We start from the raw sequence: 56,526 nt of genomic DNA on the forward strand, positions 1-56,526 counted from the left end.
CTCCCGTCCCATGCCGAGGCGTTGCGAGCCCTGGCCCGAGAACAGGAAGGCGACCTTGCCCTCGGAGCGGGCCCGGCCCAGCACGAGGTTGGGCGCGGGTTCGCCGGCCGCGAGGGCGGCCAGTGCCGCCCGCAGTTCCTCACCGTCGGCGCCGATCAGCGCTGCCCGGTGCTCCAGCCCGGAACGGGTCACGGCGAGCGAGAAGCCGACGTCGGCCAGCGGTGCCGCGCCGTCGGCGGCGGCCAGCAGCCGTTCCGCCTGGGCGCGCAGCGCCGCCTCGGTCCTGCCGGACAGCACCCACGGCACGGACACCGGGCTGTGCTGCTCCGTCGGCTCGGGGGCGGCGACGGCGGGCGCCTCCTCGATGATGGAGTGCGCGTTGGTGCCGCCGATGCCGAACGAGGACACGGCAGCCCGGCGCGGCAGGTCTCCCGCCGGCCACTCCACGGGCTCGGTCAGCAGCCGCACGGCCCCGGCCGTCCAGTCGACGTGCGGGGTCGGCTCGTCGACGTGCAGCGTCTGCGGCAGCACACCGTTCCGCATCGCCATGACCATCTTGATGATGCCCGCCACACCCGCGGCGGCCTGCGTGTGACCGATGTTGGACTTGACGGAGCCGAGCCACAACGGCCGGTCCTCCGGTCGCTCCTGGCCGTAGGTGGCGATGAGGGCCTGCGCCTCGATCGGGTCGCCCAGCTTCGTACCCGTGCCGTGTGCCTCGACGGCGTCCACGTCGGCGGGCGACAGGCCGGCCGACGTCAGCGCCTGCCGGATCACCCGCTGCTGCGACGGACCGTTCGGTGCCGTCAGGCCGTTGGAGGCACCGTCCTGGTTGACCGCCGTGCCCCGGACGACCGCCAGCACCTGGTGCCCGTTGCGGCGGGCGTCGGAGAGCCGCTCGACGAGGAGCAGGCCCACGCCTTCGCCCCAGCCCGTGCCGTCCGCACCGGCCGCGAACGCCTTGCAGCGGCCGTCCGGCGACAGGCCGCGCTGGCGGCTGAACTCCACGAACATGTCCGGCGTGGTCATCACGGTGACACCGCCGACGAGGGCCATGGTGCACTCGCCGCTGCGCAGCGACTGCACCGCCAGGTGCAGCGCCACCAGCGACGACGAACAGGCCGTGTCCACGGTGACCGCCGGGCCCTCCAGCCCGAACGTGTAGGAGATGCGGCCGGAGACGACCGAGGCCGCCTTGCCGGTGAGGGCATAACCCTCGATCTCCTCAGGGGCGTTGCGCAGTCCGTTGGCGTAGTCCTGGCCGTTGGTGCCGATGAAGACACCGGTCCGGCTGGCGCGGACGGACGCGGGGGCGATGCCCGCGCGCTCGAAGGCCTCCCAGGACGCCTCCAGCAGCAGGCGCTGCTGCGGGTCCATCGCCAGGGCCTCGCGCGGCGAGATGCCGAAGAGGCCGGCGTCGAAGCGGTCGGCTCCCTGGATGAAGCCGCCTTCGCAGGCGTACGTCCGGCCGGGCCGGTCGGGGTCCGGGTCGTAGAGCGAACCGATGTCCCAGCCGCGGTCGGTGGGGAACCCGGACACCGCGTCGCTGCCGGACCGCAGCAGTTCCCACAGGTCCTCCGGCGACTCCACGCCGCCGGGGAAGCGGCAGCTCATGCCGACGATCGCGATCGGCTCGTCGGTCACGACGCCCGTGACCTGCCCGGCGTCCTGCTCCTGCCCGTGCCGGCCGAGGAGTTCCTCGCGCAGGTGGCGGGCGAGGGCGGTGGGGGTCGGGTGGTCGAAGACCAGCGTGGTGGACAGTTTGAGGCCGGTGGCCGCGTTGAGCCGGTGGCGCAGTTCGACGGCGGTGAGCGAGTCGAAGCCGGTCTCGCGGAACGTCCGGTCGGCGTCGAAGGTGCCCTTGCCGGTGTGGCCGAGCACGGCGGCGGCCTGCTCGCGGACAAGGTCCAGCAGGATCCGGTCCTGTTCCCGCGGTGCGGCGCCCGCGAGGCGCCGGCCCAGTGCGGACGCGGGCACCTCGGTGCTCCGCGTGTCCCGGGCCAGGGCCTCGAGGGCCTGGCGGGCCTCGGGCACGCCGAGCAGCAGCGGGGACGGGCGGGTGGCGGCGAAGACGGGGACGAAGCGGTCCCAGTCGACGTCCGCGACGGTCACGGCCGTCTCGCCGTGGGTCAGCGCACCGTGGAGCACGGAGAGGGCGGGTTCGGCCGCGAGGGCCCGGATGCCGCGCCGCCGCAGGTGGTCGCCGGCGGCGCCGTCGGCCATGCCGCCGTCCGCCCAGGGTCCCCACGCGACGGCCAGCGCGGGCAGGCCGGCCGCGCGGCGCTGCTCGGCGAGGGCGTCGAGGAACGCGTTCGCGGCACCGTAGGCGCCCTGGCCGCCGTTGCCCCAGACGCCGGTCATCGAGGAGAACAGCACGAAGGCGTCGAGGTCGTGCCGGTCCCGGGTGAGCTCGTGCAGGTGGAGCGCGGCGGTCGCCTTGGGGCGGAGCACGTGGTCCAGCCGTTCGGGCGTGAGCGATTCGACGAGGCCGTCGTCGAGCACGCCCGCGGTGTGCACCACGGCGTTCACGGTGTGCCGGTCGAACAGCTCGGCCAGCGCGGCCCGGTCGGCCGCGTCGCACGCGGCGACGGTGACGCGGACGCCCGACTCCTCCAGTTCCGCGGCGAGTTCGGCGGCGCCGGGGGCGTCGGGGCCACGGCGGCTGGTGAGCAGCAGGTGTTCGGCTCCGGCGGCGGCGAGCCAGCGGGCCACGTGCCCGCCGAGCGCACCCGTGCCGCCGGTCACGAGCACCGTGCCGCGCGGCGTCCAATTCGCCTCGGCCGGTGCCGCGTTCTGCGGTGCGCGCACCAGACGCCGGCCGGAGACGCCCGAGGCGCGGACGGCGAGCTGGTCCTCGTCGGCCTGGGTCAGCAGGCCGGCCAGCCGCTCCAGCGAGCGGGCGTCGGGGTCGGCGGGCAGGTCGACGAGCCCGCCCCACCGCTGCGGCTGCTCCAGGGCGACGACCCGGCCCAGGCCCCAGACCTGTGCGGAGGCGGGGTCGGTGAGCGGGTCGGAGGCGCCGGCCGACACCGCGCCGCTGGTCACGCACCACAGCGGGGCCTCGGTCCCGGCGTCGCCGAGGGCCTGGACGAGCAGAACGAGCCGCTGGAGGGCATCGTCCCCCGCCGCGGCGAACAGCACGCCTTCGACCTGTCCGGCCTCGGTGAGCATCCCGGCCAGCGACGCACGGTCGGCGTCCTCGGACAGGACCAACGGGACGATTTCCGCACCGAGTTGGGCGAGCCCGGAACGGATCGCACCCGTCCACGCGGTCTCCTCCGGGACCGCGAACAGCCAGGTCCCCGACGGAACAGCCTTGATGTCGCCGAGCGGCTGCCAGGAGATGCGGTAGCGCCGGCCGTCGGCGGCGGACTGCTCGCGCCGCTGCCGGCGCCAGCCGGACAGCTTGGGCGCGATCACGTCCAGCTCGGCGGGCGGCAGCCCCAGGAGGGCGCCGAGGGACTCGTGGTCCTCGCTCTCGACGAGGTCCCAGAACTCGGCGTCCAGCACGCCCGGGGCGCCGGAGGACGCCACCCGGGGGGCATCGAGCCAGTAGCGCTCGCGCTGGAACGCGTAGGTGGGCAGGGCGACTTGGCGTGCGCCGGGGAAGAAGGCGTGCCAGTCCGGGGAGACGCCGTGGGCGTGGAGCTGCCCGAGGGCGGCGACGGCGGCCTGCGGCTCGGGACGGTCGCCACGCAGGACGGGGATGGTGACGGCACCGTCCACGCAGCCCTGGACGAGGGCGCTCAGGACGCCGCCGGGGCCGATCTCGACGAAGGTGGTCACACCGAGCTCGTGCAGGGTCTGCACACCGTCGGCGAAACGGACCGCCTCGCGGACATGTCCGACCCAGTACTCGGCCGTGTACGGCTCCGCCAGCTCGCCGGTCAGGTTCGAAACGACCGGGATGTGCGGCTCGTTGAAGGTCAGCCCGTGCACGACGGCGGCGAACTCGTCGAGCATGGGGTCCATCAGCGGCGAGTGGAACGCGTGGCTCACCGTCAGCCGGGACGTCTTGCGGCCCTGCTGCTTGAACGCCTCCGCGATCGCCGTCGCGGCGTCCTCGGCACCCGAAATCACCACGGACCGCGGGCCGTTGACCGCAGCGATACCCACCTGGTCGGTGAGGTGCGGCAGGACCTCCTCTTCCGTGGCCTGCACGGCCACCATCGCGCCGCCGGTCGGCAGTGCCTGCATCAACGCAGCACGCGCCGACACCAGCTTCGCCGCATCCTCCAGCGACAACACACCCGCCACATGAGCCGCAGCAATCTCGCCCACCGAGTGACCGGCCACGTAGTCCGGCCGGATGCCCCACGACTCCAGCAGCCGGAACAGCGCCACCTCGACGGCGAACAACGCAGGCTGGGTGAAGCCGGTCTGGTTCAGCTCCTCCGAGTCCACATCGACCGCGGCATCGAGAAGCGCGCACACCTCGTCGTACGCCGCAGCGAACACCGGGTACGCCGCGTACAACTCCCGCCCCATGCCCAGGCGTTGCGAGCCCTGGCCCGAGAAGAGGAAGCCGGTCTTGCCGCCGGCCGGGCGTCCGAGCGTCACGTTCGCCGCCGGCCGGCCCGCGGCCAGCGCGGCCAGTCCGGTCCGCAGTTCCTCCGCGTCGGTGCCGGTCACCGCGGCCCGGTGCTCCAGCGCGGCCCGGGTCGTGGCCAGCGAGAAGCCGACGTCGGTGAGCGGGGCGTCGTCCGAGTCGTCCAGGGAGGCCAGCAGCCGCTCGGCCTGCCCCTGCAGCGCCGCCTCGCTCTTCGCCGACAGCACCCAGGGCACCGGCCCTGCCGGGGCCTCGACAGCGGCGGGCTCCTCGCTCGGGGTGACGTGCTCGACGATGACGTGCGCGTTGGTGCCGCTGATGCCGAAGGACGACACGGCCGCCCGGCGCGGCCCGGCGGCGCCGGGCCATTCCACCGGCTCGGTCAGCAGCCGCACGCCGCTCGCCGTCCAGTCGACGTGCGGGGTCGGCTCGTCCGCGTGCAGGGTCTGCGGCAGCACGCCGTGCTGCATCGCCATCACCATCTTGATCACACCGGCGACACCGGCGGCCGCCTGCGTGTGACCGATGTTGGACTTCAACGAGCCCAGCCACAGCGGCCGTTCGTCGTCCCGGTCCTGGCCGTAGGCGGCGATGAGGGCTTCCGCCTCGATGGGGTCGCCCAGGCGCGTGCCCGTGCCGTGCGCCTCCACCGCGTCCACATCGGCCGGCGACAGTCCGGCCGATGCCAGGGCCTGGCGGATGACGCGCTGCTGCGACGGGCCGTTCGGCGCCGTCAGACCGTTCGAGGCACCGTCCTGGTTGACGGCGGATCCGCGGACCACGGCCAGGACGCGGTGCCCGTTGCGCTCGGCGTCGCTGAGCCGCTCCACCAGGAGCATGCCGACGCCCTCGGCCCAGCCGGTGCCGTCGGCGCCGGCGGCGAACGCCTTGCAGCGGCCGTCGGGCGACAGGCCGCGCTGGCGGCTGAACTCGACGAACATGCCGGGCGTGGACATGACGGTGACACCGCCGGCCAGGGCCATCGTGCACTCGCCGTTGCGCAGCGACTGGACGGCGAGGTGCAGCGCGACCAGGGACGACGAGCAGGCCGTGTCCACGGTGACGGCCGGGCCTTCGAGGCCGAACGAGTAGGCCACGCGGCCCGAGGCGACGCTGGTGGTGGTGCCGGTCAGCAGGTAGCCCTCGATGCCCTCCACCGGTTCGTGCAGCCGGGGGCCGTAGTCCTGTGCCGTCGCGCCGATGAAGACGCCGGCCCGGCTGCCGCGCAGCGAGGCCGGGTCGATGCCGGCGCGCTCGAAGGCCTCCCATGCGGTCTCCAGGACGAGCCGCTGCTGGGGGTCGATCGCGGCGGCCTCGCGGGGGCTGATGCCGAAGAAGGCGGCGTCGAACTCGGCGGCCTCGTGCAGGAATCCGCCCTGCCGGGTGGAGGACTTGCCGGGCGTGCCGGGCTCCGGGTCGTAGAGCGCTTCGACGTCCCAGCCACGGTCGGTGGGGAATCCGGTGATGGCGTCGCCGCCGGAGGACACCAGCCGCCACAGGTCCTCGGGCGAGCCGACCCCGCCGGGGAGGCGGCAGCTCATGGCCACGATGGCGATCGGCTCGTCGGGGTCGGCCGCGGAGCCGTGGACGGCGGCGGCCGCCGGCCGGCCCTGGGCCTCGGTGGCCAGGTGGCGGGCGAGTGCGGCCGGGGTCGGGTGGTCGTAGAGCAGTCCGCTGGGCAGGCGCAGTCCGGTGGTCTCGGTGAGCTTGTTGCGCAGTTCCACCGAGCTGAGGGAGTCGAAGCCGAGGTCCTTGAACGTCCACTCGGTCTGGACCTGGCGGGCGTCGGCGTGGCCCAGGACGGCGGCGACGTGGGCGCGGACCAGGTCGAGGACGGCGGCGTCGCGCTCGTCCTCCGGGAGGGCGGCCAGTCGCTGGGCGAGGGCGCCGACGGGAGCAGCGTCGCTGTGGGTCTCGCTGTCGGGCTGCTGGACGGCCGGCAGTGCGGTGATGGCGGGCACGGAGGGCGTGGTCTCGTCCAGCCAGTACCGCTGCCGCTCGAACGCGTACGTCGGCAGATCCGTCCTGCGTGCGCCGCGGCCGGCGAACAGGGCGGTCCAGTCCGGTTCCAGGCCGTGGACGTGCAGGGCGGCGACCGCTGCCAGCAGGGCCTGTGCCTCGGGGCGCCGGGCGCGCAGGGCCGGTACGAACAGGGTGTCGGCGGGTGTGCAGGCGCGGGCCAGGGAGGTCAGGACGCCGCCGGGGCCGAGTTCCAGGCAGGTGCGGACGCCGTGTTCGTCGAGCCGGGCGACGCCGTCGGCGAAGCGGACCGCGTCCCGGACGTGGCGGACCCAGTACTCGGCGGTGCAGCCCTCGTATGTGTCGGAGAGCCGGCCGGTCACGTTGGAGACGACCGGGATGCGCGGGGTGTGGAAGGTCAGGCTCTCGGCCACGCTGCGGAACTCCGCCAGCATGGGTTCCATGTGCGGGGAGTGGAAGGCGTGGCTGACGCGCAGCCGGCTGGTCTTGCGACCGAGGGCCGCGCAGGCGTCGGCGATCTCCGTGACGAGGTCGTCGTCGCCGGAGACGACGACGGAGTCGGGGCCGTTCAGTGCGGCGATGCTCACGCGGTCCCCGCGGTCGCCGATGAGCGCGCGGACCTCGTCCTCGGTGCTCTGGACGGCGATCATGGCTCCCCCGGCGGGGAGTTCCTGCATGAGGCGGCCGCGTGCGGCGACGAGTGCGCAGGCGTCGGCGAGGGAGAGCACGCCGGCCACGTGTGCGGCGGCGAGTTCGCCGATGGAGTGGCCCATGAGCACGTCGGGGGTGATGCCCCAGCTCTCCAGCAGGCGGAAGAGGGCGACCTCGACGGCGAACAGCGCGGTCTGGGTGTAGAGGGTGCGGTCGAGTTCGGCGGACTCCGCGGAGTCCTCGGGGGCGAACATGACCTCGCGCAGCGGCCTGGGCAGGCGGGGGTCGAGGTGGGCGCACACCTCGTCGAGTGCGGCGGCGAACTCCGGGAAGGTCCGGGCCAGTTCGCGGCCCATGCCGGCCCGCTGGCTGCCCTGGCCGGAGAAGAGGAAGGCGGTCCGGCCGCGCGGTGTGACGCGGCCCGTGGTCAGGGCGGCGTCGATGCCGCCGTCGGCCAGCTCGCGCAGGGCGCGCAGGAAGTCCGCGCGGTCCTCGCCGACGACGACGGCCCGGTGGTCGAAGTGGGTGCGGCCGGTGGCGAGCGAGTGGCCGATGTCGGGCAGGGCGAGGCCGGGGCGGGCCTCGGCGTGCGCGAGCAGGGCGGCGGCCTGGGTGCGCAGTCCGGATGCGGTCTTGGCGGACAGCGGCCAGAGGGTGGGCGCGGTGTCCGGCCCGGTGCGTTCCGGCTCGTCGGCGGTCTTCTCGTCGGCGGTCTCGTATGCGGAGAGCACGACGTGGCAGTTGGTGCCGCCCATGCCGAAGGAGCTGACGCCGGCGAGCAGCGGGCGGCCGTCCTGGCTTTCCCACGGGGTGTGTTCGGTCTGCACCCGGAGGTTCAGCCGGGTCAGCGGGATGGCGGGGTTGGGGGTCTCGAAGTTCAGGCTGGCGGGCAGTTCGCGGTGGCTGAGGGCCAGGGCGGCCTTGAGCAGGCCGGTGATGCCGGCGGCGCCTTCGAGGTGGCCGACGTTGGTCTTGGCCGAGCCGACCCGCAGCGGCTGTGCGGGGTCGCGGTGCGCGCCGAGCACGGCGCCGAGGGCGGCCGCCTCGATCGGGTCGCCGACCTTGGTGCCGGTGCCGTGCAGTTCGACGTATCCGACGTGGGCGGGGTCGACCCCGGCGCGCTCGTAGGCGAGCCGCAGCACCTGCTCCTGGCCGGACTGCAGGGGGACGGTCAGCCCGTCGCCGCCGCCGTCGTTGTTGACGGCGCTGCCGCGGATCACGCAGTGGATCCGGTCGCCGTCCGCGACGGCCTGTGCCAGCGGCTTGAGGACGACGATGCCGCCGCCCTCGCCGCGGACGTAGCCGTTGGCGCGGGCGTCGAAGGTGAAGCACCGGCCGTCCGGGGACAGGCCGCCGAACTTGGCGCGCCCAGCGTGCTTTCGGGGACGATGTTGAGGTTGACGCCGCCCGCGAGCGCGATCGTGGACTCGCCCTTGCGGAGGCTCTCGCAGGCCAGGTGGACCGACACCAGGGAGGAGGACTGGCCGGAATCGACCGTCAGGCTGGGGCCGTTGAGGCCGAGGAAGTACGAGACCCGGTTGGCGATGATGCTGCGGTGCAGGCCGGTGACGGTGTGCGGGGAGATGGCCGTGAGCCCGGAGCGGTAGTGGAGGGTGGCGTAGTCGTCCCAGATCGCGCCGACGAACACGCCGGTCCGGGTGGAGCGCAGCGACTCGGCGCGCGTGTGCGCGTCCTCCAGCGCTTCCCAGGCCAGTTCCAGCACGAGCCGCTGCTGCGGGTCCATGGCCGCGGCCTCCTTGGGCGAGAGCCCGAAGAAGCCGGCGTCGAAGTGGCCGATGCGGTCGAGGAATCCGCCGCGGCGGATGTCCGTCCGGCCCGGTCGGGTGGAGTCGGCGTCGGCGATCGCGTCCCCGTCCCAGCGGTCCGGGGGCACATCGGTGATCGCGTCGGCACCCTCGCTGAGCAGCCGCCAGAAGGCGGCCGGGTCGGCGGCCCCCGGCAGCCGGCAGGCGAGACCGACGACGGCGATGCCGTCGGCCGAATCCGCCGAATCCGCCGAACCAGCCCGATTCCCAGTCCCGTTGAGCCCGGACTCGACCATGTTGCGCTCCACCCACCCACACAGAGAACGAAAAGGCGCCACAACCTTGCCCGTGGCGCGTGTGTCCCCAGTTTCGGTTCGCCGGTCGCTTTCCGGGGCTGTGGGGGGTGAGGTCTAGGGAAATCCCAAACGGGCGCCGCCCGGCGGCACGTCCACTTCTAAGGAGATCCCTAGGGGCGGTTACGGAAGTGTTCCGAGATGTTACTGCCCCGTAATTTCTTCTGCCGAAGAGGTCCATCGCCGATGACAGATCCGCAAGAGACCGAACAGAACGTGGCGGAGACCTTCCCCACGGCACGCCCCGCCGGCTGTCCTTTCGACCCGCCGGCTCCCTTCGCCCAGGCGCGCGAGAAGTGCCCGATGACCCCGTTACGTTATCCGGACGGCCATGTCGGCCGTCTGGTGACCGGTCTGGAGACCGCGCGCGCCGTGCTCGGGGACACCCGGTTCAGCTCGCTGCCGACGGGAAAGCGCTCGCCGGTGAAGGTACCCGGCTCTGAGCTGAGCACCGACGCCCATCCCCAGCAGGGCATGTTCGTCAACATGGACCCGCCCGAGCACACGCGCTACCGTCGCCTGCTGAGCAAGCACTTCACCATCCGGCGGGTACGGGAACTCCGCCCGGTCGTGCAGCAGATGGCGGACCGTCTGCTGGACGAGATGGAGAGAGCGGGCGGGCCCGTCGACCTGGTACAGGCCTTCGCCAAGCCGCTGCCCACGCTGGTCACCTCGGAACTGCTCGGGCTGCCGGAGGCGGACCGCGCGGAGTTCGGGCGCCACGTCGACGTGCTCTTCAGCCTCTCCAGCAGCGGGGAGGAGATGCAGGAGTCGATGACGATCCTCGGCGGCATGCTCCACGCCCTGATCGCGGCCGCACGCAAGGACCCCGGCCCGGACATCCTCGGCCGGCTCACCGTCGAGACCGAGCTGACCGACGATGAGCTGCTCGGCATCACCATCGTCCTGCTCATCGCCGGGCTGGAGACCACCACCAACATGCTGGCGCTGGGCACCTACACCCTGCTGCGCCACCCGGAGCAGCTGGCCGCCCTGCGCGCCGACTGGTCCCTGACGGACGATGCCGTCGAAGAGCTGCTGCGCTATCTCAGCGTGGTGCAGGTCGGCCCGATCCGCGTGGCCGCCGAGGACTTCGAGTTCCAGGGACAGTCCATCCGCAAGGGCGAGGTCGTCACGGTGTCCCTGCCCGCCGCCAACCGTGACCCGCTCGGCTTCGACGACCCCGACACCTTCGACATCCGGCGCGGCGCGACCCGCCATGTCGCCTTCGGCAGCGGCCCGCACCAGTGCATGGGCCACCACCTGGCCCGCCTCGAACTCGCCATCGGCTACGAGTCGTTGCTGCGCCGCTTCCCCGGACTGGAGCTCGCGGTGCCGCCGGAGGAGATCGGCACCCGGGAGATGATGGTCACATACGGCGTCCTCGGACTGCCGGTGCGCTGGTGAGGAGGCGGACGCGATGAGGATCGGGATCGACAGGGATCTCTGCTGCGGCGCGGGCACCTGTGTGCTCCTCGCCCCCGATGTCTTCGACCAGAACGACGAGGACGGCACGGTGATCCTGCTCGACGCCACCCCCGGCGAGGAGCAGCGGGCGGCAGTGGAGAAGGCCGCCGAGCGGTGCCCGACGGCGGTCATCACGATCACCTGACGCGGCTTCCCCGACAGGCCGCCGCCTTCCTCTTCGTGGAAGGCGGCGGCCTGTCAGGTCCTTACGTCCTTACGGCGCCATCTCGTACGCACCCGCCAGCGCCTCGACGCGCTCCCACACGCGGGCGGAGCGGGCGGCGTCGACGACCGGGCGGCGGACCGCGCCGAGGGCCCAGGCCTGCTGCGCCTCGGTGGCGGAATCCTTGCCGTGCAGCTCGACGGCGTAGGCGGAGAAGTCGCGGACGAGCACGGCGAACAGCTCGTCGAGCACGTCCTCCTCGGCCCCGGCGAGGGAGGCCTGCTCCAGGATCAGCTGACCGTGCACGACCAGGGCGAAGAGCTGGCCGACGGCCAGGAGCAGGTCGAGGTCGCGGCTCTGCTTCTCGTCGGGTGCGGCCGTGGTGACGAATGTGCAGAGGGCGTCGGCCTGCTCGCGGAAGCGGGCGACGTTCGGCAGGTGGGCGTGGGCGTCGTAGGCGGGGCGCCAGTCGTGGAAGCGCACCGAGCCCAGGCCGCGGGCCGGGCCCTGCCGGAAGAGGAAGGCGTCGTCGGCCGCGTCGAGCCGCGTCGGCACGGGCGGGTGGTCGACGGGGGCCAGCAGGTGGTTGCCCATGAACTTCAGGATGAGCGCGAGGTTGACGTGGACCGTGCCCTCCAGCTTCGGCAGGCCGCGGATCTCGCTCGCGGCCTGGGCGAAGTAGGTGTCCTTCTCGAAGCCCTTGGCCGCGATGACGTCCCACATCAGGTCGATGACCTTCTCGCCCTCGGTGGTCACCTTCATCTTCGTCATGGGGTTGAAGAGCAGGTAGCGGCGGTCGTCGGGGCCGGCGGTGCGGAAGTAGTCGACGGCGCGGGCGCTGAACAGCTTCATGCCGGCGAGGCGGACGTACGCGTCGGTCAGTTCGCGGCGCACGTGCGGGAAGGCGGTGACGGGGCGGCCGTAGAGGATGCGGTTGTGCGCGTGGGTGACGGCCTCGTACATCGCGTGCTCGCAGATGCCGACGGAGGCGGTGCACAGGTTGAACTTGCCGACGTTGACGGTGTTCAGGGCGGCGTCGAACGCGGCGCGGCCGGTGTGCAGGACGTCCTCGGCGCGCACCGGGTAGTCCTCCAGGCGGAACTCGCTGACGTACTTGGAGGAGTCGACCACGTTCTTCACGAGGTGGTACGCCTCGTGGCGGCTGTCGGCGGCGAAGAAGACATAGCCGTCGGGGCCCTCGACGTCGGTGCGGCGGCCGAAGACGGAGACGAGGCCGGCGGCGTTGCCGTTGCCGATGTAGTACTTGGAGCCGGTGGCCCGGAAGCCGCCGTCGCCGTCGGGTTCGAGCAGCATGTCGGTGGAGTAGATGTCGGCGCCATGGGTCTTCTCCGACAGTCCGAAGGCGAACACCTCGCCCTGGTCGAGGAGTTCGGCCGCGCGGCTGCGGGCGTCGGCGTTGTCGCTCTGCCAGACCGGGCCGAGGCCGAGGATGGTGACCTGCCAGGCGTACCAGTAGTCGAGGCCGTAGAAGCCGAATATCTCGTTGAGGGCGGCGATGCGGGCGGTGTCCCAGCGCTTGTCCGCGTGGCCGGGGGCGGCCGCGGCGGGGGTGAGGAACGTCGCGAACAGGCCCTCCTTGCGGGAGAATTCGAGGAAGTCGGCCAGCCAGGCGCGGGACCGGTAGTCCTCGATGAGCCTGCGCTTGCCGCGGGTCTCGAACCAGTCGACGGTGGCGCGCAGCAGCCTGCGGGTCTCGGGGTCGAAGTGCGCCGGGTCGTAGGTGCGCGGGTTGAAGAGAAGCGGGTCGGCCATGGTGGTCCGCCTTTCCGGCTGGGGTCGGGGGGTGTGCGATGTCAGGGGGCGGTGCGCTCGCGGATCCGGCGGAGCGTGGCGAGCACGTCGTCGAGCCAGGCGAGTGTCATCTGCTCGTATGCGATGCCGCCGCGCAGCACGACGTGCTGCAGTTCGTGCATGGCGTCGGGTTCGGCGGGGGCGTCGGGCCCGGTGAAGTCGCGCTCTTCGCCGGCGCGGTAGTGCGCCAGGCGTCCGGAGTGCACCTGCCGGTACCGCTCGACCTCGTGCAGGAGGGCGGACAGGTCACCGAAGGCCGCTCCCCGGATCTTCACGGCGAGGTCGTGCCGGACGCTCTCGGGCTCGATCGGCTCGTGCAGCCACGCGGAGAGGGCGGCCCGCCCGGCAGGGGCGACCGCGTAGTGCTTCTTGTCCGGTCTGCCCTGCTGTGCCACCTCGTGGGCCGCGACCCAGCCGTCGTTCTCCATCCGCTTGAGGACGCGGTAGATCTGCTGATGGGTGGCGGTCCAGAAGTAGCCGATCGACCGGTCGAAGCGCCGGGCCAGCTCGTAGCCGGAGCCCGGTTTTTCCAGCAGGGAGACGAGGATCGCGTGCTCGAGCGCCATACGCCGGATCCTCTATGCAACTCGTTTCATAGGCAAGGGGCTGCCACCACGGTGAGACGCGGCTCACGCACGCACGGCGAGCGCCTTCCGCCGTACCTGCACCGCGGAACGCGTCGATAAACACACACACCTACGTACGGATGAACGTGCACCGTTCCTGCTGTGTCGACGCCCCCGGGTCCGCAAGGCTGCTGTCCGGCCCGAGCAGGCCCGGTGAATCCCCGATCCTGATCAGAAAGAGGACACACGTTGACCGTCCAGGAAAGCTACGCCCCGGTCCTCGCCAGCCCCTACCAGCGGTCCGTCGCCGAGTACTGGAACCATGAGAAGAACCCCGTCAACCTCCGCCTCGGCGAGGTGGACGGCATCTACCACCACCACTACGGGATCGGCGACGCCGACTGGTCCGTGCTGGAGGGGCCGCAGGAGACGCGGGACGAGCGGATCATCGCCGAGCTGCACCGCCTGGAGTGCGCCCAGGCCGACCTGCTGCTCAACCACCTGGGGAACGTCTCCCCCGACGACCACTTGCTCGACTCCGGCTCGGGCCGCGGCGGCGGCAGCCTCGTCGCCAACCAGCGGTTCGGCTGCCACATCGACGGCATCTCCATTTCCGAGACGCAGGTGGCCTTCGCCAACGAGCAGGCGGAGAAGCGCGGTGTGGCCGACAAGGTGCGCTTCCACCTGAAGAACATGCTGGACACCGGCTTCGATTCGGGGCGCTTCCGGGCCATCTGGAACAACGAGAGCACCATGTACGTGGACCTCTCCCAGCTGTTCCCGGAGTACGCCCGCATGCTGCGGCACGGCGGCCGGTACGTGACCATCACCGGCTGCTACAACGACACTTACGGGCTGCCCTCCCGGGCCGTGAGCGAGATCAACGCCCACTACATCTGTGACATCCACCCGCGCAGCAGCTACTTCAAGGAGATGGCGCGCAACCGCCTCGTCCCGGCCGCCGTGGTGGACCTCACCGAGGCCACCATCCCCTACTGGGAGCTGCGCGCCCAGTCGCCGCTGGCCACCGGCATCGAGAAGGCCTTCCTGACCGCCTACAAGGACGGCAGCTTCCAGTACCTGCTCATCGCCGCCGACCGGGTCTGACCCGGCCGCCACCCCGAGCCCTCGGCCGACAGCGGCCGGGGGCCTTCCGTTTGCCCAGCAGAATTGGACAGATGCCCCTTATCGCTCAATCAGGTGGAACACCGGACGGACCAAACACGACGCAGTAAATGCCCCTTACAACAGGGCCATGAAAGGTTCCTCGCCGGACGCGCTGGTCCTGGCCGACATCGCCCTCGTCCTGCTCATCGGCGTCGCGCTCACCCCCGTACGGGCCCGGCTGCGGCAACCGGCCGTCGTGGCCGAGATCGCGGCCGGGCTCCTGCTCGGGCCGAGCGCGCTCGGCCTGCTGCCGGGCCATCTGCCCGACGTGCTCTTCCCGGAGGAGATCCGCGCGCACCTGTCGGTGATCGCCCACGTGGGCATCGCCCTGTTCATGTTCGCCGCCGGCTGGGAACTCGACTTCCGGGCCCTGCACGGACGGGGCCGCTCCGTCCTCGCCATCACCGCCGCGTCCCTGGCCGTGCCGTTCGCCCTCGCGACGGCACTGGCCCTCGTCCTCCTCGCCGTGCGGCCGGAACTCACCGGCGCGGCCGGATCGCCGCTGCTCTTCGCCCTGTTCCTGGGGATCGTGCTGTCGATGAGCGCCCTGTCCGTCCTGATCCGTATCATCGGCGAGAACCGTCTCCAGGCCACACCGGTCGGGGTCATCGCCACCGCGAGCGGAGCCGTCACCGAAGTCCTCGCCTGGTGCGCCCTGATCGCCCTGCTCACCGTCGCACAGGGTCCGGGAACCGACCGTCTGGCCCTGACCCTGACCAGGCTCACCACCTACGCCCTGGTCATGCTGCTCGCCGTACGCCCCGCCCTCCATGCCTTCCTGGCTCGCCAACAGCGGTACGACGGCAGCCCGTTGCTGCTGATCCTGGTCATCGGCAGCGGCGTCTTCCTCTCCTCGTGGTGCACCGCCTGGGCGGGAATCCACGCCGTCATCGGCGCCTTCGTCTTCGGCCTGGTCATGCCCCGCGACCTCGACCCCGGCCTGCGCCACGCCGTCGAGAACCCGCTGCGGAACACCGGCGCCCTGCTCGTCCCCGTCTTCTTCGCCCTCACCGGCCTGACCGTCGACATCACCCGGCTCGGTCTGCACGGCGTGCTCGCCCTTGCCGTGTTCCTGGCCGTGGCCTGGGGCGGCAAGTTCGCGGGGGCCGCCCTCACCGCCCGTGCCCTCCGCCACTCCTGGCGGGACGCGGCGACCCTGGGCGTCCTGGTCAACACCAAGGGCCTGAGCGAGATCATCATGCTCACCCTCGGCCGCGACGCGGGCTTCATCGACAACCGGCTCTTCACCGCCCTGCTGCTGACCGCGCTGACGGCCACGGTTCTGGTGAACCCCCTGGTACGGCACCTGGCCGGGGAGCCCGACCGGCCGGGCCCCGCCGGGCCCGTCCCCGCCCAGAAACGCCCGGCCCTGGAAATGAGCGAGGAACAATGAGCGAGGAACAGGGCAGTTGAGCGGACCCTGGTCCGGACCAGCGGTCCGGACCATGATGGGATGTCCGGATGCACACCGCCGTCCGTCCCCGTCTCCCCGTCGCCCTGGCAGCGGGCGCCGTCCTGCTGACGGCTTGCGGACCGCAGGGCACCGGCCCGGCGGACCATGAAGCGAAGCGCCCCGTAGCGTCCGACGACGCCCCGGCGCAGGACGGGGTGAGAATCACCAGCGCGGTCAAACGCCCCCGCGCCGGCGAACCGTCCGTCGCCACAGCCGACTTCACGGTCACCAACCGCGAGACCGAACCGTTCACGTACACCATCACGTTCACGGTCACGTCCCTCTCCGGAGCGGTGCTGGAGAGCCCGCAGGAGACGGTGCCGTCGGTGCCGCCCGGCCGGACCGTGCAGCGCACACTTCGCTTGAACCCCACGCCTGGCACTCTGCACGACAGGAAGCACGTGCGGATCGCCAAAGTCAGGCGCGTGCCGTCGGACGAGGCACCGGCCGCCACGGGCCCTTGCCCGCCGTCCGGGATCCGCATCACGGCCGACGAGGGCGATGCCGCCATGGGGCTCCGCGTCGTGGGGCTCCACCTGACGAACTGCGGCACCCGCAGCCGGCACCTCGACGGCCCCCCGGGCCTCGAACTCCTCGACGGGGAAAGGAAACCGGTCCCCGGCATCGACATCCTGCACGACGCCGAGGACATCGCCTCGGGGACCGGCTTCGACGATCCGCCGGGGCCGGTGGACCTGGCCCCGGGCGAGTCCGCGTCCGCCGGTCTGGTGTGGCGCAACACCACCGGCGCGGGCACGGCCGTGAACGTCCCCTACGTGAGGATCAAGGCCGGGCCCGCATTCCCGCCGGTGACGGTGACGCCCGAACTCGACCTCGGCACCACGGGCAGGCTCGCGGTGAGCCCGTGGAAGCACGCAGGCCGGGCAGCCGGTCAGCAGTAGAGGTTGCCGCCGGGCGCCACGCCGAGAATGCCGGTGAAGCGCTGGTAGTTGGACACCCGGCTCTGGACCTGGGCGGGGTTGCGGCCGTTGCACTCCACGGCACCGTTGATGCTGCGGATCGTCTCGCCGAACCCACGGCCGTTCACCATGGCCTCGTGCGGCGTCATGCTGCCGGGCCCCCGCTGGGTGTTCCAGTACCACAGCGCGGTCTTCCAGGCGACGGCGGAGTCGGTCTGCACAAGAGACGGCTTGTTGAGCAGATCGATGCCGAGGGCGTCGCCCGCCGCCTTGTAGTTGAAGTTCCAGCTGATCTGGAGCGGCCCGCGACCGTAGTACGCGGACTGGCCGGCCGGACAGCCGTAGGGCTGGTTCCGGTCGCAGTAGTGGGAGTAATTGGCGGTGTTCTGCTCCACGACGTAGACCAGTCCGCCGGTCTCGTGACCGACGTTGGCGAGGAAGGCGGCGGCCTCCTGCCTCCTGGTCTCCGCACTGCCGGTGTTGGCGAAGCCCGGATAGGCGCCCAGCGCGGCGATCAGACCGCCGTAGCTGTAGAAGGAGTTCCGGTTCGGGAACATCTGCCGGAACTGGTCCTCGCTCACCGGGAAACCGCCCGGCTGCGGCGTGCCGCCTCCCTGACAGGTGTAGGGGTCCCAGTACCACGTGCTGATGACCGGGTCGTAGCCGGGATTGTCGTGCTCGGCCACGTAGTACCGGCCGTCGGTGTACCGGACGACCGTTCCTGCGGGATACCAGGTGCCCGCGGTCCAGTTGGCCGCACTGTCGCAGGGCCCGGCGACGGCACTCGCCGTGGCGGCCGGGACGACGGAGGCCGTTCCGGCCAGGGCCAGGACGGCCGTCAGCAGGGCGGCTATGCGCATTCTTCTCACAGCGACTCCAGTGGGGTTGCGTGCCTGTTGCCATCGCGCAGTGAATAAGCCGCGAGTGATTGCTGTCAACGGAACGCTTCGTGTCCGGCCTAACTCGATTCATGCATCAACGAGTTCAGGACAACTGTCACCTCAGGGGCTTGCGTGGCGGTCGAGAACCATGGCACCCATGTTCGAGAAGGAATCCCGAGCTCCCCCTGAACCAGGAGATGCCATGCGTGAATTACGACGTGCGAGATATGCAGTCACCGCTCTGGTCGCCGCCGTCACCGGCATAGCCATCGGCACGGGAACGGCATCCGCCGACGTCCCGATCGGCCGGCCGATGAACGGCAAGATGACCTACTACACCGACCAGGGATACGGCGCCTGCGGAACGCCCATCGACGCGACCTCGCAGGACCTGGTCGCGATTCCGGCCTCGTGGTGGACCTCCCCCAATCCGAACAACGACCCCCTCTGCAAGGGCGTGTCGGTGGAAGTCAGTTACAACGGCAGGACCATCAGGGTGCCGGTCAAGGACAAGTGTCCTTCGTGCGATCCGAGCCACATCGACCTCAGCCGGCCGGCATTCCAGAAACTGGCGCCGCTCGACCGGGGTGTGATCAACGGAATCACCTGGAAGTTCGTCCGCTGACCGACGCCCGTCCGGTCACACCGCACTCTTCCCCGCCTCTGACGCCGAACCCCCGTCCTCCGTTCCGTCCTGCAACGGCTCCTCCCTCATGGCGAGGGCCAGACCGAGCGCCAGCACCATGAAGGGCACGGTCCACAGGAAGACGGCCCGGAACGCCTGGGCGCTCTCGCCGGGGGACGGCCCGCGAGAGCGCAGGCCCGCGGCGAGGATTGCACCGAAGAGCGCTGCACCGAAGGTTCCGCCCAGTGTCCTGAAGAAGTTCAGCACACCGGTGGCGACGCCGATGTGTTCGTGCCCCAGCGCGTTCTGGCCGGCCAGCAGACAGACCTGGACGAAGAAGCCGATGCCGACTCCCGCGACGGTCAGCGGGACGATCAGGGCGGGCGCGCTCGTGTCCTGGCCGGCCCGGCCGAGGGATGCCATCGAGACCCCGACGAGAACGGCGCCGGTGACGGGATACAGCTTGTAGCGGCCGGTCCTGGCGATGACGGGACCGGACAGCGCCGCGGCCGCCACCAGACCGAGCAGCAGGGGCACGATGAACAGGCCCGCGGCGAAGGCGGACTTGTGCTGGACGGTCTGCAGGAACATCGGCACGTACAGCATGCCTGCGAACAGGACCAGGGAGGCGAGCAGGAACTGCGCCGCGGCCAGGCTGAAGGCGGCGGAGCGGAACAGGTGCAGCGGTGTCATCGGCTCGGCCGCCCTGTGCTCGACGAGGAGGTGGAGGGCCAACGCAGCGGCACCGAGGGCGGCCAGGCCGATGATGACGGGTGAGGCCCAGGCATACTCGTGTCCGCCCCAGGTGGTGACGAGTACCACGGCGGTGGTGAACACGGTGGCGGTCAGGGCGCCGAGCACGTCGACCCGGCCGCCGCGCGCCTCCGGCCCGGGCAGGTGGAGCTTTGCGGCGATCGCGACGAGGGCGAGCACACCGACGGGCATGTTGACGTAGAAGATCCACCGCCAGGAGAGGCCGTCGGCGAAGGCCCCGCCGAGCAGCGGCCCGGCGATCAGGGCGAGCGCGGCGACCATGCCCAACGCTGCCTGGATCCTGGCGCGTTGCCGCGGCGCGGCCAGGTCGCCGGTGACGGCCATGACCAGCGATGTGATGCCTCCGCCACCGATGCCCTGCAGGGCTCGGGAGGAGGCCAGCAGGGACAGGGAACCGGCGATGCCGCTGAGCAGCGAACCCGCCAGGAAGACCACCACGGAGAACTGGAGGATCTTCTTGCGGCCGTGGAGATCGCCGAGTTTGCCGAAGACCAGCGTGGTGACGGCGCTGGTGAGCAGGTAGGCGGTCGCGATCCAGGAGATGCCCGCGCCGGCGTGCAGGTCACGGCCGATGTCCGGCAGGGCGGTGGCCACGATCGTCTGGTCGAGATTCGCGATGAACAGGGCCAGCATCAAGGGGACCGTCAGCATCATCGCGGATTCCTCAGCCGGGCGGATAGAACTGCCGGACCCAGTGGCGGTACAGGCCGATGCCCTCGTCGCCCGCGGCGAGCCGGGGGCGCGGCTCGTAGCGCTTGGCGTTCCAGATCCGCACGTCGTCCTGCACCTTGCGGACCGAGATCCACAGCATGCTCCGGGCGATGGCCCGGTACAGGGGGCGTTTCACCAGCGCAGGCCCGGCGGCGCGTTCCTGCCGGATGTCCGAGCAGGCGCATGCGAGCACCAGGCGTGTGCGCCGAGGACCGACCGGGACGTGCATGACCCACTGGTGGATGACACATCCGAGTTGGAGCAGGGGGAGCCCGACATGCACATAGCCCATTCCCGCCACCAGGAACGTGGTGTCCCACCAGGTCCTCCTCAGCAGCGCAGGACGGTTCGGCCCCAGGCGCAGGTGCGAGCGCAGGCAGGGGCCTTCGGCCCGTGGCCCGTCGGCCTTCCACACCGTCACGTGGTGCACGACCGGCAGGTGCCGGAGGTCGGTCGTGTTCTCGGTGAGTTCCTGCACGTGGGCGTGAACGTCGGTGGCCCAGCTCGCTGTTGGGACGGCGCCGGGCGGTGAGGTGTCGGGCACTTCCCAGCCGGGCGGGGCCCCGTCGTGCCCGTACCAGACGAAGAGGAAGCCGTTCCGCTCGCGGAGGGTGTGGTGCTCCAGCCGGGCCCGCGGCGGCGGGCCGTCCGGAGTGGCGACGCAGACACCGTCCGGGGCGAAGGCGAAGCGGTGGAAGGGGCACACCAGGTTCCGGCCCTCGACGGTGCCGCCCGCGCCGAAGTGGGCGCCCAGATGCGGGCAGTAGGGCCGCACCGCGTGCGACTGCCCGTCTCGGGTGCGGTAGAGCACGACGTCCTCGCCCGCGAGCCGCCGGGTCAGCACGGCGCCGGGGGCGAGCTCGCGGGAGAGCGCCAGGCAGAACCAGCCGCTCGGATAGGGGAGTTCCGGCCCGCGTGCGCCGGAGGCACGGGTCGTCATGACGAAGAGCCAATCACACAAGGGGCGTCGACCACCCTTTATCCGGAAAACTCACTCGTATGAGGCATATTCTCGTCGTATCCCCTCACCACGGTCACCCCTGCCGCTACGCTTCATCACGCCGAGGGATGGGGGCGCCGGTGTCCGGGGAGAGCATCGACAGCAGCCGCCAGGAGGCGGACGTCGTCGTCATCGGGGCCGGTCTGTCCGGGATAGCCGCCGTGATCGCGCTGCGCCGGGCCGGGTTCCACGATGTCGTGGTGCTGGAGAAGTCCGGCCGCCTCGGCGGGACATGGCGGGACAACACCTATCCCGGCTGCGGCTGCGACGTACCGGCCGTGCTGTACGAGTACTCCTTCGCGCCCCATCCCTGGACCCGCTGTTACGCCGCCCGGTCCGAGATCCTCGGCTACCTGGAGACCACCGCCGCAACGCACGGCGTGGACAAGGTCATCCGCTACGGGACCGAGGTCCTGGCCGCATGCTGGGACACGGACGTCCACCGCTGGACCCTGCGGACCACGGCGGGCACATGGACCGCCCGGGCCGTCGTCGTCGCCACCGGCCCCTGGCACCGGCCCCGCCGTCCCGACATCCCCGGCCTCGGCGGCTTCCCCGGCACCGTCTTCCACTCGGCACGCTGGGACCACGAGGCCGAACTGGCCGGACGCCGCATCGCCGTGGTGGGCACCGGGGCCTCCACCGTCCAGTTCCTGCCCGAGATCCAGCCCCTGGCCGCCCGCATCGACGTCTTCCAGAGCACTCCGCAGTGGGTGCTCCCGCGCCCGGACTACCCGCTCCCCCAGGGCCTGCACCGGTTCCTCGGACGCCACCCGGCGGCCCGGCGCACGCTCCGCGGCCTGCACCACTGGACACAGGAAGCCATCGGCGTCCCCCTGCGCCACCCGAGCCTCCTCCGCCCGCTCGAAGCCGCGGCCCGTCTCCACCTGCGCACCTCGGTGCCGGACCGTACGCTGCGCCGGGCCCTCACCCCCCGCTACCGGCTCGGCGGCCGCCGCCTGATCGCCTCCGACACCTACTACCCCGCCCTCACCCGCCCCAACGTCCGCCTGCACCCCACCCGGGTGACCGCGGTGGAGGACTCCCACGTCATCGGCGCCGACGGCAGTCGCACCCCGGCCGACGTCATCGTCCTCGCCACCGGCTACCACATCGGTGAACTCGCCCTCGCCCGGCGCCTCCACGGCAGCGAGGGCACCCCGCTGGCCGACGCCTGGACCGACAGCCGCCGCGCCTACCTGGGCACCAGCGTCAGCGGATACCCCAACCTCTTCCTCCTCATCGGCCCGAACCTGCTCACCGGCACCACGGCCGTCCCCACCGTCCTCGAAGCCCAACTCCGGTACGTCACCGCCGCGCTCACCCACCTGCGCGCGGGCGGCCACACCGCGCTGGACGTCAAACCGGAGGCCGAAGCGGCACATCACCAGGCCCTGCACCGGGCGCTGCGCACGACCGTCTACAACACCGCCGGTGGCTCGAGTTACTACTTCGGGCTGCCGGGCGTGAACACCTTCTGCTGGCCCTGGTCCACCCGCCGGCTCGTCCGGCGCCTGCACGCCTTCACGCCCGAGGCCTACACATGGTCACGGTGCCCGTCCGGGGCACGCCGGTGAGGACTTGGCCAGAGAGCGAGGGAAACGCGTCATAGCAGTGATTTCCGGGACTCCGTTCGCCTGTTCGATGCCAGACTCCGATCGCCGTCCCCGCCGGGGACCGGTGGACGATCGGTACGGCGAAAGGAGACCCTTCCGTGAGGAAGAGGATCAGCACACTCGTTGCAACCGCCGCGCTCGCCACTCTCGCACTCGCCGGCCCGGCCGGCGCCGTCGCGCCCGCGCACGCCCCAGCCGGGGCCAAAGGCACGGTCACCGCGGCGAGATCCCAGGCCGACCAGGTGCTGTCCGCGCCCGCCACGCTGGAGCGGGGGCGGTCCTGGACATCCGACACCGCCCAGCTCGTCATGCAGACCGATGGAAACCTGGTCATCTACGACGAGTTCGGCCACGCCCGCTGGGCGTCCAACACCGTCGGCAGCGGCTGGCTGGCCGCCTTCCAGACGGACGGCAACTTCGTCGTCTACACCCGCTCCGGCCACCCGGTCTGGGCGTCCAACACCGCCGGGCACCCCGGCTCCCGGCTCGTCGTCCAGAACGACGGCAACGTCGTGATCTACGACGGCAGTCAGGCCGTCTGGGCCTCCGGCACGAACCACTGATCCAGGCCGCCGGAACCAAACCTCCCTCCGGGCCACTCGACCCGATCGACGGAGACCGGCAACGGTCCCGCATCTGACGCCCCGCACGAGCGCATGCATTCGGCATGGAGATGAGCGAGGCCGGGTCCCCGGAGGGACTTCCGCGCCGCACGGTGTTGCGGTACGGAGCGGCAGCAGCAGGCGCGGCCGGCCTCGCCCGGCCCGCGCGGGCCTTCGCCGGCGGGCGGCCCGGCCGCCGGGTCGCCGTGCTCGGTGCCGGTGTGGGCGGGCTGACCGTCGCGCACGAACTGGCCGAGCGCGGCTTCGAGGTGACGGTCCACGAGCGCCGCTCCGTCGCCGGCGGCAAGGCGCGTTCCCTGTACGTCCCGCACAGCGGTACCGGCGGCCGCCGCGATCTGCCCGGGGAGCACGGGCACCGGGGCGTGTTCGGCTTCTACCACAACCTTCCGGACACCCTCCGGCGCATCCCGCTGCCCGGCGGCGGCAGTGTCTTCGGCAATCTCACGGCCGTCTCCTGGATCGAACTCGCCCGCAGCGGAGGCCGACCGGCCATTCCCGTCCCCGTCAGATCGGGCCGACTGCACCTCGCCAACGCCGATCTCCTCGTCGCCTCGGTCGCAGGCCTGCTGGCGGAGAGCCTGCGACTGCCGCCGGGGGAAGCGGCCTTCTTCGCCAAGCAGGCGGTGATGCTGTTCACCAGTTGCACCGAGCGCCGGTTCGGCCAGTGGGAACACGTGGGCTGGTGGGACTACATCGAGGCCGCCCGCATGTCGCAGGACTACCAACGCCTGTTGGGCGGCGGCGTACAGCTCCTGCAGGCCCTCAGACCCCCGACCGCCAGCGCCCGCACCTCCGGCCAGGGCCTGGAATCCATCGTGTACGACCTCGTCGGGCGCGGCAGCGACGGCCCGGCCGACCGCATCTTCGACGCCCCCACGAGCGAGGCCTGGATCGACCCCTGGGTCGCCCATCTGCGCGGGCTCGGCGTCCGCTTCGCCTTCGGACAGCACGTCGAGCACCTCGAACTGCACAGCGGCCGCATCGCGGCGGCCCATGTCCGCACCGCGCAGGGCGGTTCGGAGCGCATCGACGCGGACTGGTTCGTCGCCGCGGTCCCCTCCGAGCGCGCGACCACGCTCTGGAACGGCGCGCTCCGCGCGGCGGACCCGCGGCTCGCGGCCATGGACGGACTCCAGCAGGTCTGGTGCAACGGCGTCCAGTTCTTCCTCCGGCACCCGGCACCGGTCATCGCGGGCCACATCGTCCACGTCGACTCGCCGTGGAAACTGGTGTCCATCAGCCAATCGAGGCTCTGGCGCGCACCGTTCGCCCGCACCTGGGGCGACGGCCGGGCGCAGGAGTCGCTGTCCGTGGACGTCTCCGACTGGGAGACGCCGGGCATCCTCTACGGCAGGCCGGCCCGGCAGTGCACCCGGGCCGAGATCGCCCGCGAGGTGTGGGCCCAGATGCAGCAACATCTGGGGCGCACGAGCCCGCACGGCCTGGACGACGGACTGCTGCACTCCTGGTACGTGGACGAGGCGATCACCGACGCCCCCGGCGGCGGCACCCGCAACGACGACCTCTACCTGCTCAACACCACCGGTTCCTGGGACCTGCGCCCCGACGCGGCGACGGCCGTCCCGAACCTCTTCCTCGCCGCGGACTACGTCCGCACGTACAGCAACGTCGACTTCACATCGATGGAAACGGCGAACGAGGCCGGCCGCCGGGCGGCCGCGGCGGTACTGGTGGCGGCGGGCGCCACGGAGGCACCCGCGGTACGGACGTTCAAGGGTTACGAGGCCCCGGAATTCGCGGCGGCCAAGGCGGAGGACAGGACACGCTGGCAGCGTGGCCTGCCGCATGTGCTGGACAGCAGGCGTCGCGCCCCCGGGCGCGGAGCAATCCCCACGAGCCCGCAGTTGACCACCTAGACCAGATCGAACGGCAACGGTGGACGCCCCGCCCAAATCCCCCAAGAGCACGGCTCGGGATAGGGCACGGTCCCCGACCCGACATCCAGGACCCGCGTGAGCTGCCGCTCAGGCACATACGCCTCCCACCCGGGGTCGCCGCTCGCCGCGAAATCCACCCACGCCCGCCGGAGTTGCTTTGACACCGCGACCGCCTCGGGGCCGGGCCGGTCGCCCCACAGCTGTCTGCCGGTGGCACTGTCCAGCGTGCCGAACGCCAGAGGCACGTCCAGACTGTGGCAGGCACCCAGAACGCCTCCCAGGGCCGGAGAGGCCAGCTGCAGCTCGAACAGGTACGACCTGCCGCCGCCGGCACCGGCATTCGCCTCGGCCAGCAGCACTGACGGCATCCGGAAGCACGCATCGGCGTACACCGACTCGAACAACTCCTGTGCAGCGGCCCGCGGATGGGCGGCGCGATAGGCGGCCGGCCCGTCCGGTGCCGGGGCGAACAGGTCCAGGGCGGTACGGGCGTCCTCGTCGGTGATCTTGCCCAGCCGTCCGGTCATGAACGTGAACAGCCGGAATTCGTCTCGGGTATGGCCGACGAGGAGCTCGGCCCCGCTCGCCCGGCCACCGTTGAGGGCGGCCCAGGGGGTCTCGGAGAGCACCTCGCCGTCGATGACGGGGCAGATGGCGATACCGGCCTGGGAGAACCGCCCCCAGCGTTCGCGACGGGCGGGAAGCTCACCGTTGAGCGCGGTGAGCGCTTCGGCGAGGCGCCAGGGGCCGATGCCGGAGAGGGCCGCGGCGGTGGGCACGGTGCCGAGCCGGTCCGCGAGCGCGGCGGCGACCTCCTCGGCCAGGGCACGGGAGCAGTACCAGCCCGGTACCGAGTGCGTGATGGCCCGCCGGAACAGCCCGCGTTGTTCCTTCATCGTCAGCAGTGCGGCGATCGATCCCGCCCCGGCGGACTGTCCGGCCACGGTGACCCGGCCGGGGTCTCCCCCGAAGGCCGCGATGTTCCGCTGCACCCACTCCAGCGCGGCGATCTGGTCGAGGAACCCGCGGTTGGCCGGGGCTCCCTCGAGGAGGGCGAACCCCTCGGCTCCCACGCGGTAGTTGATGCTCACCACGACGAGCCCCGCACCGGCGAGCGCAGCCGGATCGTACATCGGGTCGTCGGAGCCGCCGGCGACGTAGGCGCCGCCGTGGATCCACACCAGCACCGGCAGCCCCGCCGCGCCCGGATCCGGGGTGCAGACGTTGAGCGTCAGCCAGTCCGTGCCGCCCGGCGGGCTCGCGGGAGCCGGTCCGGAGTGCGGCACGGACTGCGGGACCGCGGGGCCGAACTCCACCGCCTGCCGTGTCCCTTCCCAGGGCAGCGGCGGGGCGGGCGCGGCGAACCGGAGTGTTCCCACCGGGGGTTGGGCGTACGGGATGCCGCGGAACACCGCGTGGCCCTGCTCCCAGAGGCCCTCGATCCTTCCCTCGGCGGTACGCACTCCTGGCTGTTCGGACATGTCGATTCCTTCCTGGGCAGGGAGCACCAGGGTTATCGGCCAGCTGTATTATGTCAACCGTACGAAAAAACGTGAGCCTCGGAGAAGCCGACGATGCCGAAGCAGGTGGACCACCGCGAACGCCGCGAAATGATCGCCCGGGCGCTGTGGCGGGTGGTGGAGCAGCGTGGCGTCACGCACCTGACCGTGCGTGAGGTCGCGCGCGAGGCGGGCATGTCCCACGGCCAGTTGCAGCACTACTTCGCCTCCCGGGAGGCGATGCTCTCCTTCGCCATGGACTTCGCGTCCGAACAGACCTCGCTGCGCGTCGGCCAGGGCCTCCAGCAGCTGGGCGACCGGCCGCATCCGCGCGATGTGCTCCGGGTGATGCTCACGGAGATGCTGCCCCTGCATGCCGACGCCCGGGCGACCAGCCGGATGAGCGCCGCCTTCGTACTGGAGGCACTGCACAACGAGAACTTCCATGCCCGGGCGCGCGACGGGATGACCCAAGGACGCTCGCTCGTCGAGCAGTTGATCCGGCAGGCGATCACCGACGGGCACATCGCCCCGGGCCGTGACCCGGCGGCCGAGGCCCATCTCCTCCTCGCGCTCACCGGCTTCACGACCCTGCTCGAACTGGGCGTGATCGAACCCCAGGAGGCACTCGCCGCGATCGACCACCACCTGGACCGGCTGTTCCTCCGGACTCCCGAGGACTAGGGGAACTCGTGGTGTTCAACCGACTTCCTGGCAAACGCAGTTGCCCTCCGCCCATCATGGTGGTGATCGCGAACGGGCACGCTTCCGTTCGCGGCAACCGCAATACAGTCGAGTGAAGGGCACCCCATGAAATCCAGCATCCGGACCGGGCTCGTCGCGGCGCTGGCGGCCGGAGCGGTCGCCACGGCCGTCGTGCCCGCCTCCGCCGCCGTCACGTCCGGCGCCTCCCACGCGGTGGCCGGTGCGCACGCGGTCGCGGCCAACCCGAAGACGATCAAGCCGGCCGCGTACAACCAGGCGCGGAGCATCCTGGCCAACGCCGGCAGCCAGACGGCGGCCAAGTCGCACGTCATCCACGGCAAGGACGATGTCCCGGTCGGCTACGGCACGAGCCTGCTGGCCGCAGCGCGTGACGAGTTCCGCGCGGCCGACAAGAAGCTCCCGGCGAAGGACAAGAAGTCCGACATGTCGATCGCGCACTACAACGCGATCCACAGCGCGGCCAACACGATGGGCATCACCACCTGGTGATGCCGTAGGCAGCCGCCGCCAACAGGCATGCATCGGCCCCTGCCCGGGTGGTCCGGGCAGGGGCCGGCCATGCGTCTGGCCCCGTCAGCCCGTGCACAGGGCATGGTCGACCATGCCCGTCATGGCCCGGAGCTGGCGCACGGCGGTGTCCTCGTCCCCGGGGCGGCTGTGCGCCGCGACGGTGACCGCGGACCGGCCGTCCGCGGTGACCCCGGGCCACACGAGGTACCCGAAGCCGCTGCCGCTGTGGCCCCAGTAGCCTCCGCCGCAGGACAGGGGCGTCCATTCGAGCCCGAGGCCGTAGCGGCTGCCCGGGGGGCCGTCGCGACCGTCGGGGACGGCCACGGTCCGTTGCATGTCGGCGAGTTGGGCGGGAGCGAGCAGTCTGCCGCGCAGGAGTGCGGTGAAGAAGGTGTTGACGTCCTCCGCCGTGCTGATCACGGCGCCGTCGGCGTCCCCGTCGAAGGGCAGGTACGCGATCGTGGTGTCGGTCAGCGGACCGCCCGGCGTGAACTGCTGGTAGTTGCGGGCATGCGGCTCCGGCAGCCGCGGATCGTCGCCCGGGAGGACGGTGTGCGCGAGGCGCAGCGGCTCCAGGATCCGGCTGCGCACCTCCGTCTCCCAGGAGCGGCCGGTGACGGCCTTGATGACCATGCCCGCGAGGATGTAGTTGGTGTTGGAGTACTTCCACTCCGTGCCGGGCGCGAAGAGGGGCCGGTGCCTCATGGCGAAGGCGACGCGCTGCTCGGAGGTGTAGGTGGTCGAGCGGTTCCTGCGGTAGCCGGCGGGGCTGAGGTCGGGGACGACGTCGCCGGTGTAGTCGGGCAGCCCGCTGGTGTGCTGGAGGAGTTGTCGCACGGTGATGCGCCGGCCGTCGTTGCCCTGCCCGCGGACCGCGCCCGGCAGCCACCGTTCCACGGTGTCGTCGAGCGACAGCCTCCCCTCGCCCGCGAGTTGGAGCAGCACGGTCGCGACGAAGGTCTTGGTGGTGCTGCCGATCCTCAGGTACTCGCCCTGCGGTACGGGCCGCCCCGTGCGGAGGTCGCCGGCCCCGCTGCGGGCGGTGCCGACTCCGTGGGGTGTTCGGAGCCGGGCGGACACCCCGGTGACGCCGGTGTCGTGGAGCGCGTCGGCGTCCTGTTGCAGCACGCCGGTCCGTCCACGGGCGGCCGCCCCGGCTTCCGCTGGAGCGGGGACGAGTACGGCAAGGAGTGCGGCAGCGCAGGCAGTTGCGGCGCGGCGGAGGGCTCGGTGGTGCGTGGTCGGCATGGGACGACCGTACGAAGGCACGGACCGGGGCGGCCATCCGGCCGGCCCCCGGCCCGGGTGTGGGGTTTACCCCCGTTGCTTGTTCACTCGTCACTTGTTCACTTGCGCACCTTCACGGTGACCTGCCACTGGACCACCGCGTGGGAACAGACCTGACCCGAACTGCGGGACCTGCAGCGGAACTGGGAGTCGAGTGTGGTCGTCCCGTCGGCGCGGGCATGGAAGACCGCGGTGGCATCGCCGTTCGGCAGCATCCTGGCCGTGTCCCGGTGGAGCAGCTTGTCGTCGGCAGCGGTGGGTGTGCTCCATTCCCACGTCGAGCTCTCGTTCTGCTCCCCCGAGAGGTGGATGTCGATCTCCTCGCCCTTGTGCACGGTGAAGGACTGTCTGTTGTCCTTGTTCCCGAGGTCCAGGTGCTTCGGCTTCGCGTGCCCACCCCCCGGCATCGCGGACGCCAGGGGCGTCGCGGTCAGGGCCAGCGCCGCGGCCAGGGCCGCCACCGTCAAACGGGCAGTCTTCATCTCTCCACCTCGGCAAGGGCTGTCATGTCGGACCGGATCCGACGTCACCGTCCCCTCTCCCTGCCCTGCGCGCGGGCGGGCCAATGCACATGTCGCCGGTGTGGGTGACTGCCGTACGTCTAGAGCCGGTTGTACGCCCCGGCTGCCCCGGCCTCGGCCGGCGGGATGTGCGCCCGGAACTTGTGTTCCAGGTCCGCGCCCCGGACGACCCCCATGGTGTGGTAGGCGAGCCCCCATTCGTCGATGGCCGAACCGTCCGCGAACATGCACATGGAGTGCAGGTTGTCGCGGCTGACGGCGTCGCCCTCCCTGATCCAGCCGCCCACTTCGAGCTTGCCGATGCCGAACTGCGAGGTGCCGCCCAGGTGGGCGCAGTACACGGCGGCCGGGTTGGCGCCTCCGGTGACGTGGGGCATCGCGGGCTTGCGGATGTAGGCCAGGCCGGCGAGCGTCGGTTTGTCGGCGTCCAGGGTGTCGGACGGGATGACGATCCGGCTCCCGTCCTCCGCCCGGAAGTGGCACAGCCCGCGAACGGTGCCCAGCGCCGTGAGACCGGCCTGGTTGTCGTAGTACGCGCGGTAGTCGCCCGGCGTGCCCCCGTGCCGCTGGCACCAGCCGGCCGGTGTGTCCGGCTTGTCGGGCTGGGCGCTGGCCTGGGTCGTGATCAGGAGCGCGGCGCCGGTCGCGAGGGCCATGACCGTTGCTGTGATGCGTGCTCGCATTGTGTCCTCCCGAGTGACGGGTGGTACGGGTCCGGAGATGGGACGGCGGACAGCCTCCGAGTACGCGTGGGGTTCCGTCAACGGGCCCGTGCGGCAAACGCGCCACGGGCCGAATGGTCCTGACGGGCCGGGCCGTTGTCGGTGCGCCGGACCTAGAATCCTTGCCCGGAGCTTTTCCCTGGGGAGGCTGTCGTGCGGAACGTCGAACTGCCCGCCGGTGTCGTCGAGTACGACGTGACCGGATCGGGGCCCGCCGTCGTGCTGTTGCACGGGCTGCTGATGGACCACACGGTGTGGGACCGCGTACTGCCGCTCCTGCCCGAGGGGTTCAGCTATGTGCGGCCCGTCCTGCCGTTGGGCTCCCATCGCAGGCCGATGAAGGCGGGGGCCGACCTCACCCTGCGCGGGCAGGTTCGTCTGGTCGCCGATTTCCTCGACGCGCTCGGTCCGGACGACGTCACCCTGGTCCACTCCGACTGGGGCGGAGCCCTGTTCCTCACCGCCCACGGGCTGGACCGGCGCGTCGCCCGCATGATCATCCTGCCGTGCGAGGCGTTCGACAATTTCCCGCCCGGCCTCCCGGGCAAGGTGCTGACCCTGGCCGTGCGCGTCCCCGGGGGACTGAGTCTCGGCGCCCGGCAGCTGCGCGTCGCCCGGCTGCGTCGGCTGCCGGTCCTGCTGGGCCTGATGGCACGGCGCCCGCTGCCCGACGACCTCGTGCACGGCTGGACCCGGCCGTTCCTCGACGACGCCCGGATCCGGCGCGACCTGCTCGCCTACTGCCGGGGCCCCTTCGACAAGCCCGGGCTCGTCCGTGACACCGAGGCACTGCGCCGCTTCACCGGAGAGGCGCTCGTGCTCTGGTCGCCCGACAACCGCGTGATGCCGCCCGCGCACGGCCGCCGCCTGGCCGCGCTGCTGCCCGCGGGGCGCTACGCCGAGGTGCCGGGCGCCTATGTGCTGTCCATGCTGGACGAGCCGGAGGCCGTGGCCCGCGAGATGGGCACCTTTCTCACCGCATCCGGCACACAGCGTCACTGACCGGCCATACGCGGACAAATAGCCACAAGCGACACCGGTCCGGGGTGCGCCCCTTGAACGAACAGAGGAGCGAGTTAGCATGTGAGCGCTACCTAGCTCGAAAGAGAAGCCTGTGACTGTCAACGACGACTCGTTCACGAACTGGAAGATCCGCGAGGAGATCGCGGAGTCGATGATCCCGATCATCGGGAAGCTGCACCGGGAGCGGGACGTCACCGTCCTCCTCCACAGCCGCTCCCTGGTGAACAAGTCGGTGGTCAGCATCCTCAAGACCCACCGATTCGCCCGGCAGATCGCCGGCGAGGAACTCTCGGTCACCGAGACGCTGCCGTTCCTGCAGGCTCTCACCACGCTCGACCTCGGTCCTTCGCAGATCGACATCGGCATGCTCGCCGCGACGTACTGGGCCGACGACCGCGGCCTGTCGGTGGCGGAGTTCACCGCCGGGGCCGTCGCGGGCGCCACGGGCGACAACAAGATCGAGCGCTGCGAGGGACGCGACGTCGTCCTCTACGGATTCGGCCGCATCGGCCGGCTCGTCGCCCGGCTGCTCATCGAGAAGTCCGGCTCCGGCAACGGCCTGCGACTGCGCGCCATCGTCGTCCGCGGGGGCGGCGGCCGGGCCGCCGAGGATCTCGTCAAGCGCGCCTCCCTGCTGCGCCGCGACTCCATCCACGGCCAGTTCCAGGGCACGATCACCGTCGACGAGGCGAACAGCACGATCGTCGCCAACGGCAACGAGATCAAGGTGATCTACGCCGACGACCCGTCGGCCGTCGACTACACGGCGTACGGGATCAAGAACGCGATCCTCATCGACAACACGGGCAAGTGGCGCGACCGCGAGGGCCTGTCGAAGCACCTGCGCCCCGGCATCGACAAGGTGGTCCTCACCGCGCCGGGCAAGGGCGACGTCCCCAACATCGTCCACGGCGTCAACCACGACATGATCAAGCCGGACGAGCAGATCCTGTCCTGCGCGTCCTGCACCACCAACGCGATCGTCCCGCCGCTGAAGGCGATGGCCGACGAGTACGGTGTCCTGCGCGGTCACGTGGAGACCGTCCACTCGTTCACCAACGACCAGAACCTGCTGGACAATTACCACAAGTCCGACCGCCGCGGCCGTTCCGCGCCGCTCAACATGGTCATCACCGAGACCGGTGCCGCCTCCGCCGTCGCCAAGGCGCTGCCCGACCTCCAGGCGAAGATCACCGGCAGCTCGATCCGTGTCCCGGTGCCGGACGTCTCGATCGCCATCCTCAACCTGCAGCTGGCGCGCGAGACCACCCGCGAGGAGGTCCTCGACCACCTCCGCAATGTGTCGCTCACGTCGCCGCTCAAGCGCCAGATCGACTTCGTCACCGCACCCGACGCCGTGTCGAACGACTTCATCGGCTCGCGCCACGCCTCGATCGTCGACGCCGGCGCCACCAAGGTCGAGGGCGACAACGCGATCCTCTACCTCTGGTACGACAACGAGTTCGGCTACTCGTGCCAGGTCGTCCGCGTCGTCCAGCACATCTCCGGGGTGGAGTACCCGACCTACCCGGCCCCGCTGGCCTGATCCCGCCGCGGTACGGGTGCCCGGGCGCCGCCCCCGCACCCGTACCCCGATGGGCTGCCCCGCCTCGGCGGAAAAGCACACCTCCGGCCCTGTATTCATGCCGGAGGTGACTGGCGGATGACCAGCAGCAGACCGCACACCACGGACGAGCCGTCCCGGCCCCCGCGCCGCCTGGTCCTGGCCACGGTCTTGTCCTCCCTGCTCGCAGGCCCGACGCTGGCCTCCGCGTGAACTGGCCGTCCTGGAGAGCGAGTTGCAGTACGTGAACGACGCGCTCAGCGCTCACCGGATCACGCAGACCTCGCTCCACAAACACCTGTTCACCCAGGACACCGCGGGCATCGACCGCGCGCTCCCCAGGATGACCGGCTCGACAACGCCCTTCATCTTCCAGTCCGTCGGCGGCGACAAGGCTCTGCTCACCGGCGACCTGGTCATGACCGCCAAGGAAGTGCCCGACACCCTCCGGGTACTTCGCAAGGGGCCCGCGAACCCGGTCTGACGCGGACCACAGGACCACAGGACCACAGGCGATCACGCCTCCGCCGTGAGCCCGTTGATCATGCGGTCGAGGAGCCGGTCGAAGACCGCCTCCGGGGACGGGTCGCCGGGCGCGGCAAGCGCCTGGGCGAACTGGGGGTGGTTCCCTCCGGCCATGAGGGCCTGGAGATAACGGGCGTGCGCGTCGCGCAGCTCGCCGGACGTGCGGCCTGCGGTTTCGCTCGCCTGCTCCTGGCCGAGTTCGTACGACACGTAGCTGACGACGAATCCGGTGATCAGGCTGAAGGTCTCCAGCCGGGCCCTGGCGTCCTCGCCCGTCGGGGCGAGTGCCGCGAGGGCGTGCTCCACGACGGCGAGGGTGTTCGGGCCGAGGGTCTGCCGGGCGGTCAGCGCGGCGGGCAGCCAGGGATGGCGCCGCATCATGGCGCGCTGCTCGCGGGCGATCTGCCGGAGGTCGGCGCGCCAGTCCCCGGACGGCTCGTCCGGCAGCCGGTGTTCGCCGCTCACCTGGTCGATCATGAGCTCCAGCAGCGTCTCCTTGTTGGGGACGTAGCTGTAGAGGGACATCGTCCCGGCCCCGAGCCGGGCCGCGACCGCACGCATGGTGACCGCGGCGAGCCCTTCCGCGTCGGCGATGGCGACCGCCTCGGCGGTGATCGTCGCGCGGCTGTGGGCCGGCGGCCTTCCCCGGCGCGGCCGTTCGGGCTGCGCCCAGAGCAGCTCCGGGTCCACACCGGCCTTGCGACCGGGTGAGCCTGCACGGGCCACGGCGACCCCTCCCTTCCTCTGTCTCCATCCAAGCACGAGCTATTCTCGTACGCTGTACGGAAATCATCATCCCGCTATCCGGCGAGTCCGGGAATCGAGGCTTCGCGACCATGCCGATGCGCAGCTCACCTGCACGGAAGCCGCCCCTGCGCACCAGGGCCATGCGCCGGTCCCTGCGCGGCCTGCCCGCCGGGCTCCACGACGTCGCCCACGAGCCCGGCCTCGTCGTGCCCGCCGCCGACGGCAGCCCGCTGCTGACCGACCACTACTTCCCCGTCGCCGACGGCGACTTCCCGACCCTCCTGATCCGCTCGCCCTACGGCCGGGGATTCCCCTGGGCACCGATGTACGGCATGCTCTTCGCCGAACAGGGCTTCCACGTCGTCCTGCAGAGCTGCCGCGGCACCGGAGGGTCGGGCGGCGAGTTCCATCTGTGGCGCAACGAGCCGGCCGACGGGCAGGCCACCGTCGCCTGGCTGCGCCGGCAGCCGTGGTTCTCCGGGGTGCTGGGAACGATCGGCCCCAGCTACCTCGGCTACGTCCAGTGGGCACTCGCCCTGGACCCGCCACCGGAGTTGCGCGCGATGGTGATCCAGGTCGGCATGCACGACCCGCACGGCTTCTTCCACCCCACCGACGCGTTCTCGCTGGAGAACGCGCTCGCCGTCGCCGTCGGCCTGACCAGACAGCACCTCGGCATACCGGCGTTCCTCCGGTCCGCCCTGCGACTGCGGCGTCACCTCGGGAAGGTCACGCGGACCCTTCCCCTCGCGGAGTCCTACGTGCCCGCCCTGGGCGGCCGAGTGCCGTTCCTGGACGGGGCGATGGCGCACCCCGATCCCCAGGACCCGTACTGGGACGGCGCCGACATCGGGGCCGCGGCGGACACGCTGACCGTGCCGACCAGCCTGATCACCGGCCGGCACGACATCTACCTCGACCAGACCCTGCGGCAGTACGGCCGGCTGCGGCGCGCCGGCTGCGAGACGGCCCTGCTCGTCGGCCCGTGGACCCACAACTCGGCCCTGCAGCAAGGCTGGCCCGAGGTCTTCGCCGAAAGCCTCGCCTGGCTGCGGGCCCACCTGTGCGACGACAGGTCCGGGCTGCGCAGGACGCGGGTCCGTGTCCACATGGGCGGCCGGCAGACGTGGCACGACCTGCCCGACTGGCCCCCGGCCACGACCGGCCGCCGCTGGTACCTCGGGAGCGGCGGCACGCTCGATTCCCGGGCGCCCGAGGGCACGACGCCGCCTCTGTCCTTCCGCTACGATCCGGCCGATCCCACGCCGTCCGTCGGCGGCCCCCTGTTGAGCAACAAGGCCGGTCCGCAGGACAACAGCGCGCTGGAGGCCAGGGACGACGTGCTGACGTTCACGACGGAGCCCCTTGCCGCGCCGGTCCGCGTTCTCGGTGCGGCTCATGTGGAGCTGCAGGTCACCACGGACACGGGCCACGCCGATGTCTTCGCGCGGCTCTGCGATGTCGACGAGCGGAACCGCTCGGTCAACGTCTGTGACGGATTGCGGCGGTTGCAGCCCGACGACGGCACTCCGGCCGCCGTCACGGTGCCCCTGAGCTCCACCGCCCACTGCTTCCCCGCCGGGCATCGCATCCGCCTGCAGATCAGCGGCGGCGCCCACCCGCGCTTCGCCCGCAACACCGGGACCGGGGAACCCTCGGCGACGGCCACCCGGCTCGCGCCGGCCGACGTCTCGCTGCACCACCCGTCCGTGCTCGTACTCCCCACTGCGGAAGCCCCGGTGTGACGTCTACCCCCGCCCTGCTACCCCCGTCCTGCCCGGAAGGCCCGGCGGTACGCGCCGGGCGTCGTGCCCAGGGCGCCCAGGAAGCGTCTGCGGAGGTTGGTGGCGGAGGAGAGGCCGACGCGGCGGGCGACGGTCTCCAGCGGGAGGTCGGTCGACTCCAGCAACTCCCGTGCCGCCACGATCCGCTGGGCGAGCAGCCACTGTCCGGGGCTGGTGCCGAGCTGGTCGGTGAAGCGCCGGGCCAGCGTCCGCGCCGAGACGCCCTCGTGCGCGGCCAGGTCGTCGACGGTCACCGGCTCGTCGAGTCTGCCGGTGACCCATTGCAGCAACGGCGCGAGCGAACCGTCGATCTGCGCGGGGTGCGGCGGCGCCGCGTACTGCAGCTGTCCGCCCTCGCGGTGGGGCGGCATGACCATGGTCCGTGCGACGTGCGCGGCGTACCCGGCGCCCTGGTCGGCACGGACCAGGTGCAGACACAGGTCGATGCCGGCACCGGCGCCCGCGCTGGTCGCCACGTCGCCGTGGTCGACGTACAGCACGTCCGCGTCGACCCGGACGGCGGGGAACTGCCGGGCCAGCCCGTCGGCTTGGGCCCAGTGGGCGGTGGCCCGCCGCCCGTCCAGCAGACCGGCGTGCGCCAGCGCGAACGCGCCGGAGCAGATACTGACCACCCGCGCCCCACGCGAGTGCGCGCGGCGCAGGGCCCCGACGACCGCGGGCGAGGGCGGCTCCTGGACGGGCAGCCAGCCCGGGACGACCACGGTGTCCGCCCGGTCGAGCGCGTCCAGCCCGTCGGTCACGAGCATGTCGTACCCGGCGAGCGTCGCGACGGGACCGGGGTGCTCGGTGCACACACCGAACGTGTACCGCGTGGGCAGCCCCTGCCGCTCGATCCCGAACACCTGGGCGGCGCAGGCGAGCTCGAAGGACGACTGCGGAGGGCGGACGAGAGCGACGACGCGATGCATGGCGGGAAAGTACCGCACGATGTCATTCCTGACACTGGGCGGGCGGACGATCACCGGCCAGGCTGGCCTCATGACGAGAGACATGACGGCAGAACAGAAGATGCCGGGCTACGTGTGGTCCGCCGTACAGGACGCCCCGGTCCACGAGATCTTCCCCGGCATCCGCGCACGCCCGCTGTGGACCGGGGACGACGGCGCGAAGGCCCACGTCCTGGAAATGGACCCGGGGACGTGCTGGCAGGGCATCGACGTCCACGAACCGGGCCCCGAGGAGGTCTTCGTGGTGTCCGGCGTCTTCAACGACGGTTTCCGGGACTACCCCGCGGGCTCCTTCATCCATGCCCCCGCGGGTTCCTCGCACATCCCGCAGACGACGACGGGCTGCACGCTGTTCGTCTTCTACCCGGAGGGGTAGGGGGTGGCGAGGTGTGGTCCGTGCGCCTGATGACGGAAACCGATATTCCAGCGGTCTCGGCCGTACGGGTGTCCGGCTGGAAGTCCGCCTACGCCGGAATGATTCCGCAGTCCTATCTGGACGGCATGACCGTCGAGGGGGACATCGCACTGCGTCGGCGACAATTCGCCCGGTTCCGGGGGCGGATGACCAACCTCGTGGCGACCGACGGCCGCGGCGACATCGTGGGGTTCCTCCAGGAGAACGTCAAGGCCCGCCGCTTCTACGAGCGAGCCGGATACGCCTCGGACGGTGCCGTGCAATCCGACGACTACGACGGCGTACCCGTGGCCGAAGTCCGTTATCGCCGCGCGCTGGACCGGGTCACGCAGTGTCCGTCCGTACCGCGGCGACCGCCACCGTCGTGTAGTCCATGGTGAAGCCGCCGCCCATGGCATCGATGGCGGCTCCGAGGCCGTCCAGTACCTTCGTCATGCGGTCCGGGGGGAGCCGGATGAAGGCGCCCGCGGTGGGCATCAGATCCAGCCATGCATCCCGGGTGTAGAAGAATTCCCAGTCGAATTCCCAGAGTTCCGGTTCGCCGAATGCGCCCGTCTCCCGGATCCCGTCGGCCACCCTGGCGAAAACCTTCCGGTACATGTCCGCGGATCCCCGGATCGCCGCCCGGAAGTCGAACGGGACGTCGGGCAGCTCCCGTTCGCAGATCTCGACGACGGCCTCCGCGACATCGGACGGATAGCGGAACACGTTCCAGAAGGGGGCCAGCAGGCCGCCCGGGCGCAGTACCCGGGCGGCCTTGGCCGCGCCCGCGGCCGGGTCGACCCAGTGCCAGGCCTGGCCTGCGACGACCGCGTCGAATACGCGGCCCGCCGGGTCCCATTCCTCGAACCTCGCCACCTCGGCCTCTCCCCCGGCCCGCAGCGCCAGTTCGGCCATGCGCGCGTCGGGGTCGACGCCGAGCACCCTGCAGCCGGCCGCCTGGAGCTGCCGGGTGGCAATGCCCGTGCCGCAGCCGACGTCGAGGACGTCGGGCCCGGTGCCGGCACCGGGCCCGAAGGCGGCGATCCGTGCGATCAGGGCTTCGGGGTAGCGGGGCCGGGCCCGGTCGTAGCGTTCAGCGTCCGCGCCGAACGACTCGGCCACCTCGCGGAGTTGATGGGGGTCGTTCTCTGAAGACCGTATAGTGGGCATGCGCCCACTATGGTGGGCGCATGCCCACTCGTCAACGGGTGGCACCCGAACAGACAGGAGGGACACAGGACATGCCGACAGGGGTGGCCCTGCGCGATGCGCGGGAGCAGCTGTTCGCCGCGGCCGAGCGCATCCTGCTCCGGGACGGTCCGAACGCACTGACCAGCCGTGCGGTCACCACGGAGGCGGGCTGCGCCAAGGGCGTCCTGCACCGGCACTTCGCCGACTTCGACGCCTTCCTCGCCGAACTCGTCCTGGACCGCATCGCCCGGGTCGAGGCCCAGGGCACCGCCCTCTGCGCATCCGCAGGGACCGGCACCGTCACCGGCAACCTCGCCGACGCGCTGACGGAGTTGTTCGGCTCGTCGGTCGCCGTGGGGATCGTCGCCCTGATCACCTTCCGCGACGACCTGCGCGCCCGCCTGCGCCGGAGCAGACCGGCGGGCGTTCCGGTCCTCACCGAGGCCGCGGCCATGATCGCCGCGTACCTGGCAGCCGAGCGCCGGCTGGGGCGCCTCGCGGCCGATGCCGACGTGGACACCCTCTCCCCCACCCTGATCGGAGCCGGACACCTGCTGTTCGCCGACCGGAAAGCCGGCCGGCCGGAGCCCGAAGCCGTCCGCAAGGTCGTGGCCGCGGTCGTCGCAGGCGTGGTGCGGGAGCCGACGCCGTGACGCGCCCGGGGGCTACCGCTCCGCCCCCGCACGCCATGTGACCGCGGCCCCGGACAGCACGACCAGCGCAATCCCCGCTGCGGCCGGGATGGATCACCAACAGGGCGTCCCAGCTGGATGGTTGGGACGTGAGATATCTCGCCCAACAGCCGGGGGCCTGCTCGTTACGGACCAGCAGTCGTCACCTGATCAGTGGCTACTCTGAAGATCCTTACCAGTGATCGACGGCGGTACCGGCGGGCACCGCCACCACTACGCCCCCCACCAAGGCCCGTTACGACATGACGACGTCCATCGCATGGCGGTGGAGTCGGACATCGAGGAGAGGTACGTTCATGCGCGCCCGGAGCATTGCCACGGCCACCGCAACAGCATTGGCACTGTTGGCCACTCGTGACCTTGTCCAGAAAAAGCATGCATTGCTCCGGAACTACCCGGTGATCGGGCACGCCCGGTACCTGTTGGAGACGATCGGCCCGGAGCTGCGGCAGTACATCGTGACCTCCAACGACGAGGAGCGCCCGTTCAGTCGTGACCAGCGCACCTGGATCTATGCGTCGGCGAAGGGGGAGAACAATTACTTCGGGTTCGGTACCGACAACGATGTTGAGCACATGCAGGGGCACGCGTACCTGAAGCAGCGCACGTTCGCCGGCACGCTGCCCGACCTCCACGACCCGCAGGCCGCACTGCCCTCGGCCAAGGTGCTGGGCGGGCCGCGAGGGCGCGCCAAGGCGTTCCGGCCGGCGAGTGTGGTGAACATATCGGCGATGAGTTTCGGATCGCTCTCCGGCGCGGCGATCACGGCGCTCAACAAGGGGGCGGCGCTGGCGGGCGCGATGCAGAACACGGGAGAGGGCGGTCTCTCGCCGTACCACCGCAACGGCGGCGATCTCGTCCTTCAGATCGGTACGGCGTACTTCGGGTGCCGCAACGAGGACGGCAGCTTCAACATCGACAAGCTCAAGGATGTGGTTGCCGGCGCCCCGGTCAAGGCGATAGAGATCAAGCTCTCCCAGGGCGCCAAGCCAGGGCTGGGCGGGATGCTGCCGGGCACCAAGGTCACCCCTGAAATCGCCGAGATCCGCGGCATCCCGCTCGGTAAGGACTGCGCCTCCCCGTCGCGGCACACCGCGTTCAGCGACGTCGACTCGATGCTCGACTTCGTCGAACTGCTCGCCACCGAGACCGGTCTGCCGGTCGGGATCAAGAGCGCGGTGGGAGAGATGGATTTCTGGCAGGAGCTTGCCACGCTGATGGCGCGCGGTGATCGTGGTGTCGACTTCGTGACCATCGACGGTGGCGAGGGCGGCACCGGGGCGGCACCGCTGATCTTCAGCGACTCGATGTCGCTGCCCTTCCGGATGGGCTTCTCCCGGGTCTACGGCACCTTCGCCGAGCTGGGGCTGACCGATGACCTGACCTTCATCTGCTCCGGCAAGCTCGGCCTGCCCGAGAACGCCGCGGTCGCCTTCGCCTTGGGTGCCGACATGATCAACGTGGCTCGCGAGGCGATGCTGTCGATCGGCTGCATACAGTCGCAGAAGTGCCACACCGACAAGTGCCCCACCGGCGTCGCCACTCAGAACCCGCGGCTGGCCCGCGGCCTCGACCCGACCTCGAAGGCCACCCGCGCAGCCGTCTACCTGCGCACCTTGCGCCAGGAACTGCTGAAGGTCTCGGCAGCCGTCGGTGTCGCCCACCCGGCACTCATCACAGCCACCGACGTCGAGATCATGAACGGCGACTACGAGGCCCGCACCTTGGCCGGCGTCTACGGCTACAAGGACGGCTGGGGCGAGCTCGGCCCGCACCTCGCCGAGGAGATCACCGCACTGCTCGCCACCAAGCCGACCTCCGTACAGAGGCCGATCGTCTAACGTGTCGACGGAGGCAAGCACCGCCTCACTGAGCACGCGCGTGGCACCCGCCGCTGTCGCCCTCGTCCCCCTGCCTCACGCACAGTACCTGCCTAGGTGATCACAACATGACCGAAAAAGTGAGATTCCGGAGCATCGTCGGCCCCGAACTGGCCGGAGCAATCGACCTGCCAGACGGCGAGATCCGAGGCTGGGGGATCTTCGTGCACGGATTCACACTCGGCAAGGACTCGCCGGCAGCCTCGCGCGTCAGCAAGCAGCTGGCACGCGAGGGGATCGGAATGCTGCGTTACGACAACCTCGGGATCGGGGACTCCGACGGCGACTGGGGGGACGGCTCCTTCACCGTCAAGGTCCAGGACACGCTCCGTGCGGCAGCCCTGATGGCGGAGCGGGGAACGCCGGCAGACCTACTGGTGGGACACTCATGGGGCGGCGCTGCGGCCCTCGCCGCCGCGGCTGAGGCAACCGGCATCCGCGCGCTCGCCACGATCGGGGCGCCGGCCGAGCCCAGCCACGTCGAGCGACAGTACGACGCGGTCATGGACCGCGTTCTCAGCGAAGGGTCGCACGAGTGGTTCGTCGGCGGGAGGACCCTGGTCCTCAAGCGCGCCTTCGTCGAAGACGTCCGCCATGCTCACCTGCGTGATCGGATACGCGAGTTGACCCTGCCGCTACTCGTCCTGCATTCGCCTACCGACCACACCGTCGACATCGCCAACGCCGGGGAGATCTTCCGCGAGGCTCGACACCCGCGAAGCTTCGTCGCGCTCGAAGGAGCAGACCATCTCCTGACCGCACGAGGACAAGCGCAGCGAGCCGCCCACATCATCAGCGCCTGGGCCGACCCGTACATGTCCACCCCCTCGTAGGGGCCCCAGGGAGTGCTTTTGGGCCCTGCCCGCCCGCCACCACGGCACTTCACCCATCGGCACCATCACCGCCCCCCGACACCGCCGGGCCCGTCGGCTGAAGCGCCGCGCGGGCCCACGCAAACAGGAACCGGGTGCCCTGCTCTTTGTGGCCGGCGTGGTCGGTGCCGTCGAGAGCGAAGTAGCGTATGCAGGCCGCACGCCGACGGGGCCTTGGTTCCCGGTCGGGGTCCTTGTGCCGTCCACCCCGCCCGGCCCGCTGCCGGCCGGGGTGTGGCCGGAGACTTCACGGTCCGACCCAACTGGGAGCCGAAGGATCTGGACCAATACCGGGAATCAGGCCGCGACGAGCTCCTGCTCGCGGTCCGGCGTCTTGACCTTGGGCTTCTTGTTCGGCAGCGAGAGCCGGAAGACCTTGTGCCAGGCGGAGAACACCTGCTTGGGCAGCGGCCCGGTGACGTACTCCAGCTCGTACTTTTCGAACAGCGCGCGCACCTTCACCGCGACCTCGGCGTACCGGTTGCTCGGCAGGTCCGGGAACAGGTGGTGCTCGATCTGGTGCGACAGGTTGCCGGTCATGAAGTGCATGGCCCTGCTGCCGCTGATGTTCGCCGAGCCCATCATCTGGCGCAGGTACCACTGGCCGCGGGTCTCGTCCTTGATCGAGCGGCGCTCGAAGACCTGTACGCCTTCGGGGAAGTGCCCGCACATGATCACCGAGTGGGACCAGATGTTGCGGACCAGGTTGGCGGTGAACGTGGCGGCGAGCGTGGGGAGGAACGACGGGCCCGACAGCAACGGGTGGATCACGTAGTCCTTGAGCACCTGCTTGCGGATCTTGCGGCCCACGGCCTTGGCCCGCGCGCGGAACTCCGGGTCCTTGCGGCGGCGCTTGTGCAGGTTCTTGCCGAGCTCCAGGTCGTACGCCGCGATGCCGTACTCGAAGAAGCAGGCGTTGATGAAGTTCCACAGCGGCTGGCCGAGGTGGAACGGGTGCCACTTCTGGTCCTCGTCGACGCGCATGATGCCGTAGCCGAGGTCGTTGTCCTTGCCGATCACGTTGGTGTACGTGTGGTGCAGCTCGTTGTGCGAGTGTTTCCACTGATCGGACGGCGAGACGTGATCCCACTCCCAGGTGGTGGAGTGGATCTTCGGGTCCCGCATCCAGTCCCACTGGCCGTGCAGGACGTTGTGGCCGATCTCCATATTGTCCATGATCTTCGCCACGGACAGGCCGGCGGTGCCGAGCAGCCACGCGGGCGGGAAGATCGAGAACAGCAGCACGCCCCTGCTGACCAGCTCGAGCTTGCGCTGCGCCGAGATGACCTTACGGATGTAGGCGGCGTCTTTCTCGCCGCGGCTGGCGAGCACCTCGTCGCGGATCGCGTCCAGCTCGCGGCCAAGCTCCTCGATCTGCTCCGCGGTCAGGTGGGCGGTGGGGTCGATGGCGGTCAAGGTGCTCCTACCGTTCGATGTCGCAGGGGCCCGCAGCGGCGGACACGCAGGTCTGGATGAGGACCCCGGGCTCGGCCTCGGTGATCTCGCCGGTGCGCAGGTCGCGGACGGCGCCCGCCTTGAGCGGTGTGACGCAGCCGAAGCAGATGCCCATGCGGCACCCGGAGAGCATGAGCACGCCGGCCTCCTCGCCGATGTCCAGCAACGGCGTGGCGCCGTCCGCGTCGACGGTCTTGCCGGTGGCGCTGAACGTGACCTCGCCGCCGTCGCCTGCGACAACGGTGCTGGGGCGGAAGCGTTCGGTGTGCAGGCGCTCTTGGACGCCGTGCCCGGTCCAGTGCTCTTCGGCGGCGTCGAGCAGGCCCGCGGGCCCGCAAGCCCAGGTCTCGCGCTCGGCCCAGTCGGGCACAAGTTCGTCGAGACGGGCGATGTCGAGCATGCCGTCTGTGTCGGTGTGCACCTCGGTGAGGCGCAGCTTCTTGTCGGCGACCAGGTCGTGCAGTTCGTTGCGGAAGATCACGTCTTGCGGCTGTGGCGCGCAGTGGACCATGACGACGTCGTCGAGCTCGGTCTCGCGCAGCATGCCCATCACGGGCGTGATGCCGCTGCCGGCCGTCAGGTAGAGCACCTTGGCGGGCTTGGCCTGCGGCAGTACGAAGTCACCGGTCGCCTGGTCGAGCTGGATCAGTGTGCCCGGTGTCGCCCTGCGGACCAGGTGGTTGCTGACCTTGCCGTCCGGGATCGCCTTTACGGTGATCGTGACGCGGCCGTCCTGGCGGTTTGACGGCGAGGTGATGGAGTAGGCACGCCACAGGCGCCTCCCATCGACATCGACCCCGATCCGCACATACTGTCCGGCTGTGTGACCGCGCCAGCCCCGTCCCGGCCTGATCACGATGGTCGCGGCGTCACCCGTCTCGGGGTGCACGGCCTCGATGCGTCCGCGCAGGTCAGCGCCCGCCCGCAGCGGGCTGACCAGGTCGAGGTAGTCCGACGGCAGCAGCGGCGTCGTGACCATCTCCAGCAGTTTCCACGCCCTGCTACGGAGGGCTGCACTCGTCATGACCCAAGCTTGCTGTGCCTCAAGGCGTAAAGTCCTGACCGCAGGATGTAAATCTGGTCGGCCGAATTGTTCGCAGGGAACAAAAATATGAGCCATGCAATCCGGAGGGCCAGCGAACTGGCCCTGGATGAGACGACGGTCACCGCACTTCGGGCCGCGCTGAAGACCACCGCCGACGAGGTCGTCCAGGCGATCATCGACGAGGTCCCTCCCTACGCCAACGCCCTCTCGGGCCGCATGGGTGGCACCATCCGCCGAGCCGTCCGCACCGCCCTGGGGCACTACCTGGACCTCGCGAGCGGGAACGCCACAGGCGGCGACGCCGGTGACGCGGCCTACGAGCTGGGCCGCGGCGAGGTGCGCGACGGCCGTTCGATGGACGCCCTGCTCAGCGCCTACCGTGTCGGCGCCCGCGTGGCCTGGCGATGCCTGGCAGCGGGTGCCGTACCCGCAGGTCTGCCCGCCGCCGAAGTCGCCAAGTTCGCCGAGCTGACCTTCGCCTACATCGACGAGCTCTCCGCCGCCAGCGCCGCGGGCCACGCCGACGAACTGGCCGCCCGGGGCCGGGCCCACGAGCGCCACCTGGAACAACTGGCCCGCGATATCCTCGCCGGCGCGAACCCGGATGTGCTGCTGGCCTCTGTTCAACGGGCCGGGTGGCAGCCTCCGGTTTCGCTGACCGCGGTCCTGCTGCCCGCCGACCAGGCCCGGCCTGCCTACCGCGCGCTCGACCCGAGCACCCTCGTCCTGGACGATCTGCCGGACGCCACCGGTGTGCTGCTCGTCCCCGACGCCGACCGGTCACTTCTCCTGCGGCAGCTGACCGACCGCACGGCCGTGGTCGGCCCGGCCCGGCCATGGACTCGTGCGTCCGCCTCGTACGCCCGAGCCGTGCGTGCGCGCTCCCTCTCTCCTGATATCCGCGACACCGAGGAGCACCTGCCCGAGCTGGTGCTGAGCGCCGACGTGGATGCGTTCGCAGACCTGCGCGCCCGAGCCCTCGCACCGTTGCGGACCTTGCCTGTCGCGACCGCACAGCGGCTGGAGGAGACGTTGCGGGTGTGGCTGCTGCACCAGGGCAGGCGGGAGGAGGTGGCGGCGGAGTTGTTCGTCCATCCCCAGACAGTCCGGTACCGGATGTCGCAGCTGCGGGAGCTGTTTCCGGATCTCGCCTCGCCGCACCGGGTCCTTGAGCTGACGCTGGCGGTGGGTCTTCGGGCCGGCTGACGTGTACCGCCTGCCTCAGTCCTGCCGGTGGCCACGCAGGACGAAAAGGGAGCGGACCTGGCGAAGCCGGTCTCCCAGTCGGTGTCGGTCATCTCCCGCCCGGCGGGGGTGAACCAGACGATGTCCTTGTTCTCGGTATGGGTGTCGTCCGAGGTGCGCCCCTTGAAGAACCGCCGTCGGCGGAAGACCGGATGATCGCGGCGCAGGGTGATCAACTTGCGGGTGAAGTCCAGGAGTTCACCGGCTTGGGTGACATCGGTCCAGTCCATCCAGGTCAGTTCGTTGTCCTGGCAGTAGGTCGGCACGGGACTTCGCGACCGGATCAAGATCGGGGCCGGCGGCAAGATCGCCACCGGGGCCGACCTGGTCAAACGCCTGGTGCAGGGCGCCGATTACGGCAACTCCGCGCGGGCGATGATGTTCGCGCCCGGCTGCATCCGGGGCCCAGCGGTGCCATACCAACACTTGCCCCAAACCGGTGTCACCGCCCAGGCTGCTCCCCGAGCCGCCCGCCGACTGGGAGGCCGCCGACCCGGACCGCTTCAACGTCTGAGCCGTGGCCGCGACTTGTCGCTTGTGAACCGTGAACCGGAGCTGTAACCGGAGGACTTCCATGGCCCGGTCCGTCGCCGGTACCGCCGACCTCGCGTACCCGTCCCGTGCGATCCGCGCCTCCCTGCGCCGCCGGCCGATCCCGCACGCGACCCCGGAGAAGCGCGACCAGGCCGGCTCGGCCGAACCGGTCACCGACCCGCAGCGACACCTCCTCCGGCTCCCTCGCCCGGACATCCGGCCGTACATCGTCTTGCCTGATTCAGCACAACAGCGATCACGCGCCGCCGGTCACGGACTTCAGCAACATGACGCCCCGTCAGCTCGCTAGGCCCACAAACAGCTGTGACCTCCAGAAACGGGGGAACTGTAGCTGGAGTACCAGGAGCCTAAGAGTGGTATGCCCGCTCCTCCCCGATTGCCGGCGCCCGGCATGCGTATGGGGCCCGGCCGTCAGCTCGGCCGGGCCCCATACGGGCTGCGGGGGTAAGTGGCCGTCAGATCACCATCGATACCAGCGGCCTCGGCCGCCACCGGCTGTGGTGGAGCGCATGACGAAGCCCAGGAGCCAGATCACCAGGACGGCGACGGCGACCCACCAGAGAATTTTGATGGCGAAGCCGGCACCGAAAAGGATCAGTGCGAGCAGTAGAACGAGCAGCAAGGGTCCCATACTCATCAACCTCCTGGCCGCACATATGCCCTGCCATTTCGACTTCATTCATTACCGGGAGCCGATGGTGAGTAGTGGTGGTGAACTGTGTTTGTGGGGGCGGGCTCGGGGCAGATGCGGGTTACCGCGACAGCGGCACACGATCTATCGGAGGTGCTCTTCCATGACTGCCGGCGAGAAGGTCAAGGCGAAGACCGACCAGGTCAAGGGCAAGCTGAAGGAAGCCCTGGGAAGGACCGTCGGCAATGAGCGCATGACCGCCGAGGGAGAGGTGGAAAGGCGCATGGGTGATGCCCGTGAGGCCAAGGAAAAGGTGAAGGACGCATTCAGGCCCTAACGCCGCCTTCTCCTCCGAGAATTCGGCAGCGACAAGGGGCCTGCTCGCCGCGAATGCAGCGTGAATACGGGCAGGCCCCTTCAGGGGTATCACCCAGGACCCGAATCGGAATACTGAATTCCGTCCCGTCGTCGGCGCGACCGGGCCGGCCGGGGTGCTGGGCAAGAGGCGCACGGGCCCCGCGCGCCATCGGGCGATCTGGCACATTGGCGCAGGACGAGGCGGACGTGGGGGGAGACCATCCGCGGCATGGACAGTGCGGACAATCACAGGGCACGGTGGTGGGCGGCGCTGCGCAGGACGCCGGTGGCCATGTGGAACAACGACATCACGGACTGGGCTGCCGCGCTGACCTATTACGCGGTTTTGGCCTTGTTTCCGGTGCTGCTGGTGATCCTTTCGATCCTGGGTCTGACCATGCCCACGGCCAAGCCGGAGGTCATCGACCATATGGCGCAGGCCGCCCCGGCCGCGTCCCGCGCGCTGCTGCGCAGCACTTTGCGCCAGATGTCCGGCCAGACGTCAGCGGCATGGACGCTGCTCTTCCTCGGCGGGTCGGCGGCACTGTGGTCGGGATCCAGCTATCTGAGCGTCTTCCGCCGAGCATTGCACGCCATACACCGGACCAGTGCACATCGGCCGGTCTGGCGCACCGCGCCGCGCATCGTCGCCACGGCCCTGGTTCTGGTCCTGCTGCTTCTCACCTCCGCCCTGGCGTTGACCCTCACCGGCAGCCTGGCCCGCCGACTGGGCCGGGTACTGAATCTGGGCACCGCTCCGCAAACCGTCTGGGACGCCTTGCGGTGGCCGGTCGTGGCCGGCGTCGCCGTCGCCTTGGTGCTCGTCCTGTACCGTTCGGGCCCCGCGCCCTCCCGGCCGCTGCGGAAGATGGCGCCCGGCGGCGCACTGGCGGTAGTGCTCCTGCTGGCTGCCTCGCTGGGGCTCGCCGTCTACACCTCTCATGTCAGCACCTACAACCGTCTCTACGGTTCGCTGGGAGGCGTCGTGGTCTTCCTGATCTGGCTATGGCTGTCCAATCTGGCACTGCTGAGCGGCGCCCAGTTCAACGCGGAGTTGGCGCGGCCTGCGCAAGAGGGATGACCGGTTCGGCTTCAGACCGTGTCCTGTCGGGGAGTTCGAGGAGCCGCGAAGATCAGCGCGATGAGACAGGTGAGGGAGGCGGAGAGGATCACGAGACGCCTATGGGGGTGTGCGGGTGAAGGAGCTGGCGGTGTTCGGCGCCCAGGTCGGCGAAGTGGGCAATCAGGTCCGGGTTGTCGACGGCGGAGGGGGTGAGGACCTGCTCGGCGGGAGCGCCCTGGAGAACCCGTTTGACCGGGACCTCGAGTTTCTTGCCGGTCTTGGTGTGTGGGATGGCCGGCGCGGCGATCCGCACCCAGACGTCGTCGTGGGCCGGATCGACGGAGCCGTGGCGGTAGGTCAGCAGGCGGGCCGGGCCACTGGCAGCGAGGGAGCACAGACTGGTGGAGTCCATGCCGCCGGAGAGGCCGTCGCCGATGGTGCCGCCGTCGTGGATGCGCGCGGCGACCGCGGTGGTCAGCGCGTTGCGTACGGCGTCGGCGGCCTCGTCCAACGGCACTTCCGCAGGCGGTGGTTGCCAGCGGCGTACGGTCGTCGCGCCGCCGTGCGCGTCGAGTGCGATGCCCGAATGGCACGACCTGATCGAGCAGTCCGGCTGGAACGACTGACGACTCCGGTTGCGCCGGTCCATCAGGCCGCGTCGAGCACCGGGAGCAGCTGCGGTCGTTTGGCCGTGCGGCCGGCACCGGACGACTGGCCGCGGAGCCGCCGGACGAGCCAGGGGGCGAGGAAGGCGGCGGCCCAGCGCAGTTCGGCCGTTGCGGCCTGCCACCCGGTGGGGGCGGGGTGGGCCGGAGGGGGCAGCGGGTGCGTCCAGGAGTCGTCGGCGCCGGGGAGTCCGAGGGCATGGGCGAGGGCGGCGGCGATCCGCTGGTGACCGAGCGGGCCGGCGTGCAGCCGGTCGGGGCTCCACAGGCGGGAGTCGGTGACGACGGGGTGGTGCGCGGCCTCGGCGACGGTGACGCCGTGGCGGCGCGCCGCCTCGCGGATGCGGCGGTTGAGGGCCGTGACGCGCGGGCCCAGCGGACGGGCCAGGGGGGCTATGCGGGCCGGGTCGGGGAAGGTGAGGGTCGCGACGCGAGCCCCCTCGGCGGTGAGCGCGGCGAACATCGCCTCCAGGTGACCGGCCGACTCGTCGGCGTCGAACCGCGGTCTGAGCAGATCGTTGAACCCGGCGACGACAGTGGCCAGATCGGGGCGCAGCGCAAGGGCCGGGGCGAGCTGCTGGGCACGGACCTCTTCGGCGACGCGGCCTCGTACGGCCAGATTGGCGTAGCACAGGCCGGGGTTGTGGCCGGCGAGGTGTTCGGCGAGACGGTCGGCGAAGCCGCGCAGGCCCGTGGTGTCGTCGCCGTCGCCCAGTCCTTCGGTCTGGCTGTCGCCCAGGGCGACGTAGCGGGCGTACCGGGGGTGTTCAGTGGCGGGCACGGACCGTCTGCCTCTCCCTCAGGACAGTGATCGTGCGTGCGCACCAGTCGCGGTTGCCCTGCTCGAAGGACAGGCCGCGCAGGCCGGTCAGGTACGGGCCGATACGGTCGCCGTGGCGCAGGAACTCGTCCTCGGTGCGATCGCCCCGCATGCTGCGCAGCAGCTTTCCGAACAGGTCGATCTTGGCCTGGGCGAAGGCGGCGCGCTCGGTCAACTGCTCGATCAGGACGGCCGTGTCGACGTGGTCGGCGGCGCGGACCTTGACAAGGAGGTCGTCGCGGACGAAGGAGGGCTTCGCCGAGGCGGCCGCGAAATCCTCCAGTTCCGCCAGACCGGCGTCGGTCACGTGGAACAGGCGCTTGGTGGGCCGTGTTTCCTGGACCACCTCGCGGCCCACGACGAGCCCGGCCTTCTCCAGCCGGGTGAGCTCGGCGTAGAGCTGTTGCGGCTGGGCGTACCAGAAGTTCGCCACGCCGACGTCGAATGCCTTGGCCAGCTCGTAGCCGCTCAGCTCTCCGTCGAGCAGTGCCGCGAGAACGGCGTGCCGCAGCGCCATCGGATCGCCTCCTTCCGTTCCGGGTCCGGTCCGGTCCCCCTGTTGCCGGACACCCTCCCCATGCTACTCATAAACATGACTAGTCACATTCATGACTGTGTGCCATGCAGAGAGGTGCCATGACCACCGCAGACCGCTTCCGCGCCGCCGTCGACAACCGTGACCACGCGGCCCTGGAGGACCTGTTCACCGAGGACATCCGCTTCTACAGCCCCGTGAAGTTCACACCGTTCGAGGGCAGGCCGCTGGTGCTGGGGCTCTTCGGGGTCCTCCTGCGCACCTTCGAGGACTTCCGCTACATAGGCCAGTACACCGGCACTGCGGAGACCGGCACCGACGGCACCCCGGCCCCGTCGGCGGTGCTGGTCTTCCGGGCCGCCGTGGGTGGCAAACAGATCCACGGCATCGACCTGCTGCACTTCGCCGACGACGGCCGGATCAAGGAGTTCACGGTGATGGTCCGGCCGCAGTCCGCCGTCCACGCCCTGGGCGAGGCGGTGTTCGCCGGTCTGGCGGCGGACGGCCTGGTGCCGGACGGCCGTTGACCGATCACAGGGACCGGGACCGGGTCACAGGGACCGGGACCGGGCCGCTTCGCGGAACAATTCCCGCGCGGCGGCCAGGGCTTGGGCCAGAGCTTCCGGCTCCGGCCGCAGGCCGGCCACGATCGCGTCGACGCCGCGCAGCCCCGCCCGGTCCAGCAGCCGCTTCTCGTTGGTGACCCACTCGCCGCGCGCCGCCAGCACCGCGTGCGCCGTCTGCAGGGCGGCAGTGGCCAACGCACCCGCCACCTCCGTGGCCCGGCCGCGCCGGACGTAGGCGCCCTCGGCGTACTGGAGCGTCAGGGCCGCCCGGCCCCGCCACACCGGCGGGGCCGCCGCGCGCAGCGCATCCGGATAGCCGGGGCGGGGCAGCGTGCCGCGCAGCACCCGGTTGACGGCGAGTTCGGCGACGACCAGGTAGCTGGGGATGCCCGCGAGGTGGAACATCAGCGGCTCCCAGTGGAAGCGTCCCTCCCGGGCTTCGCCGAGTTCGTGTTCGACGACGTCGAGGTCACGGTAGTGGACGTCGACGTGCCGGCCGTCGATCGTGAGCCAGGCTCCTCCGTTGAAGACGCCTCCGCCCCAGGCGCCGATCCCGGATACCTCGCCGTCCCAGCCGACGGCACGCAGGTCGGCCGGATCGAAGCCGCCGCGGTAGTACACGGCCATGTCCCAGTCGCTGTCCGGCGTCTCGGTTCCCTGCGCGCGCGAGCCGCCGAGCGTGACGGCGTGCACGGCGGGCAGGCCGGCGAGGGTGTCGGCGACGCGGTCGAGGAAGAGGTCGTCGTTCACAAAGACTCCTTGTGACGTCCTGGCGGGCTTGGGCGATCGCGTCCCAAAGGGGCGCGGAGCGGTCACGGCAACAGGACCGAGGCGTGCACCTGATGCAGATGGACGACCACGTCGTACCCGCGCCCCAGCGCCAACGGCGGCGCGGGCCGGTTCGGGTACCGGCCGGGGATGACGAACGTCGGCCGGGCCGTGTTCAGCCAGTCGCGTACGACCCGGTCGCGGCCTGCCGCCCGCAGGTCGACGTAGAAGTCGCGGTGGCGGACCTTGTCGAGGACGTACTCGTTGCTGCCCGGCGCGGCCGGACCGACCGGGAAGACCCCGGTGCCGCCGGTCGCCGTCCGGGCGCGGTAGTCCCCTTCGTAGAGGGACGTGCCGACGGCCAGGTATTTGCTGCCGATGAGCTCGCGCAGGGCCGCGCCCGTGGTGACGGGGTAGTACGCGGGCATCACGGTCTCGTAGGAGATGTGGCCGTCGTGGGCGGACACGACGACGCGGTCGCCGGTCTGCCGCTGCCACCACACGGCGATCTCCGCCATGACGCGGTCGCGTTGGCGGCCCATGGCGGCCGCCTGGGCCGGGTCGTCGACGTCGAAGGTGTAGGACGTGGCCAGTTGGGAGATGATCCAGGCCTCTTCCCGCACCCAGGGGTCCTGCCGGTCCGCCGTGGCCAGGAGCCGGTAGGCGGCTTCGGCGTCCTCGGCGACGGCCTTCCGCTCGGCGAGCGGCAGGGCGTTGTGCGCGGCCATCCGCGTGGCGACCCCGCCGGGCAGGGCACGAAGTGCCGCGTAGCGGCGGCGCAGTTCGGGTACGAGGCCGGGTTCGTGGGCGGCCGCCCAGGTCAGGATGCGTTCGTACTGCTCGGGGCCGGCGTCGGAGAAGTCCATGCCCAGGACGTGGACCTTGTGGGCGCTGGTGCGGTTGTGCTCCCGCATCCAGCGGAACATGGTGAGGAGTTCGTCGGTGTTCAGCAGCAGGTAGCCGTCCTGGAACTCCTCGCGCATGATCTGCTGCGGGTCGCCCTCGCCGGTCAGGACGTACGTGTTCAGCCGGGCCGCCGCCGACCAGCTCATCTCGGTGGCGAGGGCGGAGAATCCTTCCCGCTCGACCAGGTGCCGGAACAACCGGTCCTTCACGGTGAACACTTCCCTGGAGCCGTGCGAGGCCTCGCCGAGGCCGACGACCGTCGCGCCCCGGGTCATCGCACCGAACGCGGCCAGGTCGTTCCCGGAACCACCGGGTTCCGTGCTGCGCAGCGGGTGGGCGTGCCGCTGCAGTCCCGCCACCACCGCGCGGTCCGAGGCGGCAACGGGGGCGGTGGAGGAGCCGGCCCGCGGCCCGGCCGCCGCCGTCGCGGAGGCGGCCGGGATCAGGAGTGCTGCCAGGGCGAGGACCACGGCGGCAGACGTACGGCGTAACGTCACTTGCATCATGCAGGTGTTATATCCGGTGACTTCTGTGGCTGTTGTGGCGGGCGCCCGCCGATGACGGTCACTGCCTCGGCACCTGCGCGGCAGCCGTGGCGTGCGGCGGTGACAGGATCGTGGCCCGCCAGCCGGGCCGCCAGGTACGCCCCGGTGAAGGCGTCGCCGGCTCCCGTCGTGTCCACGGCGGTGACCGCCTCGCCCGGCACCCGGCCGACGACCGTGCCGGAACGGGCCACCATCGCGCCGCGTGGGCCGAGTGTGGCGACCACGAGCGGAAAGTCCCGGCTCAGCTTCGCCACCGCGTCCGTGGAATCCGTCAGTCCGGTGAGGAGTTCCGCCTCGTCACGGTTGGGCAGGAGGACGTCCGTTCCGGCGACGGCCGTCAGAAAGCGGTCCACCCCGAAGCGGGCGATGAAGCCCGCCGAGGCCGGGTCGACGCTCACCGGAACGGACCGGGCACGGGCCGCGTCCATCGCCAGCCGGGCGAGCGCGCGGCTCGCGTCGGCGAAGAAGAGGTAGCCGGAGATGTGCAGTTGGCCGGCTCCGGACAGCAGGTCGTCCCTCCAGTCGGCGGCGGACAGGCGCAGCACCGCGCCGCTGTCCGTGAGGAACGTCCGCTCGCCGTCCGCCCCGACCATGGACACGACCGTGCCGGTGGGGACGTCGGGATCGGTCACCAGGTGCGGGCGGACACCGGCCGCGCGGAGCGAGCGCCCGTGCCAGCCCGCCGCCTCGGCCCCCACCCGGGCGAGGATGCGCACGTCGGCGGTGCCCGAACGGGCCGCCCAACAGGCGGCGTTGGCGCCCGCGCCGCCCGGGAGGGTGGTGATGCGGGCCTCGGTGTCGGTCGCGGGGGCGAGCGGTGTGCGGTGGCGGGCGACGACATCGGTGACCACGTCGCCGACGACGAGCAGCGCCCCGCCCGGGCCGCCCGTCATGACGCCGACGCGTACGCCACGGCGACCTCGGCCGCCAGTCGCACATTACCGCGCACCGCGGCCACGTTGGCCTCCAGGGATGCGCCGCCCGTGTGCCGGACGAGGTGGTCGAGCAGGAAGGGGGTGACCGCCTGGCCGGAGACGCCTTCCCGCGCGCAGGCCTCCAGCGCCCCGGCCAGCACGCGGTCGTGCAGCGCCGGGTCCAACTGCTCCGCCTCGGGCACCGGGTTCGCGACGACCAGCGCCGAGGGCGGGCCGCCGAGCACGTCCTGGGCGCGCAGCACGGCGGCCACCTCCTCCGCGGACCCGGCCGTCCAGTCGACCGGTTCGCCGGAGCTGCGCAGGTAGAAGCCCGGGAACTGCGTGGTGCGGAAGCCCAGTACGCCGATGCCCAGCGTCTCCAGGCGCTGCAGGGTGGCCGGGACGTCCAGGACGGACTTCACCCCCGCGCAGACCACGGCGATCCGCTCGCGCGCCAGAAGGCGCAGGTCCGCCGATTCGTCCTGGGTGTGCGTCCACTCCCGGTGCACCCCGCCCAGACCTCCCGTGGCGAAGACCCGGATCCCGGCCCGTGCGGCCAGGAACGCGGTCGCGGACACCGTCGTCGCGCCGCTCGCGCCCGCCGCGACGGCCGGTGCCAGATCCCGGTGCCCGAGCTTGCGGATGCCGTCCTCGCCGGCCACCCGCGCCAACTGCTCCTTGTCCAGGCCGATACGGGGCCGTCCGTCCAGCACGGCGATCGTCGCGGGAACGGCGCCGCCGGCCCGTACGAGCTGCTCCAGCTCCTCCGCCACTGCGAGGTTCCGCGGCCTCGGCAGTCCGTGGGCGATGATCGTCGACTCCAGCGCGACCACCGGCCGCCCGTGGTCCAGCGCCTCCCGCACCTCGTCCGACACGGCCGGCAGTCGCCCGGCCGGCACCTCTCGCTTCTCCGGCATCGCAGGTCCCTTCTGTCGCACCACGCATGGCACTGCTCGCTGGATCCCTGGCGGCACGGAGGCGATTCCAAACCCGTGAGGCCGGAAGCCTCCGGCACCTTGGCCGACGAGCCCCCGGCCCCCGGGCGGGGAGCTCGTCGGCGCGGCAGCGCGGCCGGCGGAGTCGCTCGTGAGGGTGACATGCCCGGACGACGCCCATACCGGGAGAACACATCGGGCAAAGAGGACAGCCATGGGTATCAAGGCATGCAGGAGAAAGCGCGGGCGCATCGTGGCAGCTGCGATGTGCACCGCCATGCTCACACTTCCCCAGGGAGCCGCATGCGCGGCCACCACCACGACTCCCGTCCTGCGTACGTACCTTGACAGCAATTGGGGCGGCTACGTCGCGCGGGGCACCTTCACCGGCATCAGCGGTTCGTGGACCGAGCCGCACGTCACCTGCGGCAGCACCAAGGACCTGTTCGCCCCGTGGGTCGGCCTGGACGGCTACGGGTCGGACACCGCCGAGCAGACAGGCGTGCAGACCGACTGCTCAAGCGGGTCACCGGTGCTGACCGCCTTCTACGAGATGTACCCCGGCCCGCCGGTGTACTGGAACGACCCCGTCAGCGAGGGCGACAGCATCACCGCCTCCGTCGTCTCCGACGGCAGGGGCAGCTACACGCTGACGCTCACCGACAACACCCAGGGCTGGACCGAGCGCACGGTCCAGAACATCAACGGACGCAATGCCAGCGCCGAGGCGGTCATCGAATCGCCCTCGCAGAGCTACCCGTCCTTCGACAGCCTGACCTTCTCCGGCGTCAGGGTGAACGAGCAGCCGTTCGGCAACGCCCACCCCCTGCCGCTGTCCAGCGGGGGCTACGCACCCGGAAGGCTGTCCGGCGGCACCTTCACCATCACCCCGTCGCCGTGAACCGGCCGACCACGGGGGCGCGGCCTGCTCCTGCCACGGTCATGCGGGCTACGCCTGGGGAAAACTGAAGGCGTAGCCCTGCTCCTTGAGCCGGGGCAGCAGGTTCTGCAGGGCCTGCATCGTCTGCGAGCGGTCCCCTCCGCCGTCGTGGAGCAGGATCGTGGGCCCGTTCGCGAGTTGCCGCTCGACCGTCGCGAGAATGGTGTCGGCGCCGGGCCTGCGGTAGTCGCCCGGGTCCACGTTCCAGCCAAGGCTGCGCATTCCGTGGGCGGCGGCCAGCTGACGGCTCTGCGGGGTGAAAGCGCCGCCGGGCGCCCGGTAGTAGCGGAGTTCCGCGCCGCCGGACGCCTCGTCGATCATCCGCTTCGCGTCGAGGATCTCCTTGCCCTGGTAGGCCACGGACTTCCTGTCCATGGCCGTGTCGTGGCTCACCGAGTGGTTGCACAGGCGGTGCCCCGCCGCGACGACCTTCTTCACCAGGTCCGGGTGCGCCTGGGCGTTGGGGCCGGTCATGCAGAACGTCGCCTTGGCGCCGGAAGCGGCCAGTATCTCCAGTGCTTTGGGGGTCCACGTCGGGTCGGGGCCGTCGTCGAGGGTCAGGTTCACGGCCTTGCCCGGGTCCTCCGGCTGCCGGGAGATGCTCATCTCCACGGCGGGGGCGGGCAGATCGGGGTCGAGCCGGCTGCCCTCCGACGCGCCCGCCGAGCCGTTCGGCCCCAGCACCACCGCGCCCGTCA

At 71.1% G+C, this 56,526-nt stretch carries 49 protein-coding genes and 2 pseudogenes (1 of these 51 only partly in view); 26 read left to right on the forward strand and 25 right to left on the reverse strand.

Annotation, left to right across the window (positions count from 1 at the left end; translation table 11 throughout):
- Together HG542_RS22815 and HG542_RS35345 are read right to left on the reverse strand one after the other, a co-directional pair.
- Positions 1–8,400: type I polyketide synthase (locus HG542_RS22815; RefSeq protein ID WP_308699109.1), on the reverse strand; the 8,400-nt coding region annotated here is incomplete at its 3' end.
- Between the two features lie 87 nt (positions 8,401–8,487).
- Positions 8,488–9,242, reverse strand: a pseudogene (locus HG542_RS35345) (beta-ketoacyl [acyl carrier protein] synthase domain-containing protein); the annotation flags it as partial.
- A gap of 243 nt (positions 9,243–9,485) precedes the next feature.
- Between HG542_RS35345 and HG542_RS22820 the strand changes: the two are divergent.
- On the forward strand, positions 9,486–10,706 hold the full coding sequence (locus HG542_RS22820; protein WP_171084397.1) for a cytochrome P450: 1,221 nt from the start codon (positions 9,486–9,488) through the stop codon (positions 10,704–10,706).
- 13 nt (positions 10,707–10,719) lie between these two features.
- Positions 10,720–10,911 (forward strand): ferredoxin, encoded by a 192-nt coding sequence (locus tag HG542_RS22825; protein WP_171084399.1) that lies wholly within the window; start codon positions 10,720–10,722, stop codon positions 10,909–10,911.
- Between the two features lie 69 nt (positions 10,912–10,980).
- Here the strand turns inward: HG542_RS22825 and HG542_RS22830 are convergent, their stop codons facing one another.
- Entirely contained in the window at positions 10,981–12,702 is a 1,722-nt protein-coding gene (locus HG542_RS22830) for an acyl-CoA dehydrogenase family protein (RefSeq protein WP_171084401.1), read from the reverse strand.
- Between the two features lie 41 nt (positions 12,703–12,743).
- Positions 12,744–13,307, reverse strand: coding sequence for a PadR family transcriptional regulator (locus tag HG542_RS22835; protein ID WP_171084403.1), 564 nt, complete (start codon positions 13,305–13,307; stop codon positions 12,744–12,746).
- A gap of 249 nt (positions 13,308–13,556) precedes the next feature.
- Between HG542_RS22835 and HG542_RS22840 the strand changes: the two genes are divergently transcribed.
- The 3 genes from HG542_RS22840 to HG542_RS22850 all read left to right on the forward strand — a co-directional run bounded on the left by HG542_RS22840 (position 13,557) and on the right by HG542_RS22850 (position 16,829).
- On the forward strand, positions 13,557–14,414 hold the full coding sequence (locus HG542_RS22840) for a geranyl diphosphate 2-C-methyltransferase (RefSeq protein WP_171084406.1): 858 nt from the start codon (positions 13,557–13,559) through the stop codon (positions 14,412–14,414).
- A gap of 148 nt (positions 14,415–14,562) precedes the next feature.
- Complete coding sequence (locus HG542_RS22845) at positions 14,563–15,867, forward strand: cation:proton antiporter (RefSeq protein ID WP_171084407.1); 1,305 nt, start codon at positions 14,563–14,565, stop codon at positions 15,865–15,867.
- A gap of 68 nt (positions 15,868–15,935) precedes the next feature.
- The gene (locus HG542_RS22850) at positions 15,936–16,829 is read left to right on the forward strand and encodes a DUF4232 domain-containing protein (protein WP_171084409.1); all 894 of its coding nucleotides are present in this window, start codon (positions 15,936–15,938) and stop codon (positions 16,827–16,829) included.
- On the opposite strand, the gene HG542_RS22855 is transcribed toward HG542_RS22850, so the two are convergent.
- Positions 16,820–17,716 carry a glycoside hydrolase family 19 protein gene (locus HG542_RS22855; protein ID WP_171084411.1) on the reverse strand — a complete coding sequence of 299 codons (897 nt, stop codon included), beginning with the start codon at positions 17,714–17,716 and terminating at the stop codon, positions 16,820–16,822. The two genes, HG542_RS22850 and HG542_RS22855, sit on opposite strands and share 10 nt — an antisense overlap.
- 169 nt (positions 17,717–17,885) lie before the next feature.
- Between HG542_RS22855 and HG542_RS22860 the strand changes: the two genes are divergently transcribed.
- Positions 17,886–18,353 (forward strand): cysteine/serine endopeptidase inhibitor, encoded by a 468-nt coding sequence (locus HG542_RS22860; protein WP_227727467.1) that lies wholly within the window; start codon positions 17,886–17,888, stop codon positions 18,351–18,353.
- Positions 18,354–18,368: 15 nt separating this feature from the next.
- On the opposite strand, the gene HG542_RS22865 is transcribed toward HG542_RS22860, so the two are convergent.
- On the reverse strand, positions 18,369–19,781 hold the full coding sequence (locus HG542_RS22865) for an MDR family MFS transporter (protein ID WP_171084413.1): 1,413 nt from the start codon (positions 19,779–19,781) through the stop codon (positions 18,369–18,371).
- Positions 19,782–19,791: 10 nt separating this feature from the next.
- The gene (locus HG542_RS22870) at positions 19,792–20,778 is read right to left on the reverse strand and encodes an aromatic ring-hydroxylating oxygenase subunit alpha (RefSeq protein ID WP_171084415.1); all 987 of its coding nucleotides are present in this window, start codon (positions 20,776–20,778) and stop codon (positions 19,792–19,794) included.
- Positions 20,779–20,918: 140 nt separating this feature from the next.
- On the opposite strand from HG542_RS22870, the gene HG542_RS22875 reads away from it, so the two are divergent.
- From HG542_RS22875 to HG542_RS22885, 3 genes are all read left to right on the forward strand, one after another.
- Complete coding sequence (locus tag HG542_RS22875; RefSeq protein WP_229922851.1) at positions 20,919–22,415, forward strand: flavin-containing monooxygenase; 1,497 nt, start codon at positions 20,919–20,921, stop codon at positions 22,413–22,415.
- A gap of 137 nt (positions 22,416–22,552) precedes the next feature.
- On the forward strand, positions 22,553–23,017 hold the full coding sequence (locus HG542_RS22880) for a hypothetical protein (RefSeq protein ID WP_171084419.1): 465 nt from the start codon (positions 22,553–22,555) through the stop codon (positions 23,015–23,017).
- A gap of 104 nt (positions 23,018–23,121) precedes the next feature.
- Positions 23,122–24,954, forward strand: a complete 1,833-nt coding sequence (locus HG542_RS22885) for a hydroxysqualene dehydroxylase (protein ID WP_171084421.1) — start codon at positions 23,122–23,124, stop codon at positions 24,952–24,954.
- Here HG542_RS22885 and HG542_RS22890 read toward each other — a convergent pair.
- Complete coding sequence (locus HG542_RS22890; protein WP_171084423.1) at positions 24,951–26,456, reverse strand: carboxylesterase/lipase family protein; 1,506 nt, start codon at positions 26,454–26,456, stop codon at positions 24,951–24,953. The two genes, HG542_RS22885 and HG542_RS22890, sit on opposite strands and share 4 nt — an antisense overlap.
- Positions 26,457–26,549: 93 nt before the next feature.
- Here HG542_RS22890 and HG542_RS22895 point away from each other — a divergent pair, with 93 nt between their 5' ends.
- Both HG542_RS22895 and HG542_RS34560 read left to right on the forward strand, forming a co-directional pair.
- Positions 26,550–27,158 (forward strand): TetR/AcrR family transcriptional regulator, encoded by a 609-nt coding sequence (locus HG542_RS22895; protein WP_171084425.1) that lies wholly within the window; start codon positions 26,550–26,552, stop codon positions 27,156–27,158.
- Positions 27,159–27,284: 126 nt separating this feature from the next.
- Positions 27,285–27,689, forward strand: coding sequence for a hypothetical protein (locus HG542_RS34560; protein ID WP_218039071.1), 405 nt, complete (start codon positions 27,285–27,287; stop codon positions 27,687–27,689).
- A gap of 84 nt (positions 27,690–27,773) precedes the next feature.
- On the opposite strand, the gene HG542_RS22905 is transcribed toward HG542_RS34560, so the two are convergent.
- From HG542_RS22905 to HG542_RS34415, 3 genes are all read right to left on the reverse strand, one after another.
- On the reverse strand, positions 27,774–28,958 hold the full coding sequence (locus tag HG542_RS22905) for a serine hydrolase domain-containing protein (RefSeq protein WP_171084427.1): 1,185 nt from the start codon (positions 28,956–28,958) through the stop codon (positions 27,774–27,776).
- A gap of 98 nt (positions 28,959–29,056) precedes the next feature.
- The gene (locus HG542_RS22910) at positions 29,057–29,479 is read right to left on the reverse strand and encodes a hypothetical protein (protein WP_171084428.1); all 423 of its coding nucleotides are present in this window, start codon (positions 29,477–29,479) and stop codon (positions 29,057–29,059) included.
- Positions 29,480–29,598: 119 nt separating this feature from the next.
- Positions 29,599–30,201, reverse strand: a complete 603-nt coding sequence (locus tag HG542_RS34415; protein ID WP_176606866.1) for a hypothetical protein — start codon at positions 30,199–30,201, stop codon at positions 29,599–29,601.
- Positions 30,202–30,393: 192 nt separating this feature from the next.
- Here HG542_RS34415 and HG542_RS22920 point away from each other — a divergent pair, with 192 nt between their 5' ends.
- From HG542_RS22920 to HG542_RS22930, 3 genes are all read left to right on the forward strand, one after another.
- Positions 30,394–31,242: an alpha/beta fold hydrolase gene (locus tag HG542_RS22920; protein ID WP_171084431.1), complete on the forward strand. Its 849-nt coding sequence runs from the start codon at positions 30,394–30,396 to the stop codon at positions 31,240–31,242.
- Between the two features lie 112 nt (positions 31,243–31,354).
- A complete protein-coding gene (locus HG542_RS22925) occupies positions 31,355–32,809 on the forward strand; it encodes a glyceraldehyde-3-phosphate dehydrogenase (protein WP_171084433.1) in 1,455 nt (484 codons plus the stop codon).
- 262 nt (positions 32,810–33,071) lie between these two features.
- Positions 33,072–33,311 (forward strand): DUF1259 domain-containing protein, encoded by a 240-nt coding sequence (locus HG542_RS22930; protein ID WP_229922862.1) that lies wholly within the window; start codon positions 33,072–33,074, stop codon positions 33,309–33,311.
- 32 nt (positions 33,312–33,343) lie between these two features.
- Here HG542_RS22930 and HG542_RS22935 read toward each other — a convergent pair whose 3' ends face one another.
- The gene (locus HG542_RS22935) at positions 33,344–34,078 is read right to left on the reverse strand and encodes a TetR/AcrR family transcriptional regulator (RefSeq protein WP_373313203.1); all 735 of its coding nucleotides are present in this window, start codon (positions 34,076–34,078) and stop codon (positions 33,344–33,346) included.
- Positions 34,079–34,188: 110 nt separating this feature from the next.
- On the opposite strand from HG542_RS22935, the gene HG542_RS22940 reads away from it, so the two are divergent.
- Positions 34,189–35,844, forward strand: coding sequence for a CocE/NonD family hydrolase (locus tag HG542_RS22940; protein WP_229922852.1), 1,656 nt, complete (start codon positions 34,189–34,191; stop codon positions 35,842–35,844).
- A 17-nt stretch (positions 35,845–35,861) separates the two neighbouring features.
- On the opposite strand, the gene HG542_RS22945 is transcribed toward HG542_RS22940, so the two are convergent.
- Complete coding sequence (locus tag HG542_RS22945; protein WP_171084436.1) at positions 35,862–36,812, reverse strand: GlxA family transcriptional regulator; 951 nt, start codon at positions 36,810–36,812, stop codon at positions 35,862–35,864.
- 70 nt (positions 36,813–36,882) lie between these two features.
- Between HG542_RS22945 and HG542_RS22950 the strand changes: the two genes are divergently transcribed.
- Both HG542_RS22950 and HG542_RS22955 read left to right on the forward strand, forming a co-directional pair.
- Positions 36,883–37,227 carry a cupin domain-containing protein gene (locus HG542_RS22950; RefSeq protein WP_218039072.1) on the forward strand — a complete coding sequence of 115 codons (345 nt, stop codon included), beginning with the start codon at positions 36,883–36,885 and terminating at the stop codon, positions 37,225–37,227.
- A 29-nt stretch (positions 37,228–37,256) separates the two neighbouring features.
- Positions 37,257–37,646, forward strand: a complete 390-nt coding sequence (locus HG542_RS22955) for a hypothetical protein (protein ID WP_229922863.1) — start codon at positions 37,257–37,259, stop codon at positions 37,644–37,646.
- Here HG542_RS22955 and HG542_RS22960 read toward each other — a convergent pair.
- The gene (locus tag HG542_RS22960; protein ID WP_171084438.1) at positions 37,591–38,418 is read right to left on the reverse strand and encodes a class I SAM-dependent methyltransferase; all 828 of its coding nucleotides are present in this window, start codon (positions 38,416–38,418) and stop codon (positions 37,591–37,593) included. The two genes, HG542_RS22955 and HG542_RS22960, sit on opposite strands and share 56 nt — an antisense overlap.
- A gap of 71 nt (positions 38,419–38,489) precedes the next feature.
- Here HG542_RS22960 and HG542_RS22965 point away from each other — a divergent pair, with 71 nt between their 5' ends.
- The 3 genes from HG542_RS22965 (at position 38,490) to HG542_RS22975 (ending at position 41,844) form a co-directional block, all read left to right on the forward strand.
- Positions 38,490–39,092 (forward strand): TetR/AcrR family transcriptional regulator, encoded by a 603-nt coding sequence (locus tag HG542_RS22965; RefSeq protein WP_171084440.1) that lies wholly within the window; start codon positions 38,490–38,492, stop codon positions 39,090–39,092.
- Positions 39,093–39,427: 335 nt separating this feature from the next.
- On the forward strand, positions 39,428–40,972 hold the full coding sequence (locus HG542_RS22970) for an FMN-binding glutamate synthase family protein (RefSeq protein ID WP_171084441.1): 1,545 nt from the start codon (positions 39,428–39,430) through the stop codon (positions 40,970–40,972).
- A 107-nt stretch (positions 40,973–41,079) separates the two neighbouring features.
- Positions 41,080–41,844: an alpha/beta hydrolase family protein gene (locus HG542_RS22975; RefSeq protein ID WP_171084444.1), complete on the forward strand. Its 765-nt coding sequence runs from the start codon at positions 41,080–41,082 to the stop codon at positions 41,842–41,844.
- Between the two features lie 336 nt (positions 41,845–42,180).
- Here the strand turns inward: HG542_RS22975 and HG542_RS22980 are convergent, their stop codons facing one another.
- Positions 42,181–43,299 carry a fatty acid desaturase family protein gene (locus tag HG542_RS22980; RefSeq protein ID WP_171084446.1) on the reverse strand — a complete coding sequence of 373 codons (1,119 nt, stop codon included), beginning with the start codon at positions 43,297–43,299 and terminating at the stop codon, positions 42,181–42,183.
- A gap of 7 nt (positions 43,300–43,306) precedes the next feature.
- Positions 43,307–44,362 carry a ferredoxin reductase gene (locus HG542_RS22985; protein WP_171084447.1) on the reverse strand — a complete coding sequence of 352 codons (1,056 nt, stop codon included), beginning with the start codon at positions 44,360–44,362 and terminating at the stop codon, positions 43,307–43,309.
- 87 nt (positions 44,363–44,449) lie between these two features.
- On the opposite strand from HG542_RS22985, the gene HG542_RS22990 reads away from it, so the two are divergent.
- Positions 44,450–45,589, forward strand: a complete 1,140-nt coding sequence (locus tag HG542_RS22990) for a PucR family transcriptional regulator (protein WP_171084450.1) — start codon at positions 44,450–44,452, stop codon at positions 45,587–45,589.
- A gap of 297 nt (positions 45,590–45,886) precedes the next feature.
- Positions 45,887–46,129: pseudogene (locus HG542_RS22995) on the forward strand (glutamate synthase-related protein); the annotation flags it as partial.
- A gap of 514 nt (positions 46,130–46,643) precedes the next feature.
- On the opposite strand, the gene HG542_RS23000 reads toward HG542_RS22995, so the two are convergent.
- Positions 46,644–46,814 carry a hydrophobic protein gene (locus tag HG542_RS23000; protein ID WP_109280356.1) on the reverse strand — a complete coding sequence of 57 codons (171 nt, stop codon included), beginning with the start codon at positions 46,812–46,814 and terminating at the stop codon, positions 46,644–46,646.
- A 163-nt stretch (positions 46,815–46,977) separates the two neighbouring features.
- On the opposite strand from HG542_RS23000, the gene HG542_RS23005 reads away from it, so the two are divergent.
- Both HG542_RS23005 and HG542_RS23010 read left to right on the forward strand, forming a co-directional pair.
- Positions 46,978–47,151: a CsbD family protein gene (locus HG542_RS23005; RefSeq protein ID WP_171084453.1), complete on the forward strand. Its 174-nt coding sequence runs from the start codon at positions 46,978–46,980 to the stop codon at positions 47,149–47,151.
- A 249-nt stretch (positions 47,152–47,400) separates the two neighbouring features.
- Positions 47,401–48,252, forward strand: coding sequence for a YihY/virulence factor BrkB family protein (locus HG542_RS23010; RefSeq protein WP_171084455.1), 852 nt, complete (start codon positions 47,401–47,403; stop codon positions 48,250–48,252).
- Positions 48,253–48,340: 88 nt separating this feature from the next.
- Here the strand turns inward: HG542_RS23010 and HG542_RS36305 are convergent, their stop codons facing one another.
- From HG542_RS36305 to HG542_RS23030, 3 genes are read right to left on the reverse strand one after another with little or no spacing between them, the layout of a single operon-like run.
- Complete coding sequence (locus tag HG542_RS36305; RefSeq protein ID WP_176606867.1) at positions 48,341–48,883, reverse strand: asparagine synthase-related protein; 543 nt, start codon at positions 48,881–48,883, stop codon at positions 48,341–48,343.
- On the reverse strand, positions 48,883–49,680 hold the full coding sequence (locus HG542_RS23025) for an SGNH/GDSL hydrolase family protein (protein WP_171084457.1): 798 nt from the start codon (positions 49,678–49,680) through the stop codon (positions 48,883–48,885). Before HG542_RS23025 ends, HG542_RS36305 begins: the two co-directional genes overlap by 1 nt.
- Positions 49,667–50,236 (reverse strand): PadR family transcriptional regulator, encoded by a 570-nt coding sequence (locus HG542_RS23030; protein ID WP_171084459.1) that lies wholly within the window; start codon positions 50,234–50,236, stop codon positions 49,667–49,669. The genes HG542_RS23025 and HG542_RS23030 overlap by 14 nt, the downstream gene beginning before the upstream one ends.
- Before the next feature lie 119 nt (positions 50,237–50,355).
- Here HG542_RS23030 and HG542_RS23035 point away from each other — a divergent pair, with 119 nt between their 5' ends.
- On the forward strand, positions 50,356–50,781 hold the full coding sequence (locus HG542_RS23035) for a nuclear transport factor 2 family protein (protein WP_171084461.1): 426 nt from the start codon (positions 50,356–50,358) through the stop codon (positions 50,779–50,781).
- 24 nt (positions 50,782–50,805) lie between these two features.
- Here HG542_RS23035 and HG542_RS23040 read toward each other — a convergent pair whose 3' ends face one another.
- From HG542_RS23040 to HG542_RS23055, 4 genes are all read right to left on the reverse strand, one after another.
- Positions 50,806–51,570 (reverse strand): nucleotidyltransferase domain-containing protein, encoded by a 765-nt coding sequence (locus HG542_RS23040; protein WP_171084463.1) that lies wholly within the window; start codon positions 51,568–51,570, stop codon positions 50,806–50,808.
- 62 nt (positions 51,571–51,632) lie between these two features.
- Positions 51,633–52,991, reverse strand: coding sequence for an erythromycin esterase family protein (locus HG542_RS23045; RefSeq protein WP_171084465.1), 1,359 nt, complete (start codon positions 52,989–52,991; stop codon positions 51,633–51,635).
- A 5-nt stretch (positions 52,992–52,996) separates the two neighbouring features.
- Entirely contained in the window at positions 52,997–53,932 is a 936-nt protein-coding gene (locus HG542_RS23050) for a carbohydrate kinase family protein (RefSeq protein ID WP_171084467.1), read from the reverse strand.
- Entirely contained in the window at positions 53,929–54,870 is a 942-nt protein-coding gene (locus tag HG542_RS23055; protein WP_171084469.1) for a pseudouridine-5'-phosphate glycosidase, read from the reverse strand. Before HG542_RS23055 ends, HG542_RS23050 begins: the two co-directional genes overlap by 4 nt.
- Before the next feature lie 295 nt (positions 54,871–55,165).
- Between HG542_RS23055 and HG542_RS23060 the strand changes: the two genes are divergently transcribed.
- Positions 55,166–55,789 (forward strand): G1 family glutamic endopeptidase, encoded by a 624-nt coding sequence (locus tag HG542_RS23060; protein WP_229922853.1) that lies wholly within the window; start codon positions 55,166–55,168, stop codon positions 55,787–55,789.
- A gap of 48 nt (positions 55,790–55,837) precedes the next feature.
- Here HG542_RS23060 and HG542_RS23065 read toward each other — a convergent pair whose 3' ends face one another.
- Positions 55,838–56,526, reverse strand: partial view of a polysaccharide deacetylase family protein gene (locus tag HG542_RS23065; RefSeq protein WP_227727445.1) — the 3' portion only. 97 nt of this gene lie beyond the right edge of the window; 689 of the gene's 786 nt are visible here — the last part of the coding sequence; its start codon lies beyond the right edge, outside the window; the stop codon is at positions 55,838–55,840.

The sequence above is a fragment of the Streptomyces morookaense genome (genome assembly GCF_013030945.1).
GTDB lineage: Bacteria > Actinomycetota > Actinomycetes > Streptomycetales > Streptomycetaceae > Streptomyces > Streptomyces morookaensis.

Excerpts from the sequence above, each read along its gene's own strand:
- HG542_RS22820 (WP_171084397.1), top strand. The coding sequence starts at position 9,486 with ATGACAGATCCGCAAGAGACCGAACAGAACGTGGCGGAGACCTTCCCC.
- HG542_RS22825 (WP_171084399.1), top strand. The coding sequence starts at position 10,720 with ATGAGGATCGGGATCGACAGGGATCTCTGCTGCGGCGCGGGCACCTGT.
- HG542_RS22830 (WP_171084401.1), bottom strand. The coding sequence starts at position 12,702 with ATGGCCGACCCGCTTCTCTTCAACCCGCGCACCTACGACCCGGCGCAC.
- HG542_RS22835 (WP_171084403.1), bottom strand. The coding sequence starts at position 13,307 with ATGGCGCTCGAGCACGCGATCCTCGTCTCCCTGCTGGAAAAACCGGGC.
- HG542_RS22845 (WP_171084407.1), top strand. The coding sequence starts at position 14,563 with ATGAAAGGTTCCTCGCCGGACGCGCTGGTCCTGGCCGACATCGCCCTC.
- HG542_RS22850 (WP_171084409.1), top strand. The coding sequence starts at position 15,936 with ATGCACACCGCCGTCCGTCCCCGTCTCCCCGTCGCCCTGGCAGCGGGC.
- HG542_RS22860 (WP_227727467.1), top strand. The coding sequence starts at position 17,886 with ATGTTCGAGAAGGAATCCCGAGCTCCCCCTGAACCAGGAGATGCCATG.
- HG542_RS22865 (WP_171084413.1), bottom strand. The coding sequence starts at position 19,781 with ATGATGCTGACGGTCCCCTTGATGCTGGCCCTGTTCATCGCGAATCTC.
- HG542_RS22870 (WP_171084415.1), bottom strand. The coding sequence starts at position 20,778 with ATGACGACCCGTGCCTCCGGCGCACGCGGGCCGGAACTCCCCTATCCG.
- HG542_RS22885 (WP_171084421.1), top strand. The coding sequence starts at position 23,122 with ATGGAGATGAGCGAGGCCGGGTCCCCGGAGGGACTTCCGCGCCGCACG.
- HG542_RS22890 (WP_171084423.1), bottom strand. The coding sequence starts at position 26,456 with ATGTCCGAACAGCCAGGAGTGCGTACCGCCGAGGGAAGGATCGAGGGC.
- HG542_RS22895 (WP_171084425.1), top strand. The coding sequence starts at position 26,550 with ATGCCGAAGCAGGTGGACCACCGCGAACGCCGCGAAATGATCGCCCGG.
- HG542_RS34560 (WP_218039071.1), top strand. The coding sequence starts at position 27,285 with ATGAAATCCAGCATCCGGACCGGGCTCGTCGCGGCGCTGGCGGCCGGA.
- HG542_RS22905 (WP_171084427.1), bottom strand. The coding sequence starts at position 28,958 with ATGCCGACCACGCACCACCGAGCCCTCCGCCGCGCCGCAACTGCCTGC.
- HG542_RS22910 (WP_171084428.1), bottom strand. The coding sequence starts at position 29,479 with ATGAAGACTGCCCGTTTGACGGTGGCGGCCCTGGCCGCGGCGCTGGCC.
- HG542_RS34415 (WP_176606866.1), bottom strand. The coding sequence starts at position 30,201 with ATGCGAGCACGCATCACAGCAACGGTCATGGCCCTCGCGACCGGCGCC.
- HG542_RS22940 (WP_229922852.1), top strand. The coding sequence starts at position 34,189 with ATGCCGATGCGCAGCTCACCTGCACGGAAGCCGCCCCTGCGCACCAGG.
- HG542_RS22945 (WP_171084436.1), bottom strand. The coding sequence starts at position 36,812 with ATGCATCGCGTCGTCGCTCTCGTCCGCCCTCCGCAGTCGTCCTTCGAG.
- HG542_RS22950 (WP_218039072.1), top strand. The coding sequence starts at position 36,883 with ATGACGAGAGACATGACGGCAGAACAGAAGATGCCGGGCTACGTGTGG.
- HG542_RS22955 (WP_229922863.1), top strand. The coding sequence starts at position 37,257 with ATGACGGAAACCGATATTCCAGCGGTCTCGGCCGTACGGGTGTCCGGC.
- HG542_RS22960 (WP_171084438.1), bottom strand. The coding sequence starts at position 38,418 with ATGCCCACTATACGGTCTTCAGAGAACGACCCCCATCAACTCCGCGAG.
- HG542_RS22965 (WP_171084440.1), top strand. The coding sequence starts at position 38,490 with ATGCCGACAGGGGTGGCCCTGCGCGATGCGCGGGAGCAGCTGTTCGCC.
- HG542_RS22970 (WP_171084441.1), top strand. The coding sequence starts at position 39,428 with ATGCGCGCCCGGAGCATTGCCACGGCCACCGCAACAGCATTGGCACTG.
- HG542_RS22975 (WP_171084444.1), top strand. The coding sequence starts at position 41,080 with ATGACCGAAAAAGTGAGATTCCGGAGCATCGTCGGCCCCGAACTGGCC.
- HG542_RS22985 (WP_171084447.1), bottom strand. The coding sequence starts at position 44,362 with ATGACGAGTGCAGCCCTCCGTAGCAGGGCGTGGAAACTGCTGGAGATG.
- HG542_RS22990 (WP_171084450.1), top strand. The coding sequence starts at position 44,450 with ATGAGCCATGCAATCCGGAGGGCCAGCGAACTGGCCCTGGATGAGACG.
- HG542_RS23000 (WP_109280356.1), bottom strand. The coding sequence starts at position 46,814 with ATGGGACCCTTGCTGCTCGTTCTACTGCTCGCACTGATCCTTTTCGGT.
- HG542_RS23005 (WP_171084453.1), top strand. The coding sequence starts at position 46,978 with ATGACTGCCGGCGAGAAGGTCAAGGCGAAGACCGACCAGGTCAAGGGC.
- HG542_RS23010 (WP_171084455.1), top strand. The coding sequence starts at position 47,401 with ATGGACAGTGCGGACAATCACAGGGCACGGTGGTGGGCGGCGCTGCGC.
- HG542_RS36305 (WP_176606867.1), bottom strand. The coding sequence starts at position 48,883 with ATGGACCGGCGCAACCGGAGTCGTCAGTCGTTCCAGCCGGACTGCTCG.
- HG542_RS23030 (WP_171084459.1), bottom strand. The coding sequence starts at position 50,236 with ATGGCGCTGCGGCACGCCGTTCTCGCGGCACTGCTCGACGGAGAGCTG.
- HG542_RS23035 (WP_171084461.1), top strand. The coding sequence starts at position 50,356 with ATGACCACCGCAGACCGCTTCCGCGCCGCCGTCGACAACCGTGACCAC.
- HG542_RS23050 (WP_171084467.1), bottom strand. The coding sequence starts at position 53,932 with ATGACGGGCGGCCCGGGCGGGGCGCTGCTCGTCGTCGGCGACGTGGTC.
- HG542_RS23055 (WP_171084469.1), bottom strand. The coding sequence starts at position 54,870 with ATGCCGGAGAAGCGAGAGGTGCCGGCCGGGCGACTGCCGGCCGTGTCG.
- HG542_RS23060 (WP_229922853.1), top strand. The coding sequence starts at position 55,166 with ATGCTCACACTTCCCCAGGGAGCCGCATGCGCGGCCACCACCACGACT.